This is a genomic window from Streptomyces luteireticuli, from assembly GCF_041519305.1.
Lineage (GTDB): Bacteria > Actinomycetota > Actinomycetes > Streptomycetales > Streptomycetaceae > Streptomyces > Streptomyces luteireticuli.
Genome location: NZ_CP167929.1, coordinates 109,593 through 165,443, shown reverse-complemented (window position 1 = coordinate 165,443; position 55,851 = coordinate 109,593). Strand labels below are relative to the sequence as shown.

Genomic DNA, 55,851 nt, shown 5'->3' with positions numbered 1-55,851 from the left:
GCCACACCGTTTCCGAGCGCCGAGGCGAACAACACGAGCGAGACGGTCATGGTCAGCCAGCCGGTGATGCGCAGCCCTATGGACCCGAAGACCCACGCCAGCCCCGCGACCACCACCGCCCCGAGCACCCACAGGCCTGATGCCATCTTCCCCTTCTCCTCTCGCTGGCGCCTGCGCGCTCCTTCATGAGCCGCGGGCCTGAGGGAGAGCGGGCGTTCCTGCCCGGTATCGGCGTCTTGATCTTTCCAGATCAGGCAGGACTGCGCAGGGTCATGACAGCGACCTCTTTCAGCCAGCGGGCTCTCGCAGCCAGCGCGAGCCGGGGGGCCGCGCTGGCCTGATCCGGGGCCCGCGTGGAAGCGTGCCCGCGCCCGGCGGCGGACAACGGGGCCCGAGACGGCGGTGCCGCGGTTCGGCCAGTCCGTCTCCGTCCCCGGCCACTGGGGCCGGGAATCGAGAGGGTGTATGTTGAGCGCCGGTAGTTACTGCTACCCCTGCCAGCAGCCGCGGCCCGGACCCGTAGCTGCACCGAGGCGGAAAGAGGCGGACGCTTCGTCAGTGCATCGATCACACGTCGTCTGTCGGCGCGCTGGTCCGGGCCGTCGTGCCGCAGATTGGTGGGGACATGTCCCGCGATGTAACAGCCCGGCTGCGCAAGACCTACACCGGTGAGCCCTACGCGGCCGCCTACGAGTGGTACCGCACCAGCGGCTTGTTCAACGGGCTCGTGCCCGATGCCGACGACCCGCTGCAGCAGCGCCTGGAGGCAGCGGTGCTGCGCTCCCTGGTGCGGCCGCACCCCGCCGGCCTGCCGCAACTGGTCACTCCCGGCACGTTCTTCGGGCTGGAGGGCGTCAGCCCCGACCCCGACGCGCTTCTGCTGCGTCCCGCCGCCGACCTGGTCGCCGAGGTCCTGGCCCGGGTCCTGCCGGTGCGCACCGCCGACGGGGTGGCGGGCGTGGCAGGGCTGCGCACCTACGTGAACCGGCACTCGGGCCGCCTGACGATCAGCCGGCTCGGTGACCGGGCCGAGATTGCGGTGCTGCCCAGCCAGCTCAACAGCGTGAAGGGTGCCCGCAAGGATCTGCGGAAGGCACACGATCTGGTCGTCGCCGCCGGGCTGGAGCCCCTGTGGGACGCCGGATCGTTCCAGGCCGGCGAGCCGGAGGCGTGGCAGCAGACCGCGGGCGATGCCGCCGCCGATCCGCTGTGGAGCAGGGCGCTGCGGCGCATGGGCCTGTTTCTGCAGTCCCCGCCCGACTGGTCCCGCCGCGCTCCGTCCGAAGCGGAACTGGAGGGGCCCAAGCCGGAGCGCATCAAGCCCCGGCCGGTGGGTCCCGCCGGCCCCGGGCGGTTCCGTGGCGTTGTCGCGGTCACCTCGGCGAGCGGCCGGGGCGGCATGGGGTGCACGACCACGGCGCTCGCGCTCAGCACCGCGCTCGCCCGCAGCGGGAGCAAGGTCGGGCTGCTCGCCGGTTCCGACCCCAACAGCCCTCACGGCCTGACCGGTGGTCCGGCCCCTGCCCCGGGGGTCTGGTACGAACTGGTGGACGTGCCGTCGGGCGGCACGCTGCAGGCTGCGGTCCTGCCGCAGGACGCCGGCCCGGTCATCGCCGCGGCTCGCGCCGAGTGCGACGTCGTGGTGATCGACGCGGGCAACGCCTTCCAGCACCGGTCCGCAACCGCCTTCGCGGACGTGGCGCTGGTGCTTGCCGGCGATGACGAGCGCTACTGGACGATCAGCGAGACCACCGACCGGCGCCCCGAGAAGATCCAGTTCTTCGCCTGGCTGTACCGCCAGCGCGCACAGTTCGCCTCGCAGACCCTGGGCCCGGGAGATCCGGTGGAGCAGATGCTCTACTTCCTCGATGCCGAGTTCGGGTACTACGTCGAAGAGCTGGAGGAGCAGGAAGAGGACGACGACGAGCTGCTGGTCTACGACGACCAGGACCCGCACCAGGTCGAGGACTGGTGGCACACCTACGAACTCGCCAGCCTGTACGACGACGAGGACGACCTGGTCAACCGGCTGCCCAAGGAGGACGAGGCGCCGGGCCTCGATGCGCTGCGCGAGCGGTTCATCGCGTTCCTCACTTCGGAAGGGCAGCGCCGTCACGGCGAGGTGTGGGAGCGAGCGGCCCGGCAGTGGGCGGCACGGAACAAGGCCAGGAACCTCAAGAACTTCGCCCCCGCCCAGGAGCTCATCGCCTTCCGGCAACGGCCGCTGGAGACCTTCCTCAACGAGATCGAGGACGAGGCCGTCTCCCGCTTCGGTGCGCAGCTGTGGGACGAACAGTGCCCCGTCTGGGCCGCCGCATGCGAGGACGGGGACGATCTGATGTCCCCGTGGGATCACCTGGTCGAGACCGTCTCCCGGCCCCGACCGGTGACAGAGACGGCCGACCATCTGCAGGGGCAGCTGCGGGACCTCCCCGACATCCGCACCATTGTCGCTCTCTCCCGTGCCCGTCGCCATCCCGGCCAGCACCACGTCGCGGCGGTCCGGGACGAGCTGACGGACCGGGGCTTCGAGAGCCTGCTCGCCATCCCCGATCTCAAGGACTTCAGCAACCTGCAGGCCGATGCCGCTGCCTTGTCGGCCCTTTCGGGTGGCGCGGCGGCCGGCGCGGCCAACCGGCTCGCCCTGGCGGTCGCGAACGCTCTGCGCGCAGAGCAGGACGGGACCCGTCCCTGAACCCCGTGCGGAGCGGCCGAATGCGGCCGTTATATAGGGCTGCTGGGAGGCGTGAGGCACGTGAGGCATGTCGCCTGAGCGGGTACTTGCCTCACGGATATCTGGGGGGTCTTCAGGCAAGTTCGGCATGTACGACCTTGGGCACCAACGCGGGCGGCGAATGGCGCGCGACTACATGCCTCCGCGGAAGAGGGTGGCTTGCGAGAGGGCGAGGCCGTTTCCGACGGCAGCCCACACGGCGGGTTTCATCACGGCCCAGATGGCGGTGGGCGGGGCGGTCCAGGGACCGACGAGCGCCCAAACAGTTAGGGCGGTGGTGAGGGGGATGACGAGGACGAGGACGCATCCGCTCTCGCCGTCCGCGGAGCTTTCAGTGATCAGGGCGATGCAGTAGCGGTAGATCAACCAGGCGGCGGCTGGGGCGAGGGCCAAGGCCGCCGCAGTGGTCAGGAGCTGGCCGGCCCAACCGGAGGGGCGTTGCCAGGTACTGTGCGTGCGGCCCCAGGCAGCGAGCACTGGCAGGGCGAGCCAGCAGAGGCCGCCGAGCGAGAGCAGGACCCTTCCGGAGCGCCGGTCGGTCTGCTCAGGCGCGGATGCCGCCCGGATGCTCATGCCAGGCCCTTCGCTTCGCGAGCCGGCTGTGGTGTTCCGGCGGGTTCGGTGTCCTGCCAGACCCGGACGAGTACGCGAAACGGCCGTCGCCACCACCGCGGTTCCTCCCGGGCGAGGATGCGGGCGACCTCGTGCCGGACTTCGCGGGGCAGGGTGTTGGGGTCGGGGAAGTCGAAGTCCGGCTGACCGATAAGCCGGGCGCCACGCTCCTGGGCGTAGGTGTCCAGGGCAGTGGCCATCTGGTTGACCAGCTGTATGCCGAACCGGGGGTCTTTTCCGTCCCGGCGGCGGATCCAGGTGTAGACGATCCCGAGGGACTCGTCCGTGTAGTCCGGACCCTGGTCCTGTTGGGGTGTCGGGTGGGGACTGCTCATGAGGGCTCTTGGTCTCCTTGTCGTATCCGGGCAGTATGCCGGGCGCCGGATCGGCTGCGGATGAGTACGGCAACTCATCATTTATGAGAGAACCGCTTGACTCCCCAGGGCCCCTGGCAAGTGGTTCGACTGAACCACTTCCTGGACGCTTGAGCGAACCTTCACCGACTCGTCGTCCCTTACGTGCCTGATTACTGATCAGCTGCCTGACCTGCGTAAAGATCAAACAGCACTAGATAACCAGCGCTCCGCCGTTTCACGTGCGGCCGACTCGCTGCTCCGGGACGCCATCGGGGCCTTGCTCAGGCCGCGGGGCGGAGCTGCTGGTCGGCGAGGTGGTGCGCCTGGCGTATCCGGGCACGTTTCCAGCCCGGCTCCTTGGGCAACGCCCGGAGGAAGGCGCGGAGTTCGGATGCCTGGATGACGGTCACACCTGCACTGAGGAGTCCACCCGGAGGTATAGCGGCATGGTGGACAGCGATTACGGGGCGGACCGGACACCCGAGGACTTCTGCCGCGCGGCTTGCCTCCCAGACAACTGTTTCCAGCTTCTTCTGCTGAGAGTGCGTCCCATACCAGAGGTGGCCGCGCCGGTCGAGACGGACAGACGACTTCTTGCTCTTCCAGGTCTTGGTGTCGACGTAAACGGGCCCGCACGGCCCGAAGATCAAATGGTCCAAGTTGGCGCTTGACCTGGGGACTTGACGGTCATGGAGCACTGCCCAACGGCCGAGCCCGGACCATATCAGAGGCACCAGGATGCGTCGAGTACGGCGTTCTCCGGCCGCGCCGGTGGCCCACGTGCTGCCGCTGCTGCGGTATATCCGGCGCAGGGTGAGGACGATGAGAACGACGCCGACGGCCAGACCGGCGTACCAGTTGCTGACCGCTGCGGCGGCGTATCCGGCGCCCAGCGCGACGGCGCCGGCGAGCGGCAGTGCCCAGATAGCGGTGCGGTGCTGTTTCCGGCGCTCGGCGGCGCGGATCGTGTTGGCCATGTTCTGGGCGCTCACGCCCGCGCCGCTGCGGCGGCGCGGGGCCATGCTGAACATCGTCGGTCTCTCCTTCAGGGAGGGGTAGGCGGATGCTGCCGTGATGGTGGTCGCCGTGGGCTGTGGACAGCGGATGATGCGCTCCACGTGATGTTCGAGTTCTGCTGCTGCGTGGCCTCCTCCGGGCGCGGCGGCGGGTTCGCCGCGGCCGCGCCCGGTTCGGCTCACTCGGTGCAGGATTCGCGGCCGCAGTGGCGGTGATAGCAGGCGGCCAGTGCGTTCAGCTGCTGCCGTACAGGTTCCGGGACGTCGTCGGCGTGATCGGTGGCGGATTCCATCCACTCGTGCGTGGGGCCGCTGGCACCGGGGTCGATGACGTGTACAGCGAAGCTGCTGTCGGAAAGGGCGATGCCGTCGAGGTAGACCGTGACGTCGGTGCAGGCGTCGGGGTCCCGGTCGACGACTACGTCGATGCGCCGTTCCCAACCGGGGGCTTCCCGGCGGTCAGGGGCCGGTGCGGGCGGCCGCAGTTCGTAGCGCAGCTTGCCGGTGATGCGGATTTCGTGTGCGCCGGAGCGGGCGTCGAGTTCCCGGAGCAGTGCACGGGGCCGGTGGTCGTAGGCTGCCCAGGCTTCGGAGACAGGTACAGGTGTTCCCGCGCGGTCGTTGGGGCCGTTGTGCCGGGTCGCTGTGGTGAGTTCGGCCTGGAGCCGGGCGATAATGCGGGTGTGGTTGCGTGAGACGGTACGCACGAGGTGGCTGCCTTCGTCAGGTTCGCGTTGTTGCGTGCCCGCCGACGAGCGTCAGCGGGATTGAAGAGATCGGCTGCATACGGCGGCGGCGCGGCCGTCAGCGCGGTCAAGAAGAGTGCGCAGTCCGTCGAGGTGGTCCGGGGGCCGCGGCGTCGCGCGGCCCCCGGGACGTCAGCGGCTGGTCAGCGCTCGAGCGGCCACAGGAGGACGGGCACGCCCATGGTGGCCAGGTCCGCGACGGTGATGTCGGCGGGCTGGGCCTCGACGGAGGGCAAGGTGCGCTTCGCGTGACCTGTCGGCTGGAGCAGCGTGTGGAAGGTGTGGAGCAGGTAGCGGACTGTGTCGCGGGTTGCTTCGCTGTTGGGGATGTTGACCCCGGCGTCGCGAGCAGCCGCGGCCATTTCGGCGTTGCTGATCCGGTCGATGGAACGCGCGGTCAGGCTCCCGGGAGAGGCGACGTAGAGCTCGCAGGCGATTTCGAGTGCTTTGCTGAGCCGGTTGTGCCGCTCGCAGATGCCCTCAGGCGTGTCGGAGGAGTAGAGGTGACGGGCGGTCGGAAGCAGGGGCATGGATCTCCTGGTGTCGGTGGACAGTGATGGCGTCGACGTCGTTCAGAGGGTCGGAACAACACCCGCCATCTCTTAAGACTGTACAGTCGAGAGGATGGAGTGTCAAGCCTTAAGACATGTCCTGTTGGGGGTGGAACGGGCAACCGCACCGCCGACCGCCACCCGCGCCGACCCCACACCCCGCCGCTCGCACGGCCTGTGCCGGTCAACGGGGCCCGCTCCACAGTGGCTCTCGGCACCGATAGTCGCAGCCGAGGGCGTCCGCCCCGACAGGCCGCACCGTCGGTCCACGACCAGAAAAGGAGAGTCGCCGCGTGAGCTGGCCCTATCCGTCACGAGTCTTGACTTACCTGACACACGCGCAGCTGAAGGAGGGGATGGCCTACCACGAGGCAGGGCATGCGGTTGCAGGAAGCTTATGGGGCTTCGCGGTTGCTCCACGGATTTTCGAAGTTCCCTTTCCCGATGCTGAGTTCGGAATCGGGTACACCGGAGAAACCCCATATTCCGGGCGGGTCCGGTGGGCCGTTGCCGTCGCCCACACGGCCGAGGCCGGGAACATCGCCAACCAGCTCCACCTGCAGCGGACCGGCCTTTGGACCGAGGATCTCGCGGTGCTGGTCAGCAGTGACCACGACCGACTCATAGCCGTCGATACGCTCGCCGAGGTCGGGTTCACCATGCACCACGGCAGGGACGCGCCGGCGGAGTCACTCGGCGCTGACGGGGCCTCCTGGGAAGCCGTCAGCGAACAAGTCCGTCGGGCGCTCTGCCGGTTGTGGCCACAGGTCGAAGAAGTCGCGGCCGACTTGGTCATGAGCGGGAGCGCCTCCGCCGAGCGCGTTCGCGAAATCATCCACGGAGCCGCTCTCCACCTGGATCTGGACGAGATGGCGCGCGCGTCCGCCTCCGGCCCGGGGCGGCCCGGAGCCGTCATGCCTCGAAATCCCTGATAGCCGCCCGGCGTACAGCCAGCCCCTCACGATGCCCTGCATTCTCGTGGCACCGGCAGACCTGGGTTGGTGGGTGCCGCCTCGGACAGTCGCACCCCTTCATGACAGCCCAGAGGTTGCTCGCTACGATCCCGCACGGCGCGTCGAGTCCGGCGTGCAGCTGGTCTCCGGGGCGGGAGGCAAGAGCCGTGACGGCCCGCCCCGGTCCACCTCGTCGTGGTCCTTGCCCTCTTCGTACGCTCCGAAGGGGCCCAGTTCACCAGGGATGCGCGCACCAAGGAGCGGCGCTCCGCCCTTCATTCGGTGACAGCCAGGAATCACCGCACCACTGTACGGCGGTACGGCAGTTCTCTTGCCCCGGTTCCCAGCCGGTCGGCCGACGAAGGCGCCATGCAGCCCTGCCGCCGGACCTCGGATCACGTCGCGGTTCGCAGCGTGGATCTAGGCTCCGGAGCTTCGTGAGCACTGGCCCCTGCGGAGACTTCGGAATCCTGGTGCGATGAACAGCGAACGTGTTGGTGGAGGGTGAGCAATCGGCGGCTTTGCGCACTCGAAGTCGGCTACAGCGTGTGAGCTAGACCAGAGAGCACGTCAGTCGGCCACCGTGACCGATCTTGTCCACAGGCTGGCTCTCGAAGTATGCGGGCATGACTTCAGCACCTCACCTGTACGCGCTGCCCGAACATCGACGCCTGGACCTGAAGGCTCGCTTCCCGGACCTGACTGAGCAGGCGATATCCGACCGGCTGGGCCTCACCTTGGAGCAGCGCGGCGATGCCTGCGCGCGCTGGAGCCAACGACGTGGTCACCTTCCGGCCACTGCCCTCCTGGGCAGTGACGGCCGCTGGCATCTCCGGCTGGGCACCGCCATGGTCTGCTCTAACGCCGCCCGCATCCTCGTCAATCTCGACGTTCCGGCCCCGACGCCCGGCATCGTGGTCCCCCACTCGTTCAGGGCTCGGTTCCGCGACGGCGCGGTGGGCCTTGAGCAGCCGGGGCGGCCAGACTGGGACGTGGTGCTGACCGGGGAGGAACGGCAGCCGGATCTCGTTCCGAGGGCCGAACGGTGTCCGATCAACCTCGACCAGGGCGACTGGGCGCCGTGCAGCGTGGTGTCGCGCAGCGACTGGAAGGGCCGGAAGCGCAACCTGTACATCGCGGCGGCCGGCCCGATGTGTCACGCCTGCGGCGACAACCTGGGCCAGGACCTCCACTACGACCGGCACACCCATCTCATCACCGGCCTGCTGTGCAACGACTGCAGCAGCCACATCAACGAGTGCCCGCACGTGGTGGGTTGCTACCAGGCCGACTACCTCAACGCCGCGCCGGCCGCTCACCTGAAGGAGCGGTACTACGTCGGCGGCAACCGCGACGATCGCAAGCGCGCCGCCCGCAGCGCGGCCTGACTGCGTCCTCGCCGTCGGTGAGCAGCTCGAAGCGGGCTCCGTACCGCTGTCCTCCGGGCGGTGCGGAGCCCTGCTCTCGTCGAGGACGCGAAGACCTTATGGTCCCCACGGCTCATCGCTACAGGCCGTAGCTAGTGCTCATGATTGCCCGGATGTGCTCGAACGGTGCTCATGATCCGCAAAACACTGCTCACGCAGCTGCGGAACCCAGAGTGGAGACGCCGCGAACTGCCCGCCGCAGCTGCGCACCATAGGCCCAGGAGAAGCGTCGCGCGTCTCCTTCGAGTGTCAAGTAGCCCTGTCCCCGCGTCATTTGGTGATCATGCTTGCGGTACAAATACGAGACAACCGGGAGCAGTTCTCCCGCACTGAGCCCTGTAACGCCCAAGATCATCATGTAGTCCTCTCCTTGAACGAGTCCGCCGAATCCGCCTGCCGCCTGGAGCAGTTCCGTGCGGACCAGCAGTGTCGTCGGGCCGAGCGGGATGGTGCTCTCGGGAGTGCGCCAGTAGGTCCAGACGTCGCCGGGCTCGTGCCGGCCGGGCGGAGTCGGGCATTCCCAGGTGCGGGTCGACCCGTCGGGCAGCAGGTCTGCCGACCAGGCGGCGACCCAGCCCAGTCCAGTCTCGCGTGCGTGCTGGTAGCGGACAGCGATGGACTCTTGGGGCAAAAGATCATCATCGTCACTGAATGTCACGTACGGGGCAGAGATGTGATTGATTGCGAGGTTGCGGGCGGTGGCGGCACCGACCGGGCGCGGCAGGGGGAGGATTTTGACCCGCCGGTCAGCGGCGATGCGCGGCGGCACGAGCTCGGGGTCGGCGCCGTCCAGCGAGAGGATCCACTCGAAGGGGACGTCCTGCGCTTCGAGACTGGCGTGGAGCAGCTCGAGGTATGCGAGGCGGTTGGGCAGCAGGCGGGTGGCCGTCACGATGGCGACCTGGGGGTCGGTTGCTGTGAACATTGCGTACTCCAAGAGGCGTTGGGGTGTCAAGCGGCTGCGCGGTGTCCGCGCGTGTCTTTCGCGGGACGCGATGCGCCCGGGCGGGTGTCCCAGGGTCCGATCACCGCGGAGGCCCGTATGGCGGTGAGACGGAGGTGCTCCGGGAGGCTCTGGCGGAAGCCCTCGAGCTCCGCGGGGCTCGGTGGAGCGGCCGGAGCTGCGGCTGCTGCTTTCGTCAGGAGGTCCGGTGCGGTGGCCAGTTCGGTGTCTGGGCCGCACCAGCGCACGGCGAGCAGTTCTTCGCCGCCGTGCGTGCGGTCGGGCAGGGCGCCGGGCTGCGGGCGGCGCCAGCGCGGGAAGGCATCCAGGATGACCATCGGGAAGATGGCGCCCAGGCCGTAGTAGGCGGCGTGCACGGTGGCCGGGATCATGCCGTTGTTCCTTCCTGCCGGTTCGGCAGTGTGTCGGCTTCGGTCTCGCCGGCAGGTGTTCGGCCGGGCGTGCGGAGGTCGAAGCGTGTGATCGCGAACCTGAAGATGACGTAGTAGAGCGCTCCGTAGACCACGCCGATCGGGAGCAGCCACAGGGGCCGTGTCGAGATCGGAGCGTTGAATACCAGATCGAGCGTTCCGGCGGAGAACAGGAATCCGCTATGAATTCCGAGGGCATTGACGATCGCCATGCTGAGCCCGGTGAGAAGGGCGTGGACCACATAGAGAGGCGTTGCCGTGAAGGCGAATGCGAGTTCTATGGGTTCGGTGATGCCGAATGCGGCCGACATCCCCGCCGCTGGCAGGAGGAGTTGGGCCGCGCGGCGGCGCATCTGGGGGCTCGGTCCCGCGCTGTGCCACATGGCGATCGCTGCCGCGGGAAGCCCGAAAATGGATACCGGGAAGAACCCTCCCATGAAGATTCCCGCGCTCTTGTCCCGCGCTTGGAAGAAGCAGGGGATGTCTCCCTTGATGTTGTTTCCGCAGTCGCCGGTTACATACCAGACGAGCGTGCTGGGAACATGGTGGAGGCCGAGTGGTAGCAGAAGTCGATTGACAACTCCGAAGAGTCCGCCGCCAATTACCGCATGGTCGGCAATCGCTCCCGCGAAGGCGCTCAGCACCTTGTCCACCAGTGGGTAGGCGAGTCCCATCAGGCAGCCAGCGGCAATCGCTGCCAGGGCGACGATGGCGTAGGCGGCGAACCCGGGGATGCGGCGGCGTTCGACCACCTTCCACACGGCCATGGCCAACAGCCCGGCAACGATCCCGGACAGGGCACCATACGGTTGTCTCGCGAGCGGGGTGTCGGCATGGCTAGCGTGCGGGTTGAGGACCGAGATCGTGCGCGAGAGCATCAGGTAGGTCACGGCGCATGCGAGTACCGGCCCGGCTGTGTCCTTGGACCGGCAGAGCCCCAGGCCGATGCCGACGGCGAAGAGGAGCGGGAGGTAGTCCAGGACCGCCCCACCCGCGCTCGACAGCACACCGGCTACGTCGTGCAGGGGGGCGTACCGGCCGATCAGGTCAGGCTGTCCTAGCCGGAGCAGGAGGCCGGCCGCCGGCATCGCTGCGATGGGCAGGGCGAGGCCTTTTCCCATCCTTCGCAGGCGCGAGTCCGGAATTGCCTCTTCTGCGCCAGCCACCGCTTCCTCGGCGGCCTGGTCCTGATTCCCCGGTCGGCGCTGGAGTTTGAGCGCTTTCATCGTCCGCTTCCTTTCCCGCGGGCCCGGGCATCCTCGAACGCGGCATGCTGCGCGGGGCACAGTGCCGGAATGGGAAGTAGTGCGGCCTCCACGCAGCAGCGCTTCGCACACGTACGGCTCTCGCCCAAGGGTTCAACCTCATCTGTCGGTCCGCGCGCGGATTCCCGCGTTCGCGAGGGAACGTCAGGAGTCTCCAAGCAGGAACCTGTGGATAAATTCCGGCCAGTTCGCACCTGCTGAGACCGCAGGCGACCGCTTCATCGAGAGCGCCGTTTTTGTCCACAGGGGGGCCGTGTGAGGTTCTTACCGTGCGGATTTCCGTGCGTGATGCCCGCCCGGCCCTCTGGGAGGCCGATTCCGGAAGGACAGCAGCTGTGCCCGACGTTGTCCGGTGGATCCTCTCCACCGCCAGCACGCTCTTCGTCGTAATTCTCATGGTGAAGGCTTTTTCGGCCTGGGTCCGGAAGGACTGGGGGCAGATGGTGGCCGCGCTCGTCGGCTGTGCGCTGGTCTCCGCGTTCATATGGGCCGGCGACGCCGTTGTGCGGGCGGTCTCCGGGGTCTTGGGCGATGCAGCTCCTCGTCGTGAGCGCCCGAAGGACGTGTCCGGGAAGGAGACGCCGGGTCTGGACATCCCATGGCACGCGGTCTTGACGGTCGTGGGCGCGCTCCTTGCTCTGCTCGCCGTAGTGGTTGCGGTAGTTGGGCTGGAGCGGCTGCATCGCCGTCGCCGCCGGGAGCGTCGCCGGCTGGATGACCTGACGGCACGTCATGACGCCGTCCGGGAGGCGTACGGCGCCTTCGAGTCGAACATGCTGGAGAACCTGGACCGGCTCGCCCTCGCCGACGTGACGGTGCCGCAGACGGCTCGGCTCATCGACGCTCTCGACGCCGCGCGGGATGCAAGGATGGCGGCCCGCGCCGGAGCGCTCACAGAGTTCCGGCGGAGTGTGACGGCTCTCGAGCTGGCCTGGGCCGAAGCTGACCACTACGCGCGGAAGACCGGGGCGGGGTATCTGCCGGAGAACGAGCGGCGCAATATCGAACAGGCCCGGCTCGCGCTCGCCCTGGCTCTGGACGATGCCGGCAACCCGCATGAGCGTCGTCTCGCCTACGAGCGGGCTGTCGGCCTCATCGAGCAGGTGATTCCCGTGCCCCGGCACGCAGTCGCCGTGCTGGAGGGGCAGACCCGCCTCGCGCTCGGCAAGCCGTGACCCTTGCCCGGGTCCGGGACCATCGCGGAACGGTCGGCCTGCGCGCCGGCGGCAGTGCCCTCTCCCGGCCGCGGCGGGCGGCAGTGCGGGGCTTGTTCAGATGTCGCCGCGGAGGCGCACGAAGCGCGTACTGCCGTGCCGACCGGTGCCGGTGCGGGCCTCCACCAGGGGTCCATCGAGGACGGCCGTGACCGTCGTCCCGGAGGCTGTACGGGACGGCGCGCCAAGCTTGTTCCCGATCGCCATGGCGACCTGGCGCGACTGAGTCGGGGACAGCCGCGGTGAGGTGACCGTCCGGTGTCCGTCCGCGAGTTCCACCACCACGGCATGGGGGCGGCCGGGCGGGCCGGTGATGCCCACGAGGCGGGCGTCGGCGGTATCGGTGGGACGCCATTTAACCCAGGAGGAGCGGTCTGCTGGACGGTAGGCGGATCCGAGTGCCTTGGCCACGAGCCCCTCGACGCCTTGGGGAGCGAGGGCGGTGGCCCACTCAAGGGCCTCGGCGCGGTTGGTCGTGGCCATGACGGGCTGCGCGTAGGGTGCCGCGTTGCGCAGGTTCTCCTGCAGGTGCTGCCATCGTTCGGTGAGGGGAAGAGCGCGGATGTCCCGTGCGTCGCCTTGCGGTGCCGGTACGGCGAGGCAGTCGAAGGCGATGTAGGAGACGGCGACACCGGAGGCCGTTCGCCTGGCTTCGGTGGTCAGCAGTTCGGTGTTTCCAAACCTTCAGTTCGAAGGGAGACGGTGGCCTGCCGCCCACGTGGGGAGCTTGAGCTCCACGGCTGGGGATAGCGTCGTCGATGGCGATGCGCAGGACGAACCGGACCCCACCGGCTGCCCAGTCGCCACGTACACCCACCTGCCGAGAGCGTCGACTGTCACCCGGTTGCGGCGTACCAGCGAGTCAAACGCGTTACCCTGGGGGTGATGTTCCGGCGTATCGGACGGGTGGGTCATCTCACGCTCCTCGTGCTTTAGGCGTCAAGGATAACGAGCGGCGGGCCTCTCAGGTTTGGAAACAGGCTCCGAAAGCCAGGCGGCCGTGGACGAAGGCACACACATCTCCGTCCAGCACCAGGCCGTGGGGAAGGACTTCCGACAGGGCTGTGGCCAGCGTGGGGAACTCGGACGCGATGTCGCGGTGGGTCCTGGTCTGCAGGACGGTGCGGTCGCCGAGGGCGAAGGCGATGGCCCGGAATCCGTCCAGCTTGATCGAATATCGCACGGCTCCCCCGCCGGGCGAGCCTTCGGGCAACAGGTCGGGGACCGCTCGGGGCCGCATGACCTCGACCGGTGGGGACAGGATGCCGTGCTCTGTCGCCACATCCGCCAGCCTCTCCCGGCCCCGCGGTCCGCGCACGGGGTGACGGGCGTCCGGATCCCGGGGTGGCATCTGGTGGTCACGCGGCGAGGGCGGCGGGCTCGCCCAGCCGACTGGCTGCGGTACGCCACGCGGAGACGACGGCTTGGTAGGCCTGCGCGGTCGCGGTGGAGACGTCGGCGGACAGGTCGACGGCGTCACCGAGGTGGACGTGGAGCCGGGAGTGCCGCGCGGGCGTGGTGAGGATGCCGGCCAGCTGTTTGGCACGGCTTCCGGACGATACGCGGCGGGCTCCGGCCTGGCCGACCGGCACGACCTGCGCACCTGCCGCGCGGGCAAGGCGTGTCAGGCCGCTGCGGAACGGCTCGGGCGGTGCCTCGGCCGAGTCCTTGCGGCGCGGGAGCCGGCTCTCGGGGTAGATGAGGACGTGGCGGCCGGCCCGCAGTGCGGTCGCGGCGCTGTCGAGGGCCTCGCTGGCCCGGGCCGTGTTGCGGCAGACGGCGATGTGGCCCGCCGCGGTCGAGCATGCGGCCGAGCAGGGGGATGCGCCACAGCCCGGCCGTGGCCATGACCGCGGGTTCGATGTCCAGCAGGCGCAGGGCGGCCAGGACAATGCCGGGGTCGGCCAGTGACGTGTGGTTGGCGACGAGGATGCTTCCGGCCCGTGGCGGGCTCGCGACATCGGTGGTGACGGTCAGGCGTCCGACTGCGGGCATGACGGTGGCGGCGATACAGCCGAGTATGGAGAGTCCCCCTGGTCCGGTGTTGTGAAGTCTCCATCTTCGCCCGGGGTCCGGTCCCGCAGGTGTGCTCCCGACACGGTGGTGGATCAGGGCCGTTCGCCGGCCATGTGACGACGGTCTGCACCGCTGTGTCGTTGCGCACCAGCAGTGTGAGCGGGCGCAGGGGCGCTTCCTCGGGATGTCCGCCCTCGCCGGCATCCGGGAGACCGTGCGCGAAGTCGAAGGTGTCCGTGGCACCGCGGGTCCCGGGCCGCCCCTGTGCCTGGTGTCCGGGGTGCGCGCGGGACCAGATGGCGCCTTCGGCATCGAGCACGACGTCGCCGTGCTGCCACGGCGGCTCCGGCGGTAACTGCTGGCGGCGTGATCTCAGGGGCCCGTGGTGCCCCGGAGCACTGACACCGACCCCGGGGCCGGTGTCATCCGGCCCACTCCTTGAGGGTGGCGGCTATCTGGCGTACGTCGGCCGTTCCGGCCAGGGTCTGCTCGACGAGGTCTGCGGCCTCCTTGCTGGAGACGGTGGCGGTCAGGCCGCAGGCGCGCAGGAAGCCGAAGGCGACGGACAGGGCGAAGATCTCGTTGGAGTGCTCGAGGGCCGGGATGCGCAGGAGGCTCTGGAACAGGGCGGCGGCCCGGTGGTGAGGCTCGGTGTAGACCGGTACGCCCATGACCTCGTCGGCGTGGCGGGCCACCGCACCCCCGGTCGAACCCCAGTCCGAAACTGGTGGGTCGGCAGGGAGCCGCTGCTGGGCGATTTCGAGGAGCCAGGCGCGGTCGATCGTCAGCTGCACGGAAGAGCGTCCTCCGTCACGCGGCGCGGCCGGCGGCGGGCGCCGGTCCGAAACGGGCGGCGAACTCGTCGGCGTGCTGGTCGATGCACTCCTGCGCGCCCTCCAGGAAGCGGGCGCGCGTCAGGGTGTCCTCCAGGACCGTGCCGGCGTACGCCTCCGGGCCGACGCGCTTGTCCGCGGCCGCGCGCTGGAGGTCGGCGTAGGCCTCGTCACTCAGTTGGACCTCGATTTTCCGCATGATGACACGGTAGCGAGGAGCAGCCCGGCTGGGGAACGGAACGAGCCGACGCGCGTCGGGCGGCGCATGCGGCAGCACGGGGCAGGCCGTTGCCAGGTGCTGGTGCGGGGTGTCGCGTGGTGGCGCTGCTGTACGGTCGCGGTGCTGGTTCCGAAGGAGGGCATCACACCGTGAACGAGCACACCGGCACCCAGCTGTACATGTTCGTCGCCGACCGTCTGCACGAGCGGATGATCGCGCAGTACGCAGATGATGGTCAGCAGGCGGTGCGGAACTACGCCGACGAACGCCGGGCCGCGATGCGCCTGCACGAGGCGTTCATGGACGCCACGCGCGCCGGTGATGCCGCAGAGACGGCGAAGTACAGGCAGCTGCTCACCGACTGCGCCGCCGAGTGGTCCGAGCACGAGGCTCATCCGCTGCGGACGGCGGTATAGCCAGCGGCAGACGGCCCGGCGGACGCGGTGCCGGGCCGTCTGCCGCCTGGTCCTCGGGGGTCATGCGCGAGGTACGGGGCTGAGGTCGACGGTGATCAGGCCGAGGGCGGTGGCTAGTGCTGCGGCGTGCGCGCGGTCGGTGGCGTTGAGTCTGCGGCGGGCCTCGGCCAATTGCCGGGTGACGGTGGTCAGTGGGCGGTTCAGCCGGCGCGCGATGTGGTCGTTGGTGCATCCGGCGGCGGCGAGGCTGAGCACCTCGAGGATGGGCGGGGGCAGCTCGATCCCGCTGGCGGAGGCGAGCTGCGGCCGCTGGACCGGGTGGATGTTCTGGTGGAGGAGCTCTATCGCGCCGGGGAGCTGTGCGAACTTGCTGGCCAAGCTGCCTGCCTGCCGGGCCAGTTGTGTCACGAGCGATGTGAACCTGCACGGTCCCGGTGGGCATGCGTCGCGCTCGCAGCCGTGATCGAGCGTCATGATGTCGCGGCACAGTTTCGTGATCCTTGCCATGAGGTCCGTGGCGTCCTTCTTCAGCTCGTCGATCTCGCCGAGGAGCGGACAGATCCAGCAGGACGGGTCGTAGGTCCGGTAGGTGCCCGCGGGAGCAGACGGTGCAGCTTCCAGGGACGCGAGACGGCTCTGGAGGAAGCTGAACTGCCGGTAGATTTCTTCGAGTTCGGGGTCCGTGATGGTTGACGCAGTTCGCCGGGGAAGCCCTGCGATGTGCACCGGGCTGGAGGACGTGACGCTGGGGAGGAGGGTCATGGTGTCGGTGTCTTTCGTACGGCGCGGTGGGCGGGTCAGGCGGCTTTGCCGGAGGAGCGTTCGGCTCGGGCACGGGCCAGTGCCCGGGCCCGGGTGTCGTCGACGGCGGTGCTGCTCGGCCGGGCCTGGCGGAGTGCGAGGTCGCGGGCGAAGGCGTACTCGGGTTCGCGTGGAAGGCTGCGGTTCTGACGCTGGACGGCGGCCTGGACTGCAGGATCGGCGGTGCGCTGCGGTGTGCTCTCGTGCAGTGCGGCCAGCGCCTGGTGATAGCCCGGTGAGGCGTCCTGCCGCGTCTTGACGGCTGGCGCGGCGGTGGGTGCCGCAGGGCGGGAGGGCTGGGGGACGGGCTGGGGGACGGCGCCGGGGGCCAGGACGCGGATCGCGCGGACGGCGCTGGTGTCGGTCTGCGCCTGGAGGTACTCGACGAGCCGCGGGGCGAGGATGCGGGCCTGGGCGGCGTGGGAGGGCGAGGCGGGGAGCAGGTCGAGCTGCCCGCGGTCGGGGTGGTAGGCGACGGCGGCGACGTTCGCGGCGAGGTCGGGGAAGAGGTCCGGCCAGCGGGTGAGGACGGAGGCGCCCTCGGTGGGCAGTTCCCAGGCCCGGTCCGCGATCAGGCCGGCGAATGCAGCAGCGAGGTTGAGGGGGTCTCGGCCGTCGCGCCGGCGGGCGGTGCGGTTGCGGGGCGGCGGCTTGCGGACGGTGGCGGAGGTTTTGCGGGCGGCGTCGCGGGCGGCTTTGAGGGCCACGCGGGCGAGGTCGATGCCCGACGGTGCGGATGATGCGGGTGTGCTCACGTCTGCTCCCATGTGGTGTGGTGCAGGACCAGGTGGCCGGCACCGGAGAGGCGCTGGATCTGGTCGACGAAGCGGTGGGTGTACAGGCGGCGGGCGGAGAACTCGCCGTGCTCGCGGATGTGGTCCAGCACCAGCTGGTGGTCGTGCGTGGCGCGCATGCGCAGGTCGATGACCTGTTCGCGGGTCAGCTCCTCCAGCACGAGCGGCGCCCGGCCCGCGTCGTCGGCCGACTCCTCCTCGGTGCCCGGGGTGGTCACCGGTGTCAGCACGGGTGCCGCCGCTGCCGGGAACGGTGCGGCCGGGGTCGTGGGGACCGTCTCGAGCTCGGCGTCGGCGCGGGCCTGCGCGGCGGCTGCGCGCCGCGCGGCGTGTTCGGCCTCCAGCTGCTGACGGCGGCGGGCCTTCGCCCAGCCCTGCGCGGTGATCTCCTCGTGCAGCCGCCGCTCGACCGCCGTTTTCCGCTCGGCCTCGCCGGTGCGGGGCATCTCGGCCTCGAGTGCGTCCGCGATCCGCTGGCGCTGCGCGCGCCGGTCGGCGAGCAGGTACTCGCAGGTGGTGCACGCGCTGCCGGTGTCGAGTCGCAGTCCTTCGTCGCAGCGCGCATCGGCGCAGCCGGGGCGGCGCGGCAGGCCGCGGGCGATCAGCCAGCCCACCGGGTCGGTGACGGCGGCGGGGCCGCCGTCGGCGGCGAGCCGGCGGGTCAGGCGGGCGGCGAGGAGGTCGCCTGCGTCGGCCCGGCCCACGATGCCGGCCACTGCGGTGAGCTCGGTGCGGGCCGCGGACTCCACGAGGCGTCGGGCGTACGGGCGGTCCAGGCGCGCCCACAGCAGCTCGGCCGGCGCGAGCACAGCCAGCAGCTCGGCTGGCGGCCGGGGGGTCCTCCCCCGCTGCTGGCTGACGGGCCGCCGGGCCGGGCTGGCGGTGGGCTGCCGGTCCGATGCGCCTTCGTCGACGGGGGACTTGAACGGCTTGTCCCCGCGCAGCGGGCCGCGCCCGCCGACGATGAGCGCCAAGTGCCCCTGTGCATCAGCCCCGGCGGCGTCCTCGCGAGCATGTGCGCGGTCCGGCAGACCACGGGAGCTGAGACGGCCATGGCCGGAAAACCCGGAATCACCTTCACCATGACCAACTTCAGTAACCACTGGAGTGTGGTGTGCGTGGTGCTGTGCACTACCGGCGAGGTCTGCCGGGCAGGCCATCTCGCGCCCTGTGGCCTCCATGTCCGCAGGCAGGGCAAGGGTTTGGGCCCGTGTACGGGTGTCGAGATCCCCCTGTGCAGTAGCGGGGAGGTCTGAAAGGACGGTGCGGGAGGCGGTGCGGTCCTCCCGGTGGGCGGCCGTGCGGCCGTGGGCCTGGGCGACCGGGACCAGGCGCACCCGCGAGCGGTGGTTCAGGCCCGAGGCACTCTCGCGTCGGGTGACCTCGACGAGGCCCTGGTCCTGGAGCCGGGCCAGGACCTTCGCGCCGCCGGACGGCGTGCACCCCAGCAGGCGGGCCACCGTGGCGGCCGGGCGGCCGCGGTCGGAGGCCACGGTGCCGGGGCACAGCTGCAGCCAGCCCGTCGAGCCGGTCGAGAGGACCATCAGCAGCAGGCCCAGCCGGTCGGTGGCGGCGCCCCGGCCCGTGCGCGCGGCCAGCAGGCCGGCCGGGATCGGCGTACCGTCCTTCGGGGACCAGCCGGGGCCGAAGAGCGTCTCGCACAGACGCAGCAGCACCGCGAGTTCCACCCGCGACAGCGCCAGCGGGTGCCGGCGGTCGCCGCTGTCGTGGGCCTGGCGCAGCGGAATGATCTGGCAGTCGAGGCCGGTGGGGTGCCCGTAGGCGTCCGTGACCACCTCGGTCTCAAGGATCCCGGCGTTGCGCAGGTGGGGCAGCACGGAGTGCGCCACCGTCGACTGCGATACCCCGAGCCAGCGGCCGAGTTCTTCCGCCCAGATCGAGGTCCGGTACTCGCGGCGTGCCCTGGCCTTCGCCATGAGCACCACGGCGCCTAGGCGCACGGCATCGGAGGCCTCGCTCAGTGCCGGGGCGTCGGCCAGTGCGCGGACGGCTTTCATCAGCCGCTCGCGCATCGGCGTCGACAGCTGCAGGGGGTTGCCCAGTTCGAGCTGGACAACCCGGGGTGCGGGGGTGACGGTGGTGAGGGCGGAGCGGCGGTCCTGCGGGCAGGAGCAGGCGGGGCCGGGGGCGGTGGTGGCCCTGGGCCGGGCGTCAGGTGGAGGGCTGACCGCCGCGTGGGTGCGGGTGTGCACGGGGTGTCCTGGAGGGTTTGGGGCAGCACGAAGGAGGCCGTCGGCCCCGCTGCGGAAGTCGGGGCGGGCCGTCAAGCACGAAGGGTGGCCGGGGGCGGGCTGTCGCCCCCGGCGCGTCAGCAGATGGTCAGCTGCATCTGGACCGGCTCGGGCGCCGGGAGGTCGAGCTGTGCCTGGACAGGCTCCGGGCGCGGTGCGCGGGAGGGGGCGGCCGTCACGTGGCGGTTCGTCAGGGGCCGGTGCGGGGTGCGGCAGACGATGCGCGGCCGCGGCGGGTTCTTGGACTCCTCGGCGAGGAGCGCGGCCAGGCGCCGGACGCTGCGGGCCGACAGCTTGGTGCGCAGGCGCACGCTGCGCTCGGGCATGCCGCGCGAGAGGAGTTCCATGGCGCAGAGCTCGGCGCGGGCGACGTCGTCGTCGAACCGGGGCCAGGGCCGGGCCGGTGTGACCGTGGCCTTCTTGGGGGTCTGCTTGTTCACGGAGCGCCTCCCTGGGAAGCGGTCAGATCGGCTTCGACGACGACGCGGCGGGAGTGGCCGTTGGCGGGCCAGCAGGTGACGATCGTCAGTTTGGGCTTGGTCGGGGTGGCGCCGGGGTGCCCGGGGACCTGGGCGATGACGTTGACGTCGCTCGGGTCGACGGTGCGCACCGTGGTGACCGTGTAGGTGTAGGTGATGCGGCTCGCGGTGGTGACGATGACCTGTGAGCCGGCGGTGATGTTGTCGATGTTGCGGAACGCAGGGTCGCTCACGCCCGAACGGTGGCCTGCCAGCGCGAAGTTGCCGATCTGTCCGGCTTTCTCCGTCTTGGGGAAGTGCCCGATGCCGGCGCGCAGCTGCTGGTCGCCGACGCCTTCGTAGACTGGCTGGGCCCAGTTCTTGCCCAGGGCGGGGATGCGGATGATCTCGTGGATGCTGCCGCCGGAGCCCTGGGCGGGGCGGTCGCCGACCGCGTGGTCGTCGGCGGTGGAGGCGGGGTTGCTGCTGCCCCAGGTGCTCAGTGTGCGCTCGGCGTCGTCGGCGGCCTTGCTGCTGCTGTCCAGCACGGAGGGATCCCCGCCCAGGGGCGCATCGCTGGCGGCCGTGAGGGGGTCCGGGGTCCGGCCGTGCGCAGAGGGCGCACCGGAGGCCGGGGCGGCGGCGCGCGGACGCGCGTGGTGGTGGTCCTCGCTGTCGGCGGCCTGGGGCCAGCAGGCGGCGGTGATACCGATCGCGGCCGCGGCGGCAACCGCGCCGCCGATCATCACCTGGCGCTTGGTCGGCCGCCGGGCGGACGGAGTTGAGGGAGTGCCGGCCTCGTCGCCGCTGCGGGGGCCGGGGCGGCCGGTGGTGTGGTCGGAGTTGGTTTCAGGCATGGCTGCGTCCAACGAGTGAGGCAGGAAGTGTGAAAGGCGCGGGCAGGAGGCGCACTGGGGGATACGTCCCCTGCCCGCGAGCGGCCCGTTAGCGGGCCTGGCCGAAGCGGCTGATGAGCGGCTGTCAGGCGCCGGTCTTCGGCAGTACCGGGATGTCGACCGGGCGCGGCTTGGGCGTCTCCGGGGCCGGGATCTTGGTGTCCTTGACCGCGATGTCGGCGGCCTTGCCGCTGACGACGGTCACGGTCTGGTCCGGGGCGAGCTGGTAGCCCTCCACGGCGCGGGTCTCGTGGACGGTGTACTCGCCGGGGGCGAGGTCCTTGACCTGCCAGATGCCCTCGGCGTCGGTCTTGCCCTTGGCGACGACCTTGCCGTTGTGGTCCTTGACCTCGAACTCGACGTTCGCGAGCGGCTTGCCGGTGTAGGCAGCGGTCTTGGCGACCTTGATGCCGCCGGCGAGGTCCGCGATCTTCACGCTGGCCTGGGCCTCGGCGCTCGAGGTGCCGCCGAGCAGCAGCATGCGCTGGGCCTTGGTGTTGCTGGGGGTGGCTGCGCGCAGGGTGGTGCCGGGCAGGTCCTTGGCCGCGGCCTTCACGGTGGCGTCGCCGTCCTTGCCCGCGATGATCGAGGTCGTTGCGGTGCCGTCGGTGCCGGTGGTCACCTGGGCCGTGCCGGATCCGGCGCCGGTCGCCGTCAGGTTCACCTTGACCCCGGGCACCTTGGCGCCGGAGGCGGCGGTCACGTCGAGGGTGACCTTGACTTTCTCGCCCGGCTTGGCGCTGTTCTGGGTCTTGAGGCTGACCTTGTAGGGGCCGGCGAACTTCTTGGCCTCGTCCACGTAGGCCAGGGCCCGCGTCTTCGCGGCTGCCGGAACGCCGGCGGCGGCCAGGCGCTGTACAGCTCGCTTGCCGTCGGGGAGGGCGTAGGTGGATCCGGCTTCGAGAAGGGTGTAGGTCGCCGCATCGACCGCGGCGGCCTGCTCATCGTCCTGCGTCTGGCCGTACTTGGAGATGACGTAGGCGGCGCGTGTGATGTCCGCCTGGGCGGTGGGTTTGCCGGTCGCCGAGGTCCAGCTGCTGTACTCCTTGACCGGGCCGTAGCCGCCGGATGCCTCGGGGCCGGCGAGCGTCGGGTCCGCGCAGTACGCGGGGCCGTCGATGCCGGGAATCTTCTTACCGGGCGGGCCGTAGGCGCCGAGGTGCGACATGCCTGCGTGCCCGTCGGCGTCGGGTATCAGGAAGCCGGGGCCCCATTTGTCTGCCGCGCTCGCCATCGGCGTGAGCAGCATGCCCGCGCCCAGCGCAGCCGCCGTGCCAAGCACGACGGGATACCGAAACCGAAATCGGCGCGCGACGTGCGCGCGGGGCCCGGGAGGTGACACACTCATGCAGTCTCCGAATGCTCGGGGTATCACCCGACCCGGTCACATCAGGTTTACGAGGCCATGGGCGTGACCGGGCCGGGCATCCAGCTCACGCAGAGCAGGACAGAACAGGGGTAGCAGCTGGGGGTGTCCAAGGGGCGCCCCCAGTGATCGATACAGAAACTACCCGAGGTCAGTCTTGGTAGCAATCTTGGGGCTACAGTAATCCTGGTCATCCCATTCCGCCGCCGAGTTTTGGAGTCACCTGGTGCCGCCACGCCAGTTCAACGGCATGAAGCTGCGCATTGCGCGTCGCAGAACCGGCCTGAGCCAGGAGCGCTTTGGCGCGAGGCTGGGGCTCAGCAAGGCCACCATCGTCCAGTACGAGAAGTTTGGTGTGGCCGGCGGATCCGCCCCGCCGCCGGAGAGACTGCCGTCTATCGCGGAGGCCCTCGGCGCCGATCTGGAGACCATGTTCCCCAGGGTGGGCGAGCCGGATCTTGCCGATCTGCGTGCGGATGCCGGACTCACCCAGGCCAAGGCTGCCGAGCTCCTGCGCACGACCCGTGTTCCACTGAGCCAGGCGGAAAACGGCTCCCGGAAGCTGCCGTTGGAACTGCGCGCGAAGGCTGCCGCGCTCTACGGCGTGACGCCCGAGGAGCTGGAGGCAGCCGAGACGCGTTCCTCCCCCAAGGGGCGGTCGGGGCCGTTCGAGGCGGGCGATCTGCCGGCGGAGACACTGAGCGAGAAGATCCGCGCGGTTCTCGCCGACCGGCCCCAGGTCACCGACGAAGCAGTCGCTGCTGCCGTCAACCATGCCGCCGGCAGCAGCCTCGGACCACAGGACATCGCGGCCCTGCGCAGCCGAACGCGTGCCGCAGAGGAGGTCTTCGCCGGTCTGCCCATGGGTGCCGTCCGCGAAGGCCTGGCCTCGGCCCTGGGCGTCACGCCGTTCGACTTCATGCCGGGACAGCAAGTGGAGCAGCAGGTGATGGCCGGTCTGCAGTACCTGGCGGACCAGCGTGGAGGCGGGCCGAGGATGGCCGCGCGCGGCGAGACGATCATTGCGCCCGAGATGTACGACGTGCTCGTCGAGCTGCTGGCGCGCCAAGCCCCCGAGCAGGGCTCCAAGGGCGCGTAGACAGCGGTGGGCGCCAGATCCTGGCTCCATGAGTCCTTCGGCCTGACGCCCCACGTGCAGTCTCAGTGCTGCGCTGCGGATGGCTGGCCTGCTTGCTCCAACAGTTGTTCCACCACGGCAGGGTCCCTCCGGGCGTAGACGTCCTGCACCCGCATCATCCACTGCCCTTCAGCAGTGCTGTCCGCGAACGGTTTCGTCGGCAGGGGCGGCGCAGGCTGTCCAGACCGCCGTCCGGCCCAGGCCGACTGCAGCGCGGCGGCCATCCAGTACGCCTCCGCCGCTGCTTCAGCATCCGGATGCTGTGCCGTCGCCTCCTCCACCACGTTCCACAGTCCGGGGACCGCGTGGTGGCGCAGTTGCTCGCAAGCGTCGCCGATTTCCTGGACTACGCGGTCAACACGGACTTCCAGGGGAGGGGACAGACGCACGGCTTCTCGCAGTCGTGCCGCGGGCGGCTGGATCGAGAGGCCAGGGAACTGGCGGGCAAGATCTCGGCGGAGCGGGTGCAGACGCCACAGCGTCCGGCGTGCCCTCCAACGCTGAGCTGCCACGCCCGTGGTCGGCAAGCTGGCCCCGATGATGAACAGCACCGCACCCAGCATGTTGAGCAGATCGCTCAGCCCCTTCACGGTGTGCGCCGTGCCGGGGGCGGCGGGAACGGCCATGGCTCCCCACATGAAGCTCACCCTGATTGCGGAGTACGCCGCGAAGAGCCAGCACGCGCAGGCCCCGAGGGTCAGGCTGACCCGCAGGACCGCCGACTCGGCACGCCGGCTGACATGTCCCCACTGGTATCCGCAGGTCGCACCAGCCGATCCCAGGACCAGGTAGTACAGCGTCGCGAACAAGGACGCTCCCACCTCGCCTGCGTGGTCGGCGGTGAAGTCCTCGCTGGGCCGGGAACGGTCCACCACGACGAAGAACAAGAACAGCATGATGGGGACGACGGCCACCATCGCCCGGCGGCATACTCGGGCGACCTGTCGGCAGACCTCGATATAGCGCGGCGCTGCCACCTCCGTGACTCCGTAGCTGGTCACGGCGTAGTTCAGCAAGGCCAGCGAGGCGCCCATGGCCGCGAAATCTTTGACCAGGCCGCTGAGGTCGGTGACACCGAGGCCGTCAATGGCGTGCTGGACCGGGGGGAACCTCGCCCACAGCGCGACAGCGAACCCGGCAGCGCAGCCCCACAGGGTGCGCCGGAGGGTATCGCCGTACCGGACCGCGGGCAGGCGCCAGACGGCGACTGTGGTCATGGCGAGGCAGACGAACAGCAGGACGGCACTCAAGGTCGGTGGAGTTCCTTACAGTTGGCCGCTGCGCGGCGGCCGGGCCATGGGGTGGGTCAAGCTCGCCTCCATGCGGCTGAGCGGATCCTGTCCGCGGGCCGTCTGCTCACGGATGCGGCACTGGATGAATGACGCGAACAGCTCGGCCTCCTTCTCGTCGGCGCTCTCGTAGTGGGCGCGCGCGTTCACCACCGCTGGCGCGTGGGGATCGAGGAGACCGGCGAAGAGCGGCTGCAGGTGGGCGGGCAGCCCACCGGCCAGGTCCACGTCGTTGCCGTGGTTGAACCACAGGTGGGAGAGCTCGTGGAAGATGATGTTCAGGGTCTGGTTGGGCGTCGGACGGGGCCGGTACAGGATGAAGTGGGTGCGGCCGACGCTCAGACGCAGGCCGCACGCCGAGCGCAGGTCGGTGTGCGTGGGCACTGGCACCAGGTGAATGGTGCAGTCCCGGGCCTGCTCAATGCCGGCGATGAGGCCCGGGAGGGTGAACTCCTCGGGAAGCGGGAGATCCTCCAGCTGCTCGAAGCAGTGCTTGCTCAGGCGGCGCATCTCGCTGCCGCTGAGCAGCCAACGCACGGACATCGTCCTGCGGCCTACCTCTCTCGTCTCCTGTGACTCAATTGCTGTGCTGCCGCCTCCTGACGCCTGACGCGCATAAGAGCGCAGTGGTTGCAGCAGGGCGCTGGGGTAGCCGGCGTTGCCTCGAGGAGGACCAGCTGCGTGAAACGAATCGCGACGCGCGTGGGGCCGTCCGTAGAACGCCGTCACCGCGAGATCGACCATCGCTGCGTGCACAGCACGTCTCAACGATCGGGGTGACGTGACCAGCATCACGAACGGAACCAGTTCCTCCGGTCACTCTATTCCAGCTTCCGCCCAGCTCACGCCGCCGGGGGCAGGTACCCTGCACCCCGAGCCGATCTTCGACAATGGCGGCAATTTGACCCAAACCTGCCTTATCGGTGCAGTTTGGGGGCGTGGAATGGTGCGCCCTAGGACGGCTTGCGTGTGGCCATGCCATGTACCCTCCAAGCCATGCGAATTTCGGCCGACGCCCTCCTTTTCGACAGCGACGAGACCCTCGTTTCCTCCATGCGGTCGGTAGTGCGCGTATGGAGCCAGTGGGCCGAGTCGTACGGCATGACCCTGGAGGAGGCTATGTCGCGTGTCGAGGTGCACGGCCGGCCAGCCGCCGCGATCATCGCGGACCTCCTTCCAGCCGACCAGGTGGCCGAGGGGCTCCAGCGCCTGACCGAGGCCGAGGTCGCCGACGCGACCGCTGGCGGCGTAGTTCCTGTCCCGGGCGCCGTCGAACTGCTGACGTCGCTGCCTCAGGACCGCTGGGCGGTGGTGACCTCCAGCAACCAGCGGGTCGCCGCTGCACGTCTCGGCCGACTCGGTATCCACCCGAAGTTCCTGGTCACAGGCGACGACGTCACCCAGCACAAGCCCCACCCGGAGCCTTTCCTCCTGGCGGCCGAGCGGCTCGGCTTCGCCCCTGCTCGATGCATCGTCGTGGAGGACTCGCCCGCGGGCTTGGCCTCCGGACGGGCAGCTGGTATGGCGACCATTGCCCTGACTACGACGCACCCCGCCGATGAGCTTGACGGCGACGTGACGGTGGCCGACCTCTCTGCAGTGTCCGTGCAGGTCGTCGAGTCCGGAACCCTGGACGTCATCGTCGACTGCTGACGCGCGTGGTCTTGCGCGTTGCACCGAAACGGTCGAGGCCGGCTGTGTCAGATCTCCGTGACGTCCTTCCTCCCCATCGGCAGCGCAGCGGTGACGGGGGCACGCGTAGGCCGCTGCAGCACCCAGCGGTCGGCTGCCGCATTTGCTCCCAGTTCCCATAACCCCTTCTCGGATGTGCCTGCCGGTGAGCTGTCGGACCGGGCGCCGTGGGCCGTAGCGGTCCGCCCACGGCTTCGTGCTCCCGACTCTCCGCCAAGGGCCGGGAGCACAATCGCCGGTTACGCCACCACTCGGTCAATTCACCTCGCCGCGGAGGCCGTTGCCGTGCGCCCGCGAGAAGGTGCGCATGCTCGGACAGGACGAAGGCATGTGCGGTTGAAGATCGTCTCGCGGGTTCCTGATCCTGGCTCCCTCATGAGGAGATGTCAACTATTGTTCGTGCGAGTTATGCCAGGTGAAGGCGCCACCCAAGCCAGAGGCCTGGCTTAGGGCCCTCGCCACACCGACTATCGTTGGCGCCGGGGGTCGATGCGCATAGACTTCGTGCCGAGTTCAGTAAGGCCGTCCCGTGGTGTGCCCCGGTACGGAGAACCACTCCGGGGAGAGAGGCATCCAAGTGAGTGCCAGCGCTGTGGCTGCGGAGTACTCGGACCAGGAGGACCTGGCTGCGCGCGTGGCATGTCGCCTGAACGCCCTGTTCCAATGGATCCGGCACCCGGAGAGCAATCGCCCCTGGCTGGACGGCGAAGTGGCCGCAGTGACCGGTGTCAGCCGGGACACCGTCGAGGCGTTCCGCATGGGCATGCCTCTGGAAACCATCCACCCGGACCCGCCAACCGAAACACTGCCAGCCCGCCTGACAGGGCGTCTGGCCTTCTTCGTCGAGCGCGACGGAAGGGCCAAAAGGGAGATTGCCAGCGCAGCCGGATTTTCCGCTGAATACCTCGCAAAGCTCCTGAAGGGCCAAAGCCTGCCCACGATGGGCAAGGTGGAAGACCTCGCGGGAGCACTGGGCGTCGATCCCAGCGACCTGTCTGCGGACTCGCTGGGTGTGCTGGCCCGGCATTTCGAGCGCAGCGCGACCTGCCAGATCCCGCGCAGGTACCTGACGTACGCAGATGATCACCCCGATGTTCAGCGCGTCACGTACCACCTGGCCGACCTCGAGGCGTACCGGCGCCTGGAGAAGAACCTCGTAGGGGTCAGTTTTCGGAACACTGCCGGCCGCCTGGGTCCTGGTGCTCTTGCAGAGATTGCGGCGATCGTCGAACGGCGTGTTAAGGACCTGCCTCCGGAGGAGCCCGGCCGGTAGGAGACCGCCGGACGTAAACGCGTTAAGCGGCCGGAGAGTTGGCTGTCCAAGAGCCGGACTGGACGCTGCTGTTCATGCCGGGTTGACTCCTGGCAACCATGTCGACAGGCACAGGAACCCCTTGAAGGTGAGTTCCCTGTGCCAGGGATACAGGTAGGAGAGCTGGATGCGGCGAGCAATCGTCCTGGGCGGAAGTATTGCGGGTCTGGGCGCGGCGCGTGTGCTGAGCGATCACTTCGATCAGGTGGTCATCATCGAGCCGGATGATGCGAGCCTGTCGTCGGCGGTCCGGCGCGGTGTGCCGCAGGGCCGTCAGGTGCACGCGGTGCTGAGCATGGGGAGTGACCTGCTCGAGCGCTGGCTGCCAGGACTGTCGGACGATCTGGTCGCCGACGGTGCGATACCCAGTTACGGGGACAGCATCGAGCACTACGTCGATGGTGTCCACAAGTTCCCGGACTACTCCGAACGCACCATCGGGCTCACCCGGCCGCTGTTGGAAATGCATGTCCGCCGCCGGGTGCTGGCCGATAGCAAGGTGAGCCAGACGCGGGGCCGGGCGCAGAGCCTGGTCTTCACCGGCGAGCGTGTCACCGGCGTGCGCTATGTGGCCGAGGGCGCACAGGACAGCGAAACGCTGACGGCGGACCTGGTTGTCGATGCGACAGGCCGTGGCACTCAACTGGACCGGTGGCTTTCTTCATCGGGCTGGACCGCGCCGCCCCTCGAACGGATGGACCTGCAACTCGGTTACGCCACGGCGCTCTTCAAGAGCGGCGAGGAGCTGCCCGAGGTGGATGTCGTGCAGGCGATTTCGACTCCCCAGGGGCCGCACCGGGATTCCTTCGCCGCTGTACGGGTGGAAGGCGGCCGGTGGATGGTGGTGGTGTCTGCGTACGCGCAGGACCGGCCGACACGTGACCGCGAGGAGTTCCTCCAGCGGTGCCGCACTGCTCCCATCCCGCCGATCGCGGAAATTGCGAGCCAGTGCCCGATGGAGGGCGAGGTATCGACGTACACGATGGCCGACAGCCGCCGGCGCCGGTTCACGGCGCTGGACCGGTTCCCGGCAGGCCTTGTTGCCGTCGGTGACGCCGTGGCGTCCTTTAACCCGATTTACGGGCAGGGGGTGACTAGCGCGATGCTCCACGCCTCGTGCCTCTCGGCCTACCTGCGCTCAGAGGTCCCTCTCGATGAGCCGGCCTGGGGCTACTTCCGCCGGGTGCAGGTCATTGTGGACGCAGCGTGGGAGCTGTCCACGCTGATGGACCTTGCTCTCCCTCATGTTGACGGCCCGTACCCTCGGGGTTACCGGTTCGCCAGCTGGTACAGCGAGAAGCTCAACAGAGCAACCGTCAGCGACCCCAACCTGCACCGGCTGTTCCTGCAAGTCGCCCACATGCGCAAGCACCCACGAGTGCTCAGCCACCCCAAGACCATGCTGGCCGTGTCCCGCGCGCTGTTCATCGCCCGCCAGTTCACGCCCGCTGTGACCGTGTGAGCTGCGGTGTGGCTACCCGTCACCGAGCGGGCAGCCACACCGGCTGCGGATAGCCTGCGGTGGCTTTACCGGACCGCTGCCCATCCCTTCCGCCTGACCTGGAATCTGAGGGTGTCCATTTTAGGCCGGTCCGTTCGAGCCGGGTAGGCGGGACCGGCCGACGGTGTGAAAACCGTTGCCGGGCGCCTGAGCGGCTGCAGTCGCCAGGCGCACCACTGGTGCATGGAGAGCCCGCGCCACGCGTACCAGGCGCTCTCGTTCCCTGGTCGGCTCCACGGGAGGCAGCAGCTGTACGAGAGGTGTCTGTCGTGGGGACTCGTTGCGTTGTTTGCGGCTGACCGCGTCTAGCACCATGGCGGCCGTTGCCGTAGCGTCGGACTCCTCCTCGGACAGCCCCTGCTTGCGTGCGGCCGCGCGGACACGCTCGGCGGTTTCGGGGACCATCCATGGGCGCAGGTTTACCAAAGCGTCCAGTATTTCGATGACGCGCCGGAACAGGTGGAATCGCACCCCGAAAAGAGCCGCCCCGGGCTGTGCCAAGTGATCGGCGTTCTCGGGCACGACCAAGTCCCATAGCGGGCGCAGAGCCCGCAGGTCACTGCGTTCGCGTGCCCAGGTTCCGAAGACTGTTCCAAGGTAGCCGACTTGGTTGAAGAGTGCGCCGAAGGAGCCGATCAGCGGGCTCGCTGTGTCGAGGATGTCCAGTTCATGGTGTCCTGCGGCTGCGGCCAGAAAACCGACTGCCTTGGGCACGAAGGACAGCCCGATGAACATGTTCCCGATGCTCAGCCACCGCAGGCCTCGGACGGTCTCAACGCTGGGGGAGGCGTTGGTAACGAGAAAGTCCGCGCACTTCCAGCACTCACGTGCCGAGTCCCACTGCGCGAACAGGCACCCGCAGGCATAGAGGCACAAGAACGCCAAGATTCCCGGGATGTCAGCACATTCGACGTCGAACGACCATGGTGAAGGCGAGGCCGGTCCGGTAGAGGCATGAAAGAAGAACACCGTCATACCGACAGCGTTCAGCGCATAGAAAAACCCGAGGGTCCGGATCCTGCCGGATAGCCGCGAGACAGCGATCGCACCATTGTCCCGGCCCCACATGAGCACCAGGATGTGGTGGAGAGCAGCGAATCCGAAAATGCTCAGGTAGGCGATAAAGCTACCCAGGGCCGGGATACCCGACATCGCACCCAGCGCATGCCACACAACGGGCGACATTGCCGCGAAAGCTACAGTTCCTGCGAACGAAGATAGGGTGATGACCAGCAGGTAATCCTTGAACCCCCTCAAGAGTTCCAGGAGTTTACCAACCCCGATAACCCCGCAAACAAGCGAGATCGGGAGGTATATCACGTCAAGGATTGTTTCAGACACCCGTTCTCCGGTGAGCCAATGACGAGGTGATCCGGGTGACGGCATGCTCTTGAGGTGACAGCATGAGCAGATCGGCGAGATGCGTCGCCGCGATCTCTGCCTCACGCTCCTGCTGGTCTGCGTAGTGGTTGTCGTGAAGGCTCCGCTTCATGACCATAGCCTGCGCTGTATCACCGACTTCTGGAAACCACGACCGAGCCGTGCGTCTGTCGAGCAGGCCCTCCTCGGAAGGCTGGTGTCCGAGCCACAAGTGAGCAGCCTCATGGCAGCCAATCAGTGCCTGCAGCAGAACCGGCACGCTGTCGTCGATGACGATGAGGTCGGCACTCGCCCCCCGCACGCGGACGCAGATTCCGGTACAGCCAGGCGGCAGCGGTTCGTAGGCGATGACGATGTCCCTGTCCCTCGCTGCCGCGACCGCATCGACCACGTCCTGCAGCGTCGGGAGCTCGGGCAGGCACAACTCGTCGCGGATACGACGCGCGATCCTGCGTCGCTCCCGTCTGATCCCCACGACGCCCTCTTCCCTTCAGCGGCCAGCCGGATTTCAGCTCAAGGATTCTAGTGTGATGCGCCAGAAATCAGAGGCGTAAGTGGCTAGGGAGTCTTGGTGTCGGGCGGGGCGATCTTCGCGAGGTAGTCCGCGAGCGAGTTGAGGATCTCGTCGGCGGTCTTGGTCCAGGTGAAGGGCCGTGGGTTCTCGTTCCACGTCTCGATCCATGCCCTGATGTCGTCTTCCAGGGCCTTCACAGAGCGGTGGACACCGCGGCGGATGAGTTTGTCGGTCAGCAGGCCGAACCACCGCTCCACTTGGTTGAGCCAGGAGGAACCGGTGGGGGTGAAGTGCACGTGGAAGCGGGGATGCCGGCCCAGCCACGTCCTGATCTCGGGGGTGTTGTGGGTGGCGTAGTTGTCGCATACCAGGTGCACATCGAGTTCGCGCGGCACTGCCTTGTCGATCGTGACCAGGAACTTCTTGAACTCGATGGCCCGGTGACGGCGGTGGAGTTCCGATATGACGGTGCCGTCGGCGATGTTGAAGGCGGCGAACAGGCTGGTGATGCCGTGCCGGAAGTAGTCGTGGGTACGCCGCTCGGGCATCCCCGGCATCATCGGCAGGACCGGCTGGGAACGGTCCAGAGCCTGGATCTGGCTCTTCTCGTCCACGCACAGCACTACCGCCTTCTCGGGCGGGTGGTGGTACAGGCCGACGACGTCGACGACCTTGGCGACGAACTGCGGGTCGGTGGAGAGCTTGAAGGTGTCCTGCAAGTGTGGCTTGAGATCGAACCGCTTCCAGATCCGCCCGACCGTCGACTTCGACAGGCCCGAGTGCTTCGCCATGGAGGCCCGCGACCAGTGCGTGTCCCGGCCGGGCGTGGACTCCAGCGTCGCCACGAGGACGTCCTCGACCTGGTCCAGCAGGATCGACGGCGGACGGCCCACGCGCGGCTCGTCCGCCAGTCCGTCCAGACGGCGGGCGATGAAGCGGGACCGCCAGCGGTTCACCGTCGCATGGGCAATGCCCAGCTCGGCGGCGACCTGCTTGTTCGTCCCGCCTTCCGCGCACCGCAGCACGATCTTCGCGCGCAGAGCGAGGTACTGCGCGGTCTTCGCCCGCCTCGCCCAGCGCGTCAGCTGGACATGCTCCTCGTCGGTCAGGACCAGTCCCGCCTTGCGCCGGCCCGGCCGCGGCGCGTCCGTCAGAGCATCCATCCGCCGCTCAGCGAACCGTGTTCGCCACTTGCGGACCGTGTCCGCCGTCACGCCGAGCTTCGCCGCCACACGCACGGTCGGCAGCCCCTCGGCGCAGGCCAGGACAATCCGCGCCCGTTCCGCCAGACGCGCCCCTGCCGCCCCGTCGGCCCACCGCGTCAGCTCCGTGAACTCCTCAGCGGACAACACAATTTCAACAGCACGAGGCCCTGGTGACATGAGAAAACCCTAGCCACTTACGCCTCTGATTTCTGGCGCATCACACTAGAGGCGTGTGATGGCGCCACTACGCACCCCCGCCCGCGTCACACGCGAGCCTGGCGGCCATCGCTCGAGGAACACGAGGCACAGACTGAACGACCCTGTCGAGGCCCCTGCTTGGGACAGGACAGGGCACCCGCCAGGTGGATGCTGCTGCACGTGTTGGCCTTCCCCGGTGCGCGCAGCGACGGACACCCACGGTCAGTCCGTCACGCTTCGTTGCCGAACGATAGCTGGGGGCGTCATGAATCTGTCAAGAGTGGATCACGAGCTCATGCCGTCGCTGGTCGCGAACCAACACCAGATGTCCATGGCGTCGCAACGGCGTCATCAGCCAGTCCTGTGCACGGCCGCGAGCTCACCCGCTGGGCCGCACCGGCTCGACCTCGAGAAAGCGCAGCCCACGAGGCCCCCGATAGAGCAAGGAGTCCCACCCCGCCCGCCGCAGGGCCTCAGCGCACGCGGCCAGCCGCTCTCCTTCCTCCCGAGCGGTGCCGCTGCCGCGCGGACCGAGCCAGTAGACGCGGATCCGGCCCGGCTCGTCGGCAGCACGGACGCAGAATCCGGTGACGGTCCGCTGCCCGGCCTCGTCGACCGCGGAGGGCGGGATGCCCTCGGCCCCCTCCAGGACGAGGGAGACGGCCTGCACCATCTGCGCCCGCTCCCACGGCGCAAGTACCTCCGGCGGCAGGGCCAGCCGGGCCGTTGACGAACGTACGGGCGAGCATCATGCCGGCATACGCCGCGCGTACCTCGGTATCACGCGCATGCGCCTCAGCCGGCGACGCGGGGGCCAGCGCGTCGCCGGTCGCGGCGACGAAGCCTCCTTCGTGGACAGTCATCTGCGCTCCGTCGGTTGTGCGGCCGCCGCGGGTTCATCCGCTCCCCGCCTTCCCGTCATTCTCCTGCCGGTGTGAAGCTGTGGCACCAGCTCGAGCGTCCAGAGCTCCACTGCCATGCGGACACCCTCATCAGGCAGCGCGGGGGCGTCAAGGGCACAGGCGCCCCTGGTGACGGCACTCTGGCCTCTCCTCACCTACAGCCGGGCCACGGCCAGGGGGCCGGCCCCTCAGGCGTGGACCGGGCGGCCGGAGGAGCTGGTCGGCTACTTGAGCTTCAGCTTGGCCAGGGCGGTGGTCCAGTCGGTGGCGATCGCCTGCTGGGCGTCTCGGAGCTGGGCCTTGCCCGAGCACACCACGGTGTGCAGCTGCGATTCGACAGCGTCCTTCGGGTTGTTCGGCCCGGCGCCAGCCTTGTGGCCCGGCGACGGCGGCTCGACCCACAGGTTGCGCGCGTCGTTCGGGTCGCCGCCGAGCTCCAGGCTCACCAGATGGTCGTACTCCGCATCATGAAGGTCACCGGTGTAGCCGTACGCCCGCGCGCTGGCGGCCTTCTCCGGCGCCGTGATGCTGACCGGCGGGCGGATGCCCTTGGTGTACCCGGTCGGGCGGCAGATCGTCTGCTTCAAGGTCGCCTGCGTGACGTCCGGATTTAGGGCTCCCGGGGTGCAACGAGGGTCCGGCAACGGCTGCTTGTCCGGGGTGTAGCGGTAGTGGCAGGAACCGGCCGAGGCTTGCTGCTGCACCGCGTACTTCTTCTGCGGCCCCGGGCCCGCTGGGATGGAGCCAGCGGCAGCGTCGCCAGCGTCCGGGCCGCGTAGCCCCTGCGCCGGGCTGGCGGTGTTCTTGGCATCTTGCGATGACCGGCCGGAGCAGCCGGCCAGGGACAGCACGATCAGTGCCGCGGCCACGGCCGCCTGCGCTTGACGAGCTTTCACAGGGCCCCCGTAGTGTGCGTAGTGGAGTGCCGAAGGTATCTCCACTGCCCTGCTGCCTTCCCCTGCGGCCGCCGCGTTCTACCGGGCCTTGGCCGCACCTTTGAAAAGGCTTGAGACTGCCACCGTTTGAGGTTCGACCAGGGGTTCCTCTTGATCCCGTGGGGTCCTGCCCAGGAGCCGATACCCCTCCGTCCATTCGTACGGCTGCGGATGCGGCACATGGCGGATGAGCCCGAGCGGACCGTCTGCGGTTGATCTTGCGGTCATGGCAGCATGGATTGTCTATCCGGTCACGCTGACGCTCGCCCCGCCGCAGCACCTGCAGGACATCCCGGTCCGGCGCCGCGCGCAGGGAGTGCTCGTCTCGTGGCCAGCGGAGGGTCTGGCCTTCTGGCCCGCCCTGGCACGGCATTTCTAGTCACGATTCGCGGGCTCGTGCAAAAACGCCCCGCTGGGAGAAACAGTGACGGTCGAGGAGCGCGACGCCATCCTCACAGCTGCTCTCCATGCGGTGAGCAACCAGTGGGACAGCGCCGGGTACCGGTTCGCTGCGGCGCCGGGGGCGACCATGGCCACGGTGTGGCGCGGCTATCGCGCGAACGCGCTGCCCGAGGTCGCACTGCGCCTCACGCCGAAGCCCGAGCCGCTGGTCCGGCGCATCGCCGCGCTCGTCGACAGCGTCACGGACGTCGAGTGCCCCGAGACCTCGGCTGTGGCGACGATGGAGCACGAGGGCCGTACCTGGACGGTCCAGGTGTGCACGTGGCTCGGCAAGGGCGGTGCCAGCCGGGGAGATCTCATCAGCCTCGGGCAGAGCATCGCCCGGCTCCACCAGGCCTTCGCGCGCCTGGCGGGCGACCACGACTTCACCGATCGCGAGCTGTCCTTCGAGCGCGCTCCCGTCGACCCATCCGACTTCGGACGCCCCTCGTGGCACGTGGCACGCCGCCTGTGGCGCGACCGCGTGGACCTGCTCCTGCAGAGCAACTCGACGCTGCCCCGGCAGCCCATCCACGGTGACATGCACTGGGGCAACGTCGTCACCAGTTCCGACGGCGGCTTCGGCTTCATCGACTTCGACAAGATCATGAACGCCCCGCCGGTGTTCGACCTGGCGAAGCTGCTGACTACGGGGTGCTTCCATATCCACGGCAACGAACCGGTCGCCCGGTTCGACAAGGGCCGCGCGGCCGACCTCCTGCACGGCTACCAGCAGGTCCGCCGCCTGAGCGCCATCGAGACCGCTGCCCTGGAGGGTTTCGCGCTGCTCCTCAACGAGGAGACCGCCCGTCTGGGCATCATCTACGGCAACCCTGACTACACCCACCAGGCGGCTGTGGTGGGCTCGTGGTGGGTCAGCCGTCGCGGGCAGACCACCGACCCACTCGGGCTGCGGGCTTCCACGGGCCCCGCCAGGCACAAGGCCGAGCAACTCGACCTGTTCCGTTCCTCCTGCCCTGTACCTAGGGATTTCCAACCGTGATCTTCGCTTGAGCGGCCAGGGCCGCGCGGAGGTTCCGAGCTGATCCCGTGGCTGTGGCGATGGCTACGGCCCGGGACGCCAAGGCCTCGGCTTCGTCTCGATGGCCGCCCGCTGCGTAGATGCGGGCGCTGACGGTGAGGATCTCGGCGGATCCGCGGACGCTGGAGCTCGGCCAGGTGGCGCGAGCTTCGTCCAGTGCGCTTCGGCCTGTGTCCAGACAGGACGGTGTGGCGCGGCCGAGCTGGCTCATGGCGTGACCCGTCCACTTTCCGATCTCTGCCTCGTCGAGGTACCCGATGTAGGGGGGCTTCTCTCCATCGTCGGCGCGTGAGAGGAGGTTCCACGCGGTGCTGAGGTCGGCTTGTGACGCACGGACGTGGCCGAGGCCGGCGTGGTGGTGGGCCCGGACTGCGTGCAGCCAGGACCGGACAGCAGGGTGCGCCTTGGTGGCGGCCAGTTCCAGGGCGCCGTCCGAGAGGTTGAGGGCGCGGCGGTGGTGTCCGAGTCCGAAGAGGACACGGCTCATCTGGCCGATCAGGTTGGCGGCGGAGGACAGGTCGCCGGACTGGTGGGCGTAGCTGGCGGCGTCGCGGTAGTGCGTGGCGGCGGCTGCGGGCATGCCGAGGTCCCAGGAGAGGAAGCCGACGAATCCTCCGGTGTCGGAGGCTAGGCCGGCGATCGCCTTCCGTTCGTCCAGATTGCGGGCGGTGGCGTGCCAGGTGAGCACTTGCTGGTGGTGGGTGACGGCTTGGGCGTAGACGGAGGATGCTCCGCGGAGGTTGTCCAGGCGGCCGTGTGCGGCGCGCAGGGCCCGGTGGGCGTCCATCAGTTCCCGGCTGTTGGCGCTCGCGGTCCCGATGCCGAGGTTCGCGACCATGGTGGCGCTGAGGGCACCGGCGCTGTTCTTGCAGAAGTCCCTTCGCAGCACGTCATCCCATTCCCGCAGGAGGACAGCGACGCCGTCGTGGGGCGTGGTTGTCTCCTCGCTCAGGCGTTGTTGGTGGGCGTGGGCCAGCAGCACCAGTTTGCCGTCGGCACCGAGGGCGTTGTCCAGGCCTTGGGCGATCTGGGGTGTGGGAGCGCGGCGTTCGTGCTCGAGGTCCCAGATAGTGCTTTTGCTGCAGTTTGCTCGACGGGCGAGTTCGCGCAGTGTCATCTCGCCTCGGAGTTGGCGCAGTTGGGTGGCGAAGGTGTGTTCGCCGGTTTCCGGCATCGTTTCCTCCGGGCGATGTGATCGTGCCGTGTCCGCATGGGTGCGCGGACAGCGCGGGCCGTGACACATTCCGGTGACCTGCGCCTTCGTAGGAGTTCGGGTTCCAGCGAGCGGGAGCGCAGCTGCGGACAAGTGCAGACAGCGCGTGCCTGGTCATGGCGGTGGTGGGGGTCCACGATGGTCGGCACGGGGCAAGAGCGTAGGAAGCCCTCGGCACGTGGCCAATACGTCAGTGAACGTGCTTTCCGGCCGCGCGCAGTCCTGATGAGGCACACCGGGGTCTGGCGGTGCTGCGCGTCGTTGCGGGGAACTTCCCCGGGCGTTCGATGCTCGTGTGTTCCAGCGTCCACGTGGTGACACCTGCGTGGTCGAGGTCCGAGGAGAAAGGACCTGTGATGGACGAGTCCTTCATACCGATGCCAGTCCCGGCCGCCGTCGCGGAACTGGTGCGACAGATCTGGGAGAAGGCGCTGGGCGCAGCGCCGGGGCCGGGCGCGGACTTCTTCGCGTGCGGCGGCGACTCGCTCGCTGCGCTAGCGGTGAGCACCGAGGTGGCCCAGGCAACCAGGCTGGTGGTCCCGCTGGACTGGCTGTACGCGCACCCCTGTCTGGACGATGCCGTCGCCGCGTTGGTCTCGGCGCCGGCCGCCGGGAGGACTCCCGTCAGTGTGCAACCGCGGTCGGGGGAGCATCCGCTGTCCTTCCAGCAGGAGGGACTGCTGCGGGTGATCGGCCATGTCGGCGGGGCCCACCGCTACCAGGGCGCCTACGCGGTGATCCTCCCGAGCAGCGTGGACACCGGGCGGCTGCGCGACGCGGTGGGAGCTCTCGATTCGCGGCACCCCATGCTCAGCGCCCGCATCGTCCAGGGTCATGACGGCAGCGCGCAGGTCGCCTCCGGTACTGGTCCTGTCCTCCAGCAGACTGCCGTGTCCGCACAGTTGGCGGCGCAGGCCGTGGATGACTGGGCAGCCGACGCGATCTCCCTGGACGGCCCGCTCGTGCGCATGGGCCTGATCGGGCCGGCCGACGAGCGCCGGCTGGTCCTGGCCGCACATCAGATGGTCATGGACCCCTGGTCCTGGGGACTGCTGCTCCGCGACATCGCCGCCCTCTACGCAGACGCGGGTGTCGGGGGCGGGCCGCGGCTGGCGTACACGGACTACAGCCGCTGGCAGCGCGAGCATCTGGTCGGCCCCCGCTTCGAGGAGCATCTGCGGTTCTGGCGCCAGTTGGTGGCCGAATACCGGGCCGAAGGCGTTCCGCTCCCCGTCATGCCGCAGCCCCTACCGGCAGCCGGGCCGGCCGCCCGGCTGCCGGTGGAGGTTCCCGGCCCCGTGGCGGAGGCGTTGCGCGCGGTGGCGAAGTCAGTGGAGGCGTCTGTGTTCGAGGTGTTGCTGGCGCTGTTCCATCTGGCGGTCGGCCGGTGGGCGGGCGTCGACGACGTTTTGGTCGGCAGCGCCACGGCCAACAGGACGCTCCCTGGCCTGGAGGAGGTGGTGGGCTTCTTCGTCAACGGCCGCTTCACCCGCTCCCGCCTGGACGAGGCGACCAGCGCATTCGAGCTGGTCGAGCAGGTCCGGGCGGCCTGGCGGTCGGTCGATGCCCACCGCGAGCTGCACCTGGAGAAGACGCTCTTCGACCTCGGGGTGCCGGATGCGGTGAACGTGAAGTTCTCCCTCAACACCATCCCCACGCTGACAGACCTGCCGTACGTGGAAGGGGTTCGGCTGCGTGCCGCCCCGGTGGCGCCGGTGCCCAGTGCCCGGCGGCACGTGAGCGTGGGACTGTCCCCGGCCGGCCGGGGACTGGCCGGGGCACTGACCTACCGCACCGATCTGCTCCAGAAAAACGAGGCCTCCGCCTTGATCGAAGGGTTCGGGCAGGTGCTGCAGAACGCTGCCGCGGACCCCGCTGCACGAATCCGGCTCGCCGATTGAAGACTGCCCCGCCCTGACGGCCAGCGCTCCCCGGAGGGGCGCCGGGCTGTTCGGGGATCGTGGGAGGAAGGACGCGATGATGAAGGCTGTGGTCCTGGCCGGCGGGCGTGGCAGTCGTCTGCGGCGGCTGACGCCCGTTCTGCCGAAGCCCTTTGCGCCGGTGGCCAACCGGCCGGTTCTCGCCTGGGTCCTGGATCACCTGGACACCGCAGACGTGGACGGGATCGGCGTGATCGTCCCCGCTGCCGAGCTCGACTTGTTTGAGCAAGGGTTCGGGCAGCGGACGGCCGCTGGTACGCCGATTCGGTGGCTTGCCGAACATGCCCCGGCGGGTACAGGCGGGGCGCTGCGCCTGCAGGCGGCGTTCTTCGACGGGGACCCGGCGCTCGTCGTCCCGGCCGACATCATTTCCTCCGTCCGCCTGACTGCTCTGCTCGAGCATCATCGGTGCCACCGTCCGGCGGTGACCGTGGCGGCTGCGCTGCGGCGGGCCGCGCAGTGGGGCGGCGATGTGCTCCTGCCCGACCCGCAGCGGCCCGGGCATGCGGCGGCGTATGCGTTCAAGCCCTGTGGCGCATCGGGGGTGTGCGCGGGATCGACGGGGGCGTGGGTGGTCGACCCGGCCGTGCTGGAGAGCATTCCCGACGAGGGTATGACCGACTTCTCCAGTGACGTCCTTCCGCGTCTTCCCGCTCCGGGGCGGCCGCTCGGCTTGTTCGATACCGGCCCGGTTTATCTGCGGGACATCGGAATCGGGCACAAGCTCCTGACGGCCAACCAGGAGGCCGCGCTCGGGCAGACGCCGGTGGCCGCCTCGCCGGTGCCCGGGCCCGCGCCTGTGATCGAAGACGGCGCCTGTATCGGGGCGCAGGTGCTGATCGGGCCGGGCGCCCGGATCGGGGCCGATGCCCGGGTCACGGGGGTGTGCGTCATCGGCGCGGACGCCGAGGTGGGCGGCGGTGCCGAGGTGGAGGGAGCGCTGCTCCTGCCCGGCGCCGAGGTCCCCCGCGGGGCCCGGGTGGGTGAGGAGATCATCGGTGATCCGGGGCGGGCACTTGAGGTGTTGCTGAAGTACGCGCCGTACGGGGCCCGGTCGTGAGCGGCAGCGAGGTGCTGTCCGGGCGTTGCTGGCCGGGCGTGCCGGAGCAGATCGCCTGCTGGAGCTCGGCCACCCCCGACGCTCCGGCCGTGGTCCAGGGGGAGCGCACGTGGAGCTACCGGCAACTGGCCGATTCTGTGGGGGCTTTGACCACCGAGTTGGAGCGCGCGGGCCTGGGGGCGGGTCAGGTGGTGGCCGTGACCGGGCCGCGCGACTTCCGGTTGGTTGCTGCCTGGGTGGCGGTGCTGGCCCGGCGGTGCGTGCTCTTCCCCGTCGACCCTGCCCTGCCTCTGGCCTTCCGGCAGCAGGTGCTCGGCCGCGCCGGCGCGGCCGTCGTCCTGGCCCTCGACGACATGTCGGCCGCCGGGTACCCGGCGGTGCCGTGCCTGCGGGTTCCCCGCGGAGGTCTGCCCGACGGTGCCGGCAGGGGTGTGCGGATGTCGCCGCCGGGGGCGGAGGAGCCGGGGTATGTCTTCTTCACTTCGGGCAGCACCGGGGTGCCGAAGGCGGTCCTGGGCCGGCACCGCAGCCTCGCTCATTTCCTGTCCTGGATGCGCTCCGCCCTGGCGGTTGGTCCCGGCGACCGGATGCCGCACCTGGCGAGTCCCGGCTTCGACGTGAGCCTGCGCGAGGTGTTCCTGCCGCTGGTCTCGGGCGCCACCTTGTGTCTGCCGCCACCGGGCAGCCTGCCGCCGGCCCGGGTGCTGCCGTGGCTGCAGGCGAACCGCGTGACGCTGCTGCCCGTGGTGCCGACCGTCGCCCGGGCCTGGCTCCACGCCACGCGCGAGACCGTACGGCTGGAGGGGCTGCGGACGGTGTTGTTCAGCGGTGAGCCGCTGAACAACACCCTGGTCGAGCGGTTGCGCGCGCAGCTGGACTACAGGGGGGCGGTCATCAACCTGTACGGGCCGACGGAGACCACGCTGGTGCGCTGCTGGCACACGGTCACGCACCCGGTGCCCGGTATCCAGCCGCTGGGCCGGGCGATCCCCGGCAGCCAGGTGTGGGTCGAACAAGCACCCGGTGCCCCAGCGCCCGTCGGCGAGGTCGGGGAGATCGTGCTGCGGACCGTGTACGGCACCAGTGGCTACCTCGGCGCCACCCCGTCGGAGGCCGCGCGCTTCTCCTTCGGGCCGGGCGGTGAGGTGGTCTACCGCACGGGAGACCTCGGCCGGATGGACGCCGGCGGACTGCTGCACTTCCTCGGGCGCACGGACGACCAGGTCAAGATCTACGGGGTGCGCCTGCACCTGCGGGCCGTCGAAGCGGTGCTGGAGGCCCAAGTGGGCATCGACCAGGCCGCCGTGACCGCCGAGCAGGGCCGCGACGGCGACCCGCCCCGTCTGACCGCCCGCCTGGTCCTCGCCCCCGGCCGCGCCGAGGTCCCCCGTGGTCTGCGCCGCGCTCTGCTCGACCATCTCCCCGCCGCCGCCGTTCCCGCGCACCTGATCGCGGTCAGCGCGCTGCCGCAGACGGCCACCAGCGGCAAGCTCGACCGCTCCCGCCTGGCCAACAAGCCTTTCCCGCCCAGTTCCTGACCGTGACATCCCCGATCGAAGGGAGTCCCCACCATGACCACCACCCCTGCCCGCGCGCTCAGCCGGCGAGAGCTGGAGACGATCGCGAGGGGTCTGCGGGCCTTCGTCTTCGCCGCCAACAAACATCCTGGCGGCGCCTCTTCGGCCGTGGAGGCGATCACGGCCCTGTACTTCTCCGGCGCCACCACCCTGGGCGGCGGGGACAGCTTCGGGCAGGACCGGCTGATCTACTCCAAGGGCCACGCCGCCGCCCCCTGGTACGGCGCCCTGTGGATGCTGGGCGCGATCCCCGTCGGCTCCTGGCAGGAAGTGGCCGGCTTCGGGCAGATCGGGCACCGGGTGCCGCGGATGCCCGTGCGCGGGGCAGCACCCGGCATGGAGATGTCGAGCGGCGCGCTGGGACAAGGCCTGTCTTTCGGCGCCGGGATGGCGCTGGCCGACCGCCGCCTGGGCCGTAGGGCGTGCACGTTCGTGATGCTGGGCGACGGCGAGTGCACCGAAGGGCAGGTGTGGGAGGCGGCGATGACCGCCGCCCGCCTGGGCCTGCGCAATCTGGTGGCGCTGGTGGATGCCAACGGCTCGGGCAGCGTGATCGAACTGCCCCGCCAGCAGTGGGCATCGCGCTGGCGCGGCTTCGGATGGCACACCGTGGACGTCGACGGGCACGACATCACCGCCGTCGCCGAGCACCTGCGTGCCCGGCGCGACGGGCCGACCGCGATCATCTTGCACACCGTCAAGGGCCGGGGCCTGGCCGCGCAGGTGGAAGGCAGCAACACCCTCAGCGCCGACGTCGCCGTCGAATACCTCCCCGAGTGGGACACCGGGGCACTGATCGAGGACGCCCTGGCCGTCATCGACCGGCACCACCCCCACGCCCGCCCGCGTCGCCGCGGAACCGCCAGCGCCCCGGGCGCGCCGGTGCCCCGGAGGCTGGAGCGGGGCGGGCTGCTGGCGCGGGTGCGCGGGCACGCGGTGGGGGAGTCGGTCGTGGCCAAGAAGGCGCTCGGCGGTGAACTGGCCGAGGAGCTGTCCGGTCTGCCGCTGCTGTGGATGGCCCCCGACGCCATCCGCAACTCCGGCCTGCTGCAGCGGATGAACGCGGTGGGCTCCTGGCGGTGGGATGCCGCGGACGCCGACGTGCTGCAGTGCGCGATCGCCGAGCAGGACGCCGCCTCCCTGGCGGCCGGCGCCGCGGCCGGCGGGCTGCTGCCGGTGCTGTTTTCCATGGAGGGCTTCTACTGGCGCATGCTCGACCAGATCCGCGAGTCGATCGCCTACCCGGGCCTGCCCGTTGTGCTGGTGGGCACCTCCGGCGGGCTCGCCGATCCGCTCGGCCCGATGGTGCAGTCCGACGGCTGCCTGAGCGCCCTGCGCGCCATCGGCGGCCTGGAGATCTTCGAGGCCGCCGACATCAACACCGCCAAAGTCCTGGCCATCGAGGCGCTGTGCAGCGGCCGTGCGGCGTACCTGCGGCTGCCGCACGAAGCCGCCCCTGTCCGCCACGCCCTCACCGACCTGGCCACCCGGCCGCTGCACGACGGCGCGTGGATCCTGGCCGACACCGACGACCCGGAGCTGGTCATCCTCACCGCGGGTGCGCTGCGCGAGCGCGCCTGTGAAGCCGTCGGCCGACTGCGCGCAGCAGGCCGGCGCGCCCGGGTGGTCGAGGTCTTCAGTCCCACCCGCTTCGCCGCGCTGCCGGCCGAGCGCCGCGCCGCGTTCATCCCGCCCGGCGCGCGCGCGGCCAGCATCCACAACGCCCCCACCCAGGTCCTGGGCGCGCTGCTTCCCCGAGATGCGGTGTGTCTTGGCGTCGACGGCTACGGGATGGCCGGGTGGCCGCAGGACGCGCTGTACGAGGTGGCCGGTCTGACCACCGACGCCCTCGTCGAGCGGATCACCAAGGAGTACGCGTGAATGCCTCCGGCCTTATCGTCCGCGATGCGATCGAGGGCGGCTTCACCGTGACCGCCCGCCGCACCGACACCTACCGCATCCACATCGGTGAGCAGCTGACCACGCAACTGCCCGGCCTGCTCGGTGAACTCGTCCAGCAGCTCGGCTCGCCCGGCCTGCTGCTGCTGGTCGACACCGGTGCCGCCGAGCACCACCTCGGCGCCGTCACCGCGGCCGCCACCGGCACGGGGCTGCCCTTCCAGGTGATGGCGATCCCGGCCGGGGAGAGCAGCAAGTCCCCCGCCCGCTTACGAGAGGTGATCCGCTTCCTGGCCCAGCACGGCGCGGCGCGGCGGACGCTGCTGCTCGGCGTGGGGGGCGGCATGGTCTGCGACCTGGTCACCGCCGCGGCCGCGCTCTACATGCGCGGCGTCCCCTACGCGCTGCTGCCCACCACCGTCCTGGCCCAGGTGGACGCCGCGGTCGGCGGCAAGGGCGGCGTCGACCTCGGACTCGCGAAGAACCTGCTGGGCGCCTTCCACCAGCCGGCCGCGGTCTTCATCGACCCCGCGCTCACCCGGACGCTGTCCGCGCGGCAGGTCCGCAACGGACTCGCCGAGGTCATCAAGGTCGCCCTCATCACCGATCCAGCCCTCTTCACCGTCCTGGAGGACGGTGCCGGCCGCCTGCCCACCGTCGAGCAGCTCACCGCGATCACCGCATCCGCCATCGCTGCGAAACTGCGCCTGCTCGCCCCGGACCCGTACGAACAGGGGGATCTGCGGCGGCTGTTGAACCTCGGGCACTGCATCGGCCACCCCTACGAGTCCGCGACCGGCTACCGGGTCCTGCACGGCGAAGCCGTCGCCGCCGGCACCGCGGCCGCCGCCCAGCATGCGTACCTCACCGGCCGCACCACCCGCTCCGCCCTGCAGCGCATCCTCGATCTGCTGACCGCCTACCAGCTGCCCACCGTCATCCCCGAAATGCTGCGGGACGCGGTCTGGGACCAGATGGCCACCGTGCGCCGGATCCGCGGCGGCCCGCTCCATCTCGTCGTCCCGCACCAGCCTGGCCACTGCACCATCACCGACGACATCGACCGGCCCTCCTTCGACAAAGCCCTCTCCGACCTGGCGGCCCGGCCATGACCGGCCGGCCCTGGATCCTGATCGAAGGCGGCGGCAGCCGCACCTGGGCAACCACCCACCCCGCCACTAGCCCCGCTGCCGCCGGCCCCTCCACCAACCCCCGCTCCGTCGGCGAGGACCACGCCTCCTCCACCCTGACCGAGCTCCTGCACGTCCTGCGCATCGACCGCGCCATCGGCCCGTGCGGCATCATCGCGGCCCACGGCGCCGCTTCCACCACCCGTACCGCCGCCCACTTCGCCGCGCTCATCCGCCGCGCCGCGACCGCGGCCGGACTGCCGACGGCTCCCGTGTTCGTCACGAACGACATCACCCCTCTGCTGCTGGACGACGACGGGCCGGTGTGCGCGGTCATCGCCGGGACCGGGACCGGATTCGCCGCCCGCAACGGCCATCAGTGGGCACGCGCCTCGGGCCTGGAGTGGCTCCTGTCCGACGAGGGAGGAGCTCACGACCTGGCAACCGCCGGGCTCCGCGCAGCCGTACAGGCACTCGACGGCCGGGGCCCGGCCACCGCCCTCACCACCGCAGCCCGCCGCTGGTGCCCCACCACCCCCAGCCACGGCCTGAGCGAGGACCTGTTCACCACCGTCTACGACGCCCCAGACCCCAAGCCATTCGTGGCGTCATTCGCCCAGCACGTCCTGGAAGCCGCCGCCGACGGCGACGCCCTCGCCGCACAGCTGGTCCAAGGCTCCGCCCGCGAACTCCTCACCGGGGCACGGGCCGTGTGCCGCGCGACCGGGACCACCGCACACAGCTACACGCTTGTCCTGTCCGGCTCGCTGCTCACCGCGACCCCCACCCTGCGCACGCACTTCCTCGACCTTCTCCACCAGCATCTCCCCCCGGGCGCCGTCCGCCAGCACACCGCCGACGATCACGCCGCGGCCCTGCTGCGGCTGCGCGCCATCTGGCAGGACCCCCACAAGCTCAAGGCGCTGACCCGAGCCCTGCCCGCACACGCCGACCCGCCGCCCCGTACCGAAGCCGCCCGGCCGCCGAGCACCGCGACGGGGACGCCATGAACTCCCCGGAGCCCACGCCAGCACCGGCCAACGGCGCCGACCTGGCCCTCGCCGACGCCCTGGACGCAGCGCTGGCCACCTGCCGCCAGCAGATCGACCACTTCCTGCGCCACCCGGCCACGCCCTGGACCAAGCGCAACATCCACGGCGGCCGCGAACCGGTCACCGCCCTCGACATCCGCTTGCAGGACACCCTCACCACAGCCCTCGGCCGCGACTGGCCCGGCCTGCCCGTGATCGCTGAAGAAGGCACGACAACCCTGCACGCCGTGCCGGACCACTGCCTCCTCGTCGACCCGCTGGACGGCACCGCACCCCTGCTGGACGGCAGCCCCTTCTACGCGATCGCCATCTGCCTCATCCACGCCGGCCGCCCCGTCCAGGGCCTCATCGACCTGCCCGCCTACGACCTGCGCATCGCCGCCACACCCACCACGCTCACCATCACCGGCGACCCCGACCGCCTGCCCGCCTACCGGCCGGACACCGTGCTGACCAGCCCCCGCCACACCCGCCTCGCCACTCAGCTCCTGCCCCACCGCCCCATCGTCGGCGTGCCCACCGCCACCGCCAAGATGACCCTCGTCGCCCTCCGCCGCGCCCCCGCCGCCGCCTACCTCCCCGCCGGAAGCGGAGCCGCCGCCCCCTGGGACTACCCGGCCGCCGCCCTGGCCCTCCACGCCTCCGGCGCCACCGTCCACGACCACCACGGACACGACCTGGCCAGCACCCGGCCCACCCGGCTCCACGGCTGGCTCGCCACCACCACGGCGGACCCCGACCTCAACGTGCTGCTGCGCCCCGCCCACCCCTGATCTGATCCCGTGAGGAGCCCGTGATGCGCTCGATCGCCGCCACCACCGACGGCTGGCGCGGCCTGCCCGGCCCGGCCTGGGCCGAACCGCACCTGCTCGCCGCCCTTGACCACTGCGCCACCCAACAGGCCCTGGGCAACAGCGTTCTGATCGGCTACGACGGCCGGGCCGGGGCCCGCGAACTCGCCCACCTCGCCGCCGACCTGCTCACCACCCGCGGCATCACCTGCCACCTGGCCACCAGCCCGGCTCCCACCCCCGCCCTCGGCCACCTCGTCCACACCCGAACCGACCTGAGCGCCGCCGTGATCGTCACGGCCAGCCACAACCCGCCCGGCTACATCGGCATCAAACTCCGCAACCACACCGGCCACGGCATCCAGTGGCCCCAACCCTCAGAGCAGCGCTGGGTTGACCCGGGACAGCTCCCGCACCACGACCACCCGGCCATCGACGCCCTCGCCCCCTACGCCGGCAGCGTCGGCGCCGGCCTGTGCGCAGCCGCAGACCGCTTCGACGGCGACGTCCTGCTCGACGCCGCCCACGGCGCCGTCGGCGCGCTCGCCCCCCACTTGCCCGCCCTCACCGTGGTGCGGGCCCGTCCCTTGCCGTTCTTCGCCGGCCACACCCCCGACCCCGTCCCGCGCACGCACGCCAAGACCACCGCGCGTGCGCTCCTGTCCCGCGCCCGCCACCCCCACCGCACGCTCCTGGCGCTGACCGACGGCGACGGGGACCGGCTCGTCCTCTTCACCCACCGCTCCGGCTACATCGGCAGTCCCGAACAGGCAGCCGCACTCCTCCACTCAGGACTGCCGGTAGAGCGCCTCATCACCACGCTCGTCGCCCCGCGCATGGCCGTACGCGCCGCCGAGTACGCCCGGCCAGGGCTCCGTGTCACCGAGACACCGGTCGGGTTCAAGCACATCGTCGCCGCCTGGCACACCGACCCCGCTCCCGCGCTCGGTCTCGAACCCAACGGCGCCCTGGTCCACGCGAGAAACGCGAACGACTACTTCGAGCGGGACAGCCTCGCCGCCCTCGCCTTCCTCCTGCGTGCCTTCCCCACCCTCGCCGAACTGGACGACGCCGTCACCGAGGTGCGCACCCGCTACCCGCACGCCCAGCTCGTCCACACCACCCCGGTCCCGCTGCCCGACGTTCTCACCGCCCTGCCCCAGTTCCTGCCCGGCTGGAACAGCGAACTCTCCCAGGAACTGGCCATCTACGACGACGGCGCGCACGGCCGTATCGCCGTGCGCGCCTCGGGTACCGAACCCGGCACCCGCCTCTACATCGAAGCCCCGCTGCCCGTCGCCGAACAGATCACCACCGCCCTCGGAGCCGTCACCCCGTCTGCTTGAGCAACCCCGCAGCCACCAGCCCCGCCAGGGCCATATCCGCGTCGGTCAGCTGACCGCCGAGGATATGGGCCACGTACTCGTCCACCGGAAGCGTGAACGGCTCGACGAACTCCTCCGCATCCGGCTGCGCCTCGGCAACCTTGCGGCACCCGCGCGCCAGCACTGCATGGCGTACGTGCGTGGCGTACGCAGCGAGATAGGTCTGCATCACCACCTCGAGCGAACCCGCCTGATACCCGGTCTCCTCCAGCAGCTCACGCGCCGCAGCCTGCTCAACCTGCTCACCAGCCTCTACGAGGCCACCAGGGAGCTCCGCCAGCACCTTGCCCGGACCCGGCCGAAACTGCTTGACCAGCACGCCCTGGCCGTCGTCCGTCAGCGCAACCACCGCAACCGTCCGCGGACCGTTGAGAATGTCCCAGTCCGACTCCCGGCCATCAGGCTGGGCGTACGTGCGACAACTCACCTTCAAGTAGCCCGCCGGCTCTGAGCGTTCAGCCCGCAGCACCCATTCCAGCTCGCTACGCTTCTCAGTCACGATCCGCATACTAGGCGTCCCGAAGGGCGGCCGGGGGCTGCCGGCCAACATGCCTTGATCCATAGACTGTCGGATTGACGCGGGGCCTCACTGCGTCATCGGGGCCCAGCAGGTGCTGTCACCACCGTCGGCAGATCAAGGGTTACTACAGGTCACCCGGACGCCTGCGGAGCGCATCGCGCCAGGCACCGCAGACCCGCCCCGGGTTCCCTCCACCTGCCCGCCGAAGCATGTGGGCCGATTGTCCCCCGCCGCCCGTCTGCTTCTGTCCCGGAGCCCACAGCAGCCTGGAGGGTGAACGTCGGCCGATACTCGCGCCCCGTCTCAGCCCACTTGTAGAGTGCGAACTCCCTCATACGCCACTCGCGTCCTATGGAGCTGACTGTGTTAGCGCTCGTTGCTCGCACCCGGGCAGTCGGTCACGAAGAGCCTTGTCCTCAGGCTGGCGTGGGGGTGACCTGTGGCGATCAGTGATGCGGATATCTCGGGCACGCTTGCCGCCTACCTTGAGCACTACCCGGAAGAGTTCGAGCAGTTGTCCGAGCCGCTACGGCTCCTGGCTCAAGGCCGGGACTTCGCCTCCCGGCGGAGCTTCCCGATGCACGTGACCGTTGGCGCGCTCCTCGTCCGCGACGGCACCGAGATTCTGCTCATCGAACACCTCGCGTACGGGATCACCCTGCAGCCGGGCGGGCATCTCGAGCCGACCGACACCACGCTGATCGACGCTGCAGTACGCGAGTTGACGGAGGAAACCGGCATCGACTCCAGCAAGGTCTTCTCCATCTCGTCGGCTCCCGCCTATATCGAGTACGGCAGGGTGCCGGCCCGGCCGGAGAAAGATGAGCCGGAGCACTACCATCTCGACATCGGATACGCCTTCAAGACGGCCCATGCCGAGGTCGGGCGCATTCAGGAGTCCGAGGTGACCGGGGCCGGTTGGTATCCGGTGGCCCTGGCCGAGCGCCTTGTCGGGCGGCGCATCGCCCGGGCTGTCAGCGCGCCGGTGTAGATCTACCGGCCAAGGCCCTCAGTCGAACCGACGCGCGGGCACGGTGCGCAGCTGTCGCTACTCCCGCTTCGTGGCACGCCTTCCTGTCGGCCCGACTGCGGGAACCTCGGCAGCCGTTCCCTCAGCTGCGGTCGGCCGCGTTGTGGGTTCGCTCATTCGAAGGATGGTCGGCCGTCCCGGCTTCGCTTCAGCTCGAAGAAGCCATCCGTCGCGGCGACCATGACCAGCCCGTCCCAGAGCTGCCCGGCGGCCTCACCGCAAGGCGCTTTCCTGAGTACGGGTCCGAACAGAGCCGTGCTGCCGACGCGGAGAACGGGCGTCCCGACCTCGAGGCCGACTTCGTTGAACGCCTCGTTGTGCGAGTTCCTGATGAGCTGATCGAACTCTGTGCTCGTAGCGGCCGATGCCAGCGAGAGGGGAAGGCCCGTCTCGGTGAGTGCCTCGGGGATCACGGTGGGATCTTCGCGTCGCTTCTGGTTGTGGAGCCGGGTGCCGATGGCGGTGTACAGCGGGCCGAGGACGTCGCGGCCGGCGTGTTCGGCGGCTGCCGCGCAGACCCGCACTGAGCCCCATGCCTTCTCCATCAGTGCGCGGTAGTCGTCGCTGAGGCCCTTGCCTTCGCGTTGTTCGAGGTTGAGGTAGGCCAGTGACATGATTCGCCAGTCCGCTCGCACCGGCCGGACGCGCTCGACTTCCAGGATCCAGCGCGAGGTGATCCAGGCCCAGGGGCAGAGCGGGTCGAACCAGAAGGGGACCTCGTCGAGCTCCGGCTGTTGCTTGATCACCGGATCCAGCACCGTCCTCTCGGTCGGTCGTGCAGGTGGGTGTCCTGTCCGGCGGCTAGATGTCGAAGAGCCCGGTTTGGGTGGGCATGTTGAGCTTGGCCGTACGCCCCGCGATCTTCACCAGAGCCGCGAGGTCGCCGAGTCCAGCGTTCTCGTTCGCGGCGCTGATGAGCCGGAGGAGCACCTGCGCGGTGACGTCGACGTCGGCGTAGGCCCGGTGCCGGTCCGCCGGCTGCTGGATGCCGAAGTGCGCCAGCAGCGTGTCGAGTTTGTAGTTCGGGAGTCCCGGGATGAGGTGCTTGGCCAGGGGGATCGTGTCGAGGAAGTCGGTGCGGGCCAGCGTCGGGCAGTGCTCCGCCTGGTTGTGGATGACGCCTGCCTCGGTGGCCGCGTGCTGAGCCACCAGCAGGTACGGGGTGCCGGCCGTAAGTCGCCGGTCCAGCGCCCCCAGCGCCTCGGCGGGGCTGGGGGCCTGCTGGAGCTGCTCGGGGGTCAGGCCAGTCTGTGCTGTGTCCGCTGGTGTCACCGGGGCGAAAGTGGGCGGCCGGATCAGGGATTGGCTCCGGCCGGTCTCCTTCCACGCGCCTGCCTCGTAGCGGAGCGCGAGAGCGGCCACCTCGATGGGCTGGGCCGGGTAGCCCGCGGGGGTGGTCGTCTCGAAGTCGATGACCACGAACGTTGTCGCCAGGAAGTCCGGGTCCTCGGTCAAGCCGCCCATGTGTCCACCGTCCTCGTCGGTTCCGTGGGGCTGTCGGCCCGCGCCGGGAAGAGCATGCCCGAGCGCGGGTCGCCGTGGTGTGCCGTCACCGGCTGATGAGGCCGGCGACGGCCTGGGTGGCGGCCTGCAGGCCGGGCGCGTTCCAGTGGCGCTCGCCGGTCCAGGTCTCGCTCAGGGACCGGTACAGGTCCGACATCACCGGCAGGAACCCGGGCGGGAGCGGTGCGGGCTGCGGCCACTGGCTCCTGGGCACGCCCTCGGCGATCAGCCGGTTGACGGGCATCTCGAGCCCGTTGTTGACGTACCAGTCGCGGAGGACTTGCTTGCCGCAGTGCACGCCGTTGAACATCAGGCGGCTCTCGTCGGGCGTGCCGGGGCTGTCGGCGAGCACCAGGCCCGCGTCGCCGGCCACGAAGAATTCGACCTTGCCGTCGCAGTGGCTCAGCCCGAGCCCGCGTGCGCGTTCGGTCAGCACCTGGTTGACCGTGAGGGCGATGTCGCGCATTGCCTGAAACTGCTCGTCGTTCAGACCTGCGAGGCGCTGGGCCTCGGACCGGCTGATGAACCGGTTGGTGTCCTCCCGCGTCGTCGCGTACTCGACGAGCGGCTGCTCCAACGTCTCGCCGGCCGCGGGGATGCCGGTGAGCCCGACCTCGGCCGGCGTCAGGGCACCGGTGGCGAGGCGGCGGTGAACGGAGCTGCCTGGAGGGAGCTCGTTGCGGAAGAGGACCTGCACCGGAACGAGGTAGCTGCCGGCGTCCGGGGCCAGCGGGCCGGCAGCCGGGGCGGGGACGCGCGCGAGGTCGAACTCGATCCGGTTCGGGGCGAGGAACCGGCGGAAGTGGGTGCGCACTCCCGCCTCCTCCAGCAGCGTGAAGTTGAAGGCGGCCATGCGACAGGTGGCCTCGCCCTTCCCGGGGATCTGGTCGGGCATCCTGCCGTAGTGGAACACCGTGAAGTGGTCGGTGTACTCGAAGATTCCGACACCTTCCCGCGTCGCCGTGGGCGGGTCGATGACCTTGAGGTTCTTGGTCGAGTGGAGGACGGGCATCATGCTCCCCTGGTCCGACGGCTCACGCCGTCACCTGGCGGAATCTGCTGATCGTGGTGCCGTGATGTCCGGCACGGCGTCGTCCGGTGTGACCGCCGTGCTGCTCGGCGCCGGCGCCAGAACGCCCGGGAAGGAGCGTGCCGCGGGCGCTCCTTCGTCGGCGGGGGCCAGGTGGCCGTCGACCACCGTGATCACGTGCATGCCGGCTGCGCGGGCGGCGGTGACGCCGTCGGGGGCGTCGTCGACGGCGAGGCAGCCCTCCGGCGGGACGCCGAGACGCCGGGCGGCCGTGAGGAACAGGTCTGGCGCTGGCTTGCCGTGCGCGACGTCCTCCCGTGCGACGGCGGCGGCGAACTCGTGCGTCAGGCGCAGCGCGTCGATTCCGGGATGGACGAGGTGTCCGCTGGCGCCCGATGCCACGGCGCAGGGCAGACCGGCGTGCCGAGCCGCGCTCAGCAGTGCGACGACGCACGGGATCGGCTTGATGCTGTGCATGGTGGCCAGCAGGTGGGTGCGGCTGGTGCGGATGATCTCGTCGTGGGGCAGCGGCCGGCCGCCGGGCAGGGCGTTGAGCAGGTCGTGGATGGACAGGCCGACGTGGTGGCGATACCAGTTGTGGTCCAGGCCGACGTCGTACGGGTGCAGTGCTGCGCGCAGCGCCTGCTCGTGGCTGTCTGCCGTGTCGGCGAGGGTTCCGTCGAAGTCGAGGATCAGGGCCTTGATGCCGTCGGGGATCGCGGGCGCGCACTTCCTCGCCGGGGTTGGTGCCGGGCAGATCGCAGGGTGGGTGGCCTGGGTCATGCCGTCACCGGGTCCACGGGCTTGCCGCAGCACATGCACCGGGCTTCCGGGCCCTGCCATGGCTCGTACAGACAGCACAGGTTGGTGCTGGCGTCGTGGATCCACGCGCGGATCTGTTCGGCCGCCTGGTGTTCGCCGATGCGGCGTCGGTCCAGGACCCGGTAGCGGGCCGGGTCGGTGGCGGCGAGCTGTTCGTAGAGTGCGCACGCCTCGCGCATGAACGCGGCCTGCTCGCTGGTGAAGACGCAGTGGTCGCGGTGCTGCGCGCGTTCGACGGCCTTGGCGGAGTCGTCGGTGACGAGGATCGTGAGGTCCGGCAGCGGCCGGAAGGAGGCTGCCAGCGCCAGGAGTTCGAGGGCCGTGGCGAGGGCGGCGTCCGGGTCGCCGGGGTGGAGCTGCAGTGCCTGGCACACCGCCGTGGAGTCGACGCTGCGGCCCTCGATGACGGCACGCCCGCTGGACAGCGGGGGGATCACGGTGTCCAGGTCATGCCGCTTGACGGCCATCAGGAGCAGGGCCTCGGCCATCGGTGTGCCGCCGCGCAGGAACGGATCCCCTGCGCTGGCCTCGTACAGCGCGCGCAGCAGGGCTCCGCCCAGGCCCGGGCGTCCGTTCGCCCACTCGGAGAACTCGTCGAGCATCAGCGGCTTGTCGTCGAGGGGGTCGACGGCGCGGTTGGTGAGGTAGGTCTTGCCGACTCCGTTGATGCCCTCGGTGGAGATCAGCGGTCCGCGGGTGCAGGTATGACGTACCGGAGTGATCGTCATGCGACACCATCCGTTCGCGGGCGAGGACGGGAGGCCGCCGGAAGGAGTGTTCCGGTCGGGGTGGTCGGCGCGGGCTCCGGGGCGTGGGTCACGTGGTCCATGCGGCGGCCTCCCGGGCGATGACGGCGGCGTAGCGGTCGAGTTCCTTTTCGCAGTCGCGTTCGGTCAGGACGAGGGCGAGGGTGCGGTTGAGGATCTGGGCGGCACCGCGGCACGGCGTCCAGTCCGCTCTGGTGAACATGGGCCGGGTGTCGCATGGCACGAGCCTGAAGCTGCCGGTGGAGTTCGGCACTCCCTGCTGGGCGAGGTGTTCGGCGAACGCCCGGGGGTTGGGCAGGTTGATGTGCAGGAGCGGGGCGTAGTGGTTCCACGTCTCGTCCGTCGCCGGCTTCAGGAGTGTGAGGCCGCGGGCGCTGGCCAGGGCCCGGAGCAGGTAGGCGGCCTGGGCGCGGCGGCGCTCCAGCAGGGCCGGGAACCGGCGCAGGTTGGCCTGGGCGAGCGCCGCGAGTGGTTCGGCCAGGCGCCCGTTGAGCGCGATCCGTTCCTGGGGGCGGCTGCCGGGCGGGGGCGTCATCCAGTGGTTGCGGAGGGCCCGGGCGTGGGCGGCGAGAGCGGGGTCGGCGGTCAGGATGAAGCCGCCCTCACCGCTCCAGAGGATCTTGCCGTCCTTCATGCTGAAGCATCCGGCCGCGCCGCCCGCGCCGGCCGGAACGCCGGCGCGCGACGTCCCCGCGGCCTGGGCTGCGTCCTCGACGATGGTGAGCCCCCACTTGGCGGCGAAGGCCCGCAGGCTGGCAGGGTCGCCCATCCTGCCCCACAGGTGCACCGGGATGATCGCCTTGGTCCGGGCTGTGACCTTGGCGGCGGCGTCGGCGTATTCCAGGTCGAGGGTGTCGGGGTTGCTGTCGATGAACACTGGGGTGGCGCCGAGCTGGACGACCGGGGCGACGGTCATGATGACGGTAAGGGCCGGCACCAAGACCTCGTCGCCGGGTCCGACACCGACCGCGGACAACGCGGCGTGCAGCGCCATCGTGCCGGAGGACACCGCGACCGCGTGCCGGCTGGTGAACGCCTGCGTCAGGTCGTGCTCGAACCGGGCGGCGAACTCGGCACCGGCGGGGTCGGGCATGCCGGCCAGCGCGGCCGCCATGCCCTCGCCGAGGCCCTTCGTCGCGGGGAGCGGTGGCAAGCCGGTCACGTTGCCTCCCGCGCGAGGAGTCGGGGCATGCCGAGCACGAGCGGGCCCATGTTCACGCAGTCCCTGGAGAAGTGGGAGCAGTCCGTGCACGCCGGACGCCCGTCGAACAAGGTCCGCGCATCGGCGCCGATCATGGTGCGCTGCTCGGAGGGGGCGGTGGCGGCGATCCGCCGGTCGGACGGGCAGTCCCACAGCGAGCCGTCGGGCTGGATGAAGAACAACTGCGCCCCGCCGAAGCAGTCCGCGACCCGGCCGCTGTCCTGGGTGGCGATCGAGGCGAGGAACTGCCGCATGTAGGCGGGGCCGGGGAGGGTGAGCCCGCGGGGGTCCTCCTGGAGGCGGCACAGTTGGTCTTCGACCGCGGCGACGTCCTCGGGGGTGTGGCACCGCTCGGCGAACAGCTTGTGGCCGGGGGGCAGGGAGATGGGCTGCGGGACGTAGTAGTCGACACCGATGTCGGAGGCGAGCCGGGCGACGTCGGTGATCTCCTGGGGCCGGTCGCGCATGACCACGGTGTAGATGCCGACGCGAGGCCCCGGCCCGGAGCCCCGTTCGCTCAGCAGGGTGCGGATGCCGGCCAGAACCTCGCGGTGGCCGACCCGGCCGGAACGGGACGGCCGCAGCCGGTCGTTGGTGGCCGCGTCCGCGCTGTCCAAGGACACCGAGACCCCGTCCGCACCGAGCTCGACGAGCCGGCGGGCAATGCCGGGCCGGGTGAGGGGAACGCCGTTGGTCGCGATGACGACCTCGCACCCAGCTTCCTTGATCGTCTTGATCAGGCTGAGGGTGGGCAGCCAGTCCAGCGGCTCGCCGCCGGCGAGAATGACCCGTTCGACCGGCGAGCCGGCCAGGGTCCGCGCGAACGCCTCCATGACGGTGCGGTCGAGGTCGCGTACGGGGATGTGGGACAGCAGTCCCGGGCCCTCGGGGAGGGCCTGCTTGTGCTCCTGCACCTCCCCGAAGTAGCAGTGCGGGCAGCCGAAACTGCAAGGGGAGCGCAGGGCCCACAGCAGGGTGATGTCACGATGCACGGTCGACCTCCCGGTGCGCCACCAGGGCGCGGACGGCGGCCTCGACGGCCTTGCCGGTCTCCTGCGGGCCGTAACCGGTCACGTCGATCA

56 protein-coding genes and 1 pseudogene (2 of these 57 running past the window's edge) are annotated in these 55,851 nt (G+C 70.0%); 20 read left to right on the top strand and 37 right to left on the bottom strand.

Features of this window, described 5'->3' with window-relative positions; translation table 11 throughout:
* Positions 1-146: the beginning of a hypothetical protein gene (locus AB8735_RS39530; protein WP_372412785.1), read on the bottom strand. The gene continues 202 nt to the left of window position 1, outside the view; 146 of the gene's 348 nt are visible here — the first part of the coding sequence; it begins with the start codon at positions 144-146; its stop codon lies off the left edge, out of view.
* A gap of 479 nt (positions 147-625) precedes the next feature.
* Between AB8735_RS39530 and AB8735_RS39525 the strand changes: the two genes are divergently transcribed.
* Positions 626-2,695, top strand: coding sequence for a hypothetical protein (locus AB8735_RS39525; RefSeq protein WP_372412784.1), 2,070 nt, complete (start codon positions 626-628; stop codon positions 2,693-2,695).
* Positions 2,696-2,866: 171 nt separating this feature from the next.
* Here the strand turns inward: AB8735_RS39525 and AB8735_RS39520 are convergent, their stop codons facing one another.
* From AB8735_RS39520 to AB8735_RS39500, 5 genes are all read right to left on the bottom strand, one after another.
* Positions 2,867-3,307: a hypothetical protein gene (locus AB8735_RS39520; RefSeq protein WP_372412783.1), complete on the bottom strand. Its 441-nt coding sequence runs from the start codon at positions 3,305-3,307 to the stop codon at positions 2,867-2,869.
* Positions 3,304-3,681 carry a hypothetical protein gene (locus AB8735_RS39515; RefSeq protein WP_372412781.1) on the bottom strand — a complete coding sequence of 126 codons (378 nt, stop codon included), beginning with the start codon at positions 3,679-3,681 and terminating at the stop codon, positions 3,304-3,306. Before AB8735_RS39515 ends, AB8735_RS39520 begins: the two co-directional genes overlap by 4 nt.
* Positions 3,682-3,983: 302 nt before the next feature.
* Positions 3,984-4,733, bottom strand: coding sequence for a nuclease-related domain-containing protein (locus AB8735_RS39510; RefSeq protein ID WP_372412780.1), 750 nt, complete (start codon positions 4,731-4,733; stop codon positions 3,984-3,986).
* A 164-nt stretch (positions 4,734-4,897) separates the two neighbouring features.
* On the bottom strand, positions 4,898-5,425 hold the full coding sequence (locus AB8735_RS39505; protein WP_372412779.1) for a hypothetical protein: 528 nt from the start codon (positions 5,423-5,425) through the stop codon (positions 4,898-4,900).
* A gap of 182 nt (positions 5,426-5,607) precedes the next feature.
* Positions 5,608-5,994 carry a hypothetical protein gene (locus AB8735_RS39500; RefSeq protein WP_372412777.1) on the bottom strand — a complete coding sequence of 129 codons (387 nt, stop codon included), beginning with the start codon at positions 5,992-5,994 and terminating at the stop codon, positions 5,608-5,610.
* A gap of 314 nt (positions 5,995-6,308) precedes the next feature.
* Here AB8735_RS39500 and AB8735_RS39495 point away from each other — a divergent pair, with 314 nt between their 5' ends.
* Both AB8735_RS39495 and AB8735_RS39490 read left to right on the top strand, forming a co-directional pair.
* Entirely contained in the window at positions 6,309-6,947 is a 639-nt protein-coding gene (locus AB8735_RS39495) for a hypothetical protein (protein WP_372412775.1), read from the top strand.
* A 647-nt stretch (positions 6,948-7,594) separates the two neighbouring features.
* Complete coding sequence (locus AB8735_RS39490) at positions 7,595-8,356, top strand: hypothetical protein (RefSeq protein WP_372412773.1); 762 nt, start codon at positions 7,595-7,597, stop codon at positions 8,354-8,356.
* A gap of 190 nt (positions 8,357-8,546) precedes the next feature.
* Here AB8735_RS39490 and AB8735_RS39485 read toward each other — a convergent pair whose 3' ends face one another.
* From AB8735_RS39485 to AB8735_RS39475, 3 genes are read right to left on the bottom strand one after another with little or no spacing between them, the layout of a single operon-like run.
* Positions 8,547-9,320, bottom strand: coding sequence for a glycosyltransferase family 2 protein (locus tag AB8735_RS39485; RefSeq protein ID WP_372412771.1), 774 nt, complete (start codon positions 9,318-9,320; stop codon positions 8,547-8,549).
* A gap of 26 nt (positions 9,321-9,346) precedes the next feature.
* Positions 9,347-9,730, bottom strand: coding sequence for a hypothetical protein (locus tag AB8735_RS39480; protein WP_372412769.1), 384 nt, complete (start codon positions 9,728-9,730; stop codon positions 9,347-9,349).
* Positions 9,727-10,995, bottom strand: a complete 1,269-nt coding sequence (locus AB8735_RS39475) for a PTS transporter subunit EIIC (protein WP_372412767.1) — start codon at positions 10,993-10,995, stop codon at positions 9,727-9,729. Before AB8735_RS39475 ends, AB8735_RS39480 begins: the two co-directional genes overlap by 4 nt.
* Positions 10,996-11,369: 374 nt before the next feature.
* Between AB8735_RS39475 and AB8735_RS39470 the strand changes: the two genes are divergently transcribed.
* A complete protein-coding gene (locus tag AB8735_RS39470) occupies positions 11,370-12,209 on the top strand; it encodes a hypothetical protein (protein ID WP_372412766.1) in 840 nt (279 codons plus the stop codon).
* Positions 12,210-12,305: 96 nt separating this feature from the next.
* Here the strand turns inward: AB8735_RS39470 and AB8735_RS39465 are convergent, their stop codons facing one another.
* The 5 genes and pseudogenes from AB8735_RS39465 to AB8735_RS39445 all read right to left on the bottom strand — a co-directional run bounded on the left by AB8735_RS39465 (position 12,306) and on the right by AB8735_RS39445 (position 15,296).
* Positions 12,306-12,911, bottom strand: a complete 606-nt coding sequence (locus AB8735_RS39465; RefSeq protein WP_372412821.1) for a hypothetical protein — start codon at positions 12,909-12,911, stop codon at positions 12,306-12,308.
* A gap of 301 nt (positions 12,912-13,212) precedes the next feature.
* A complete protein-coding gene (locus AB8735_RS39460) occupies positions 13,213-13,530 on the bottom strand; it encodes a hypothetical protein (RefSeq protein ID WP_372412764.1) in 318 nt (105 codons plus the stop codon).
* Positions 13,531-13,606: 76 nt separating this feature from the next.
* Positions 13,607-14,270 (bottom strand): annotated as a pseudogene (locus AB8735_RS39455) (lysophospholipid acyltransferase family protein).
* Positions 14,271-14,686: 416 nt separating this feature from the next.
* Positions 14,687-15,058 carry a fic family toxin-antitoxin system, toxin component gene (locus AB8735_RS39450; RefSeq protein ID WP_372412762.1) on the bottom strand — a complete coding sequence of 124 codons (372 nt, stop codon included), beginning with the start codon at positions 15,056-15,058 and terminating at the stop codon, positions 14,687-14,689.
* A gap of 16 nt (positions 15,059-15,074) precedes the next feature.
* The gene (locus AB8735_RS39445; RefSeq protein ID WP_372412761.1) at positions 15,075-15,296 is read right to left on the bottom strand and encodes a hypothetical protein; all 222 of its coding nucleotides are present in this window, start codon (positions 15,294-15,296) and stop codon (positions 15,075-15,077) included.
* 170 nt (positions 15,297-15,466) lie between these two features.
* Between AB8735_RS39445 and AB8735_RS39440 the strand changes: the two genes are divergently transcribed.
* Positions 15,467-15,733 (top strand): hypothetical protein, encoded by a 267-nt coding sequence (locus tag AB8735_RS39440; RefSeq protein ID WP_372412759.1) that lies wholly within the window; start codon positions 15,467-15,469, stop codon positions 15,731-15,733.
* A gap of 60 nt (positions 15,734-15,793) precedes the next feature.
* On the opposite strand, the gene AB8735_RS39435 is transcribed toward AB8735_RS39440, so the two are convergent.
* From AB8735_RS39435 to AB8735_RS39410, 6 genes are all read right to left on the bottom strand, one after another.
* The gene (locus tag AB8735_RS39435; protein WP_372412757.1) at positions 15,794-16,495 is read right to left on the bottom strand and encodes a LuxR C-terminal-related transcriptional regulator; all 702 of its coding nucleotides are present in this window, start codon (positions 16,493-16,495) and stop codon (positions 15,794-15,796) included.
* A 35-nt stretch (positions 16,496-16,530) separates the two neighbouring features.
* Positions 16,531-17,289, bottom strand: coding sequence for a DUF721 domain-containing protein (locus tag AB8735_RS39430; RefSeq protein ID WP_372412756.1), 759 nt, complete (start codon positions 17,287-17,289; stop codon positions 16,531-16,533).
* The gene (locus tag AB8735_RS39425) at positions 17,286-19,541 is read right to left on the bottom strand and encodes a hypothetical protein (RefSeq protein ID WP_372412754.1); all 2,256 of its coding nucleotides are present in this window, start codon (positions 19,539-19,541) and stop codon (positions 17,286-17,288) included. The genes AB8735_RS39430 and AB8735_RS39425 overlap by 4 nt, the downstream gene beginning before the upstream one ends.
* A gap of 116 nt (positions 19,542-19,657) precedes the next feature.
* Positions 19,658-20,020 (bottom strand): hypothetical protein, encoded by a 363-nt coding sequence (locus AB8735_RS39420; protein ID WP_372412752.1) that lies wholly within the window; start codon positions 20,018-20,020, stop codon positions 19,658-19,660.
* Positions 20,017-20,895, bottom strand: coding sequence for a sortase (locus AB8735_RS39415; RefSeq protein WP_372412750.1), 879 nt, complete (start codon positions 20,893-20,895; stop codon positions 20,017-20,019). The genes AB8735_RS39420 and AB8735_RS39415 overlap by 4 nt, the downstream gene beginning before the upstream one ends.
* 124 nt (positions 20,896-21,019) lie before the next feature.
* Positions 21,020-22,216, bottom strand: coding sequence for a collagen binding domain-containing protein (locus AB8735_RS39410; RefSeq protein WP_372412749.1), 1,197 nt, complete (start codon positions 22,214-22,216; stop codon positions 21,020-21,022).
* A 310-nt stretch (positions 22,217-22,526) separates the two neighbouring features.
* Here AB8735_RS39410 and AB8735_RS39405 point away from each other — a divergent pair, with 310 nt between their 5' ends.
* Positions 22,527-23,399, top strand: coding sequence for a helix-turn-helix domain-containing protein (locus AB8735_RS39405; protein ID WP_372412747.1), 873 nt, complete (start codon positions 22,527-22,529; stop codon positions 23,397-23,399).
* A gap of 62 nt (positions 23,400-23,461) precedes the next feature.
* Here AB8735_RS39405 and AB8735_RS39400 read toward each other — a convergent pair whose 3' ends face one another.
* Positions 23,462-24,688, bottom strand: coding sequence for an MAB_1171c family putative transporter (locus AB8735_RS39400; RefSeq protein WP_372412745.1), 1,227 nt, complete (start codon positions 24,686-24,688; stop codon positions 23,462-23,464).
* A gap of 15 nt (positions 24,689-24,703) precedes the next feature.
* The gene (locus AB8735_RS39395) at positions 24,704-25,264 is read right to left on the bottom strand and encodes a toxin (RefSeq protein ID WP_372412743.1); all 561 of its coding nucleotides are present in this window, start codon (positions 25,262-25,264) and stop codon (positions 24,704-24,706) included.
* 459 nt (positions 25,265-25,723) lie between these two features.
* On the opposite strand from AB8735_RS39395, the gene AB8735_RS39390 reads away from it, so the two are divergent.
* The 3 genes from AB8735_RS39390 (at position 25,724) to AB8735_RS39380 (ending at position 29,193) form a co-directional block, all read left to right on the top strand.
* Positions 25,724-26,380 carry an HAD-IA family hydrolase gene (locus tag AB8735_RS39390; protein WP_372412742.1) on the top strand — a complete coding sequence of 219 codons (657 nt, stop codon included), beginning with the start codon at positions 25,724-25,726 and terminating at the stop codon, positions 26,378-26,380.
* 631 nt (positions 26,381-27,011) lie between these two features.
* Complete coding sequence (locus AB8735_RS39385; protein WP_372412740.1) at positions 27,012-27,692, top strand: helix-turn-helix domain-containing protein; 681 nt, start codon at positions 27,012-27,014, stop codon at positions 27,690-27,692.
* A gap of 166 nt (positions 27,693-27,858) precedes the next feature.
* Complete coding sequence (locus AB8735_RS39380) at positions 27,859-29,193, top strand: NAD(P)/FAD-dependent oxidoreductase (protein ID WP_372412738.1); 1,335 nt, start codon at positions 27,859-27,861, stop codon at positions 29,191-29,193.
* 120 nt (positions 29,194-29,313) lie between these two features.
* Here AB8735_RS39380 and AB8735_RS39375 read toward each other — a convergent pair whose 3' ends face one another.
* The 5 genes from AB8735_RS39375 to AB8735_RS39355 form a co-directional block, all read right to left on the bottom strand.
* On the bottom strand, positions 29,314-30,552 hold the full coding sequence (locus tag AB8735_RS39375) for an MAB_1171c family putative transporter (protein ID WP_372412736.1): 1,239 nt from the start codon (positions 30,550-30,552) through the stop codon (positions 29,314-29,316).
* Between the two features lie 13 nt (positions 30,553-30,565).
* The gene (locus AB8735_RS39370; protein WP_372412734.1) at positions 30,566-31,087 is read right to left on the bottom strand and encodes a hypothetical protein; all 522 of its coding nucleotides are present in this window, start codon (positions 31,085-31,087) and stop codon (positions 30,566-30,568) included.
* An 83-nt stretch (positions 31,088-31,170) separates the two neighbouring features.
* Positions 31,171-32,508, bottom strand: a complete 1,338-nt coding sequence (locus AB8735_RS39365; RefSeq protein WP_372406756.1) for an IS630 family transposase — start codon at positions 32,506-32,508, stop codon at positions 31,171-31,173.
* 400 nt (positions 32,509-32,908) lie between these two features.
* A complete protein-coding gene (locus tag AB8735_RS39360; RefSeq protein WP_372412733.1) occupies positions 32,909-33,202 on the bottom strand; it encodes a hypothetical protein in 294 nt (97 codons plus the stop codon).
* A 453-nt stretch (positions 33,203-33,655) separates the two neighbouring features.
* The gene (locus AB8735_RS39355; RefSeq protein ID WP_372412731.1) at positions 33,656-34,300 is read right to left on the bottom strand and encodes a hypothetical protein; all 645 of its coding nucleotides are present in this window, start codon (positions 34,298-34,300) and stop codon (positions 33,656-33,658) included.
* 292 nt (positions 34,301-34,592) lie between these two features.
* On the opposite strand from AB8735_RS39355, the gene AB8735_RS39350 reads away from it, so the two are divergent.
* Complete coding sequence (locus tag AB8735_RS39350) at positions 34,593-34,745, top strand: hypothetical protein (protein ID WP_372412729.1); 153 nt, start codon at positions 34,593-34,595, stop codon at positions 34,743-34,745.
* A 45-nt stretch (positions 34,746-34,790) separates the two neighbouring features.
* The gene (locus AB8735_RS39345; RefSeq protein WP_372412727.1) at positions 34,791-35,810 is read left to right on the top strand and encodes a phosphotransferase enzyme family protein; all 1,020 of its coding nucleotides are present in this window, start codon (positions 34,791-34,793) and stop codon (positions 35,808-35,810) included.
* Here AB8735_RS39345 and AB8735_RS39340 read toward each other — a convergent pair.
* Positions 35,791-37,023 (bottom strand): helix-turn-helix domain-containing protein, encoded by a 1,233-nt coding sequence (locus AB8735_RS39340; RefSeq protein ID WP_372412725.1) that lies wholly within the window; start codon positions 37,021-37,023, stop codon positions 35,791-35,793. The genes AB8735_RS39345 and AB8735_RS39340 overlap by 20 nt on opposite strands.
* 395 nt (positions 37,024-37,418) lie before the next feature.
* On the opposite strand from AB8735_RS39340, the gene AB8735_RS39335 reads away from it, so the two are divergent.
* The 8 genes from AB8735_RS39335 (at position 37,419) to AB8735_RS39300 (ending at position 47,857) form a co-directional block, all read left to right on the top strand.
* Positions 37,419-38,963 (top strand): condensation domain-containing protein, encoded by a 1,545-nt coding sequence (locus AB8735_RS39335; RefSeq protein ID WP_372412723.1) that lies wholly within the window; start codon positions 37,419-37,421, stop codon positions 38,961-38,963.
* Positions 38,964-39,039: 76 nt separating this feature from the next.
* Positions 39,040-40,062: a sugar phosphate nucleotidyltransferase gene (locus AB8735_RS39330; RefSeq protein ID WP_372412721.1), complete on the top strand. Its 1,023-nt coding sequence runs from the start codon at positions 39,040-39,042 to the stop codon at positions 40,060-40,062.
* Positions 40,059-41,600: an amino acid adenylation domain-containing protein gene (locus AB8735_RS39325; RefSeq protein ID WP_372412719.1), complete on the top strand. Its 1,542-nt coding sequence runs from the start codon at positions 40,059-40,061 to the stop codon at positions 41,598-41,600. The genes AB8735_RS39330 and AB8735_RS39325 overlap by 4 nt, the downstream gene beginning before the upstream one ends.
* A 33-nt stretch (positions 41,601-41,633) precedes the next feature.
* Complete coding sequence (locus tag AB8735_RS39320; protein ID WP_372412717.1) at positions 41,634-43,520, top strand: thiamine pyrophosphate-dependent enzyme; 1,887 nt, start codon at positions 41,634-41,636, stop codon at positions 43,518-43,520.
* Complete coding sequence (locus AB8735_RS39315; RefSeq protein ID WP_372412715.1) at positions 43,517-44,650, top strand: 3-dehydroquinate synthase; 1,134 nt, start codon at positions 43,517-43,519, stop codon at positions 44,648-44,650. The genes AB8735_RS39320 and AB8735_RS39315 overlap by 4 nt, the downstream gene beginning before the upstream one ends.
* A complete protein-coding gene (locus AB8735_RS39310) occupies positions 44,647-45,678 on the top strand; it encodes a BadF/BadG/BcrA/BcrD ATPase family protein (RefSeq protein ID WP_372412713.1) in 1,032 nt (343 codons plus the stop codon). The genes AB8735_RS39315 and AB8735_RS39310 overlap by 4 nt, the downstream gene beginning before the upstream one ends.
* Entirely contained in the window at positions 45,675-46,493 is an 819-nt protein-coding gene (locus tag AB8735_RS39305) for an inositol monophosphatase (protein WP_372412711.1), read from the top strand. Before AB8735_RS39310 ends, AB8735_RS39305 begins: the two co-directional genes overlap by 4 nt.
* Before the next feature lie 23 nt (positions 46,494-46,516).
* The gene (locus tag AB8735_RS39300; protein ID WP_372412709.1) at positions 46,517-47,857 is read left to right on the top strand and encodes a hypothetical protein; all 1,341 of its coding nucleotides are present in this window, start codon (positions 46,517-46,519) and stop codon (positions 47,855-47,857) included.
* Here AB8735_RS39300 and AB8735_RS39295 read toward each other — a convergent pair.
* Positions 47,841-48,404, bottom strand: a complete 564-nt coding sequence (locus AB8735_RS39295) for an NUDIX hydrolase (protein WP_372412707.1) — start codon at positions 48,402-48,404, stop codon at positions 47,841-47,843. The two genes, AB8735_RS39300 and AB8735_RS39295, sit on opposite strands and share 17 nt — an antisense overlap.
* A 451-nt stretch (positions 48,405-48,855) precedes the next feature.
* Between AB8735_RS39295 and AB8735_RS39290 the strand changes: the two genes are divergently transcribed.
* On the top strand, positions 48,856-49,407 hold the full coding sequence (locus AB8735_RS39290) for an NUDIX hydrolase (RefSeq protein ID WP_372412705.1): 552 nt from the start codon (positions 48,856-48,858) through the stop codon (positions 49,405-49,407).
* Positions 49,408-49,559: 152 nt separating this feature from the next.
* On the opposite strand, the gene AB8735_RS39285 is transcribed toward AB8735_RS39290, so the two are convergent.
* The 8 genes from AB8735_RS39285 to AB8735_RS39250 all read right to left on the bottom strand — a co-directional run.
* On the bottom strand, positions 49,560-50,192 hold the full coding sequence (locus AB8735_RS39285; RefSeq protein ID WP_372412703.1) for a disulfide bond formation protein DsbA: 633 nt from the start codon (positions 50,190-50,192) through the stop codon (positions 49,560-49,562).
* Positions 50,193-50,247: 55 nt separating this feature from the next.
* Entirely contained in the window at positions 50,248-50,910 is a 663-nt protein-coding gene (locus AB8735_RS39280) for a PolC-type DNA polymerase III (protein ID WP_372412701.1), read from the bottom strand.
* Positions 50,911-50,995: 85 nt separating this feature from the next.
* On the bottom strand, positions 50,996-51,964 hold the full coding sequence (locus AB8735_RS39275; protein ID WP_372412699.1) for a phosphoribosylaminoimidazolesuccinocarboxamide synthase: 969 nt from the start codon (positions 51,962-51,964) through the stop codon (positions 50,996-50,998).
* 27 nt (positions 51,965-51,991) lie between these two features.
* Complete coding sequence (locus AB8735_RS39270) at positions 51,992-52,762, bottom strand: HAD family hydrolase (protein WP_372412697.1); 771 nt, start codon at positions 52,760-52,762, stop codon at positions 51,992-51,994.
* Positions 52,759-53,529: a dTMP kinase gene (locus tag AB8735_RS39265; protein WP_372412696.1), complete on the bottom strand. Its 771-nt coding sequence runs from the start codon at positions 53,527-53,529 to the stop codon at positions 52,759-52,761. The genes AB8735_RS39270 and AB8735_RS39265 overlap by 4 nt, the downstream gene beginning before the upstream one ends.
* 88 nt (positions 53,530-53,617) lie before the next feature.
* The gene (locus AB8735_RS39260; RefSeq protein ID WP_372412695.1) at positions 53,618-54,730 is read right to left on the bottom strand and encodes a DegT/DnrJ/EryC1/StrS family aminotransferase; all 1,113 of its coding nucleotides are present in this window, start codon (positions 54,728-54,730) and stop codon (positions 53,618-53,620) included.
* On the bottom strand, positions 54,727-55,761 hold the full coding sequence (locus tag AB8735_RS39255) for a radical SAM protein (protein WP_372412694.1): 1,035 nt from the start codon (positions 55,759-55,761) through the stop codon (positions 54,727-54,729). Before AB8735_RS39255 ends, AB8735_RS39260 begins: the two co-directional genes overlap by 4 nt.
* Positions 55,751-55,851: the final stretch of a thymidylate kinase gene (locus AB8735_RS39250; protein ID WP_372412692.1), read on the bottom strand. Its footprint extends 622 nt past the window's final position; only the last 101 of its 723 coding nucleotides appear in the window; its start codon lies off the right edge, out of view — the gene reads right to left on this strand; its stop codon occupies positions 55,751-55,753. The genes AB8735_RS39255 and AB8735_RS39250 overlap by 11 nt, the downstream gene beginning before the upstream one ends.

Bases quoted from the DNA above. Each gene is read 5' to 3' on its own strand.
- AB8735_RS39525 (WP_372412784.1), top strand. From the start codon at position 626: ATGTCCCGCGATGTAACAGCCCGGCTGCGCAAGACCTACACCGGTGAG.
- AB8735_RS39520 (WP_372412783.1), bottom strand. From the start codon at position 3,307: ATGAGCATCCGGGCGGCATCCGCGCCTGAGCAGACCGACCGGCGCTCC.
- AB8735_RS39515 (WP_372412781.1), bottom strand. From the start codon at position 3,681: ATGAGCAGTCCCCACCCGACACCCCAACAGGACCAGGGTCCGGACTAC.
- AB8735_RS39510 (WP_372412780.1), bottom strand. From the start codon at position 4,733: ATGTTCAGCATGGCCCCGCGCCGCCGCAGCGGCGCGGGCGTGAGCGCC.
- AB8735_RS39500 (WP_372412777.1), bottom strand. From the start codon at position 5,994: ATGCCCCTGCTTCCGACCGCCCGTCACCTCTACTCCTCCGACACGCCT.
- AB8735_RS39490 (WP_372412773.1), top strand. From the start codon at position 7,595: ATGACTTCAGCACCTCACCTGTACGCGCTGCCCGAACATCGACGCCTG.
- AB8735_RS39485 (WP_372412771.1), bottom strand. From the start codon at position 9,320: ATGTTCACAGCAACCGACCCCCAGGTCGCCATCGTGACGGCCACCCGC.
- AB8735_RS39480 (WP_372412769.1), bottom strand. From the start codon at position 9,730: ATGATCCCGGCCACCGTGCACGCCGCCTACTACGGCCTGGGCGCCATC.
- AB8735_RS39475 (WP_372412767.1), bottom strand. From the start codon at position 10,995: ATGAAAGCGCTCAAACTCCAGCGCCGACCGGGGAATCAGGACCAGGCC.
- AB8735_RS39445 (WP_372412761.1), bottom strand. From the start codon at position 15,296: ATGCGGAAAATCGAGGTCCAACTGAGTGACGAGGCCTACGCCGACCTC.
- AB8735_RS39435 (WP_372412757.1), bottom strand. From the start codon at position 16,495: ATGACCCTCCTCCCCAGCGTCACGTCCTCCAGCCCGGTGCACATCGCA.
- AB8735_RS39415 (WP_372412750.1), bottom strand. From the start codon at position 20,895: ATGCCTGAAACCAACTCCGACCACACCACCGGCCGCCCCGGCCCCCGC.
- AB8735_RS39390 (WP_372412742.1), top strand. From the start codon at position 25,724: ATGCGAATTTCGGCCGACGCCCTCCTTTTCGACAGCGACGAGACCCTC.
- AB8735_RS39380 (WP_372412738.1), top strand. From the start codon at position 27,859: ATGCGGCGAGCAATCGTCCTGGGCGGAAGTATTGCGGGTCTGGGCGCG.
- AB8735_RS39365 (WP_372406756.1), bottom strand. From the start codon at position 32,508: ATGTCACCAGGGCCTCGTGCTGTTGAAATTGTGTTGTCCGCTGAGGAG.
- AB8735_RS39360 (WP_372412733.1), bottom strand. From the start codon at position 33,202: ATGGTGCAGGCCGTCTCCCTCGTCCTGGAGGGGGCCGAGGGCATCCCG.
- AB8735_RS39350 (WP_372412729.1), top strand. From the start codon at position 34,593: ATGGCAGCATGGATTGTCTATCCGGTCACGCTGACGCTCGCCCCGCCG.
- AB8735_RS39340 (WP_372412725.1), bottom strand. From the start codon at position 37,023: ATGCCGGAAACCGGCGAACACACCTTCGCCACCCAACTGCGCCAACTC.
- AB8735_RS39335 (WP_372412723.1), top strand. From the start codon at position 37,419: ATGGACGAGTCCTTCATACCGATGCCAGTCCCGGCCGCCGTCGCGGAA.
- AB8735_RS39330 (WP_372412721.1), top strand. From the start codon at position 39,040: ATGATGAAGGCTGTGGTCCTGGCCGGCGGGCGTGGCAGTCGTCTGCGG.
- AB8735_RS39320 (WP_372412717.1), top strand. From the start codon at position 41,634: ATGACCACCACCCCTGCCCGCGCGCTCAGCCGGCGAGAGCTGGAGACG.
- AB8735_RS39310 (WP_372412713.1), top strand. From the start codon at position 44,647: ATGACCGGCCGGCCCTGGATCCTGATCGAAGGCGGCGGCAGCCGCACC.
- AB8735_RS39305 (WP_372412711.1), top strand. From the start codon at position 45,675: ATGAACTCCCCGGAGCCCACGCCAGCACCGGCCAACGGCGCCGACCTG.
- AB8735_RS39300 (WP_372412709.1), top strand. From the start codon at position 46,517: ATGCGCTCGATCGCCGCCACCACCGACGGCTGGCGCGGCCTGCCCGGC.
- AB8735_RS39295 (WP_372412707.1), bottom strand. From the start codon at position 48,404: ATGCGGATCGTGACTGAGAAGCGTAGCGAGCTGGAATGGGTGCTGCGG.
- AB8735_RS39280 (WP_372412701.1), bottom strand. From the start codon at position 50,910: ATGGGCGGCTTGACCGAGGACCCGGACTTCCTGGCGACAACGTTCGTG.
- AB8735_RS39275 (WP_372412699.1), bottom strand. From the start codon at position 51,964: ATGATGCCCGTCCTCCACTCGACCAAGAACCTCAAGGTCATCGACCCG.
- AB8735_RS39270 (WP_372412697.1), bottom strand. From the start codon at position 52,762: ATGACCCAGGCCACCCACCCTGCGATCTGCCCGGCACCAACCCCGGCG.
- AB8735_RS39265 (WP_372412696.1), bottom strand. From the start codon at position 53,529: ATGACGATCACTCCGGTACGTCATACCTGCACCCGCGGACCGCTGATC.